We start from the raw sequence: 57,671 nt of genomic DNA, 5'->3' as shown, positions 1-57,671 counted from the left end.
ATGAAGGGCTTGGCCTTGGCCAGCACACAGCGCAGTCGCGTCAGGTCTTCATAGCGAATCCGTCGCTGGCGACGCAGTTCGACCAGTCTCTTGGTGGTACGAATGCCGATACCGGGAATTCGCGCGATCATTGCCGGCTCAGCACAATTGAGGTCCAGTGGAAATATCTCGCGGTGCTCCAGGGCCCAGGCCAGTTTGGGGTCGATATCGAGCGCCAGATGTCCCGGGCCATTGAGCAATTCGTTGGCGCTGTATCCGTAACCCCGCAGCAGGAAGTCGGCCTGATACAGGCGATGTTCGCGCATCAATGGAGGCGCGGCGAGTGGTACGCTTTTCGGACTGTTGGGTATCGGGCTGAAGGCCGAGTAATACACGCGCTTGAGGCGGAAATCGCCATACAGCGATTCGGCGGTGTGCAGCAGAGTGCTGTCGTCGGTGTCATCGGCACCGACAATCATTTGCGTGCTTTGCCCGGCGGGAGTGAAACGCGGCGCTCTGGGTTCGTTGAGCACGGTCTGCTGGCCGGTATAGATAGTCTGCATCGCCTGTTTGATCGAGCCCATTTCCTTCTCGGGAGCCAGAGTCTGCAAGCCCAGTTGAGTAGGCAGCTCGATATTGACGCTCAGACGATCAGCATAGCGCCCGGCTTCTTCGATCAGTGCAGGATCGGCTTCGGGAATGGTCTTGAGATGGATGTAACCTCGAAACTCGTGTTCTTCACGCAGCAGCTTTGCCACCCTGACCAATTGCTCCATGGTGTAGTCCGCCGAGCGAATGATACCGGAGCTGAGAAACAGCCCGCTGACACAATTGCGCCGGTAGAAATCCAGGGTCAGGGTGACCACTTCCTCGGGAGTAAAACGCGCACGCGGCACATCGCTGGAGCGGCGGTTGACGCAGTACTGGCAGTCATACAGACAGAAGTTGGTCAGCAGGATCTTCAGTAGCGAGACACAGCGCCCGTCAGGGGTATAGCTGTGACAGATGCCCATGCCGGTGCTGGACCCGATGCCGGATTTGCCTTCGGAGCTGCGCTTGGGCGCAGCGCTGCTGGCGCAGGAAGCGTCGTACTTGGCGGCATCGGCGAGGATGCTCAGCTTGTCGATCAGCTGCATGAGAGTTCTCGATACTGGTTTTATGTACAGTATCGAGTTCGTTGGTGGCAGGCAAGGGGCGATCGGGTGGGCCTTGGTTCGATGTCTCACCCATGTGGCGGGAACACCGCCCAAAACCGCCGTTTGACGCCGACTTCGGCGGGAGCGAATTCATTCGCGATTTGTCCGAACATCGGCAGCCTGGCCAGCGCCTGAACCGGTCTCTCGCGAATGAATTCGCTCCCACAGTACTGCCCGGCGTCAGGTCGAAATTTCAGCGGGTGTGCTGACGAAGTAAAAACGGATTCAGCTGATGCGCTGCACCAGCTGTTTCAACTCCCCAAAATCCCTGACCGAATGAAAATTGGCGTGCTCGACAAACTCCGAGAAATCGGTGTCGCCGTAACCCGCTACCTGAGCGCCCGCTCCCAGACCGGCCTGCACGCCAGGAATGCTGTCTTCGACCAGCAGGCATTCTTCCGGCTTCAGGCCCAGCAGCTCAGCGGCGTGTTCGATCAGGATCGGCGAGGGTTTCCAGGCCTCGACTTCGTAGGCGCTGACGATCAGACCGTGGAAGACGTCGAGCAGGCCGACCGTGCTCAGGCAGGTTTCGATCTTGCTGCGTGGGCCATTGGAGGCCACGCACTTGGGCAGTGACAGGCTGCGAACGAAGTCCACCGCACCGGGCATTTCTTCAAGTTCAGCCTGCAACAGCGGCAAGGTGCGCGCCCTGAAGCTATTGACGATTTCAATGCTGGGCAACCACGGGTAATCGCGGCACAGACCTTCCATGCACAGCGCGAACTGCACCCCGCGAAAACGCTCCAGCACTTGGTCGACGCTTAGCGTTACCCGGTGTTCCTGCAGTATGTCGCGCAGAAGCCCCGCGGCCAGACGTTCGCTGTCCACCAGGGTTCCGTCGCAGTCAAAGATGACGCCAGCAATGTTCAAACAGGATTCTCCCGTGTTCATGTTCGGGGCGGTTGGACCGGCATTATCCAGAAAAGTTGGCGGGCGGGGGTGAAGACTGACCTACGGTCGCGGCCGATCGACATAGCGTTTGTCGAGAAATACGTTTGTAGCAGCACGGCGTGCCGGCGGTGACGGAGGTTGCGGCTCGGAACGCCGGGTTTGAGCAATTTGGCGTCGGCAGCCGGGTCAGGGTGCTGCATGGGTGAGGCATGAGTCACTTGACGATGCGCGCTGTCCATATCGGCAATCCACTGTCCGAAGATCGAGATTCCATGCCCGCGAAAGGATTCACCCTCCACGCCAATGCCGCGATCAGCGTGCTGCTTCTGGCGTTTCTGGCCGGTTGCAGCTCGCAACGCAATAAGACCCCTGCGCCGCCTCCGGATCTGGTGCGCAGCGAAATCGTCCGTCTGCTGCCTGCCAACGTCGCTGACCGACAGGGTTGGGCGACGGACATCTATACCGCCTTCGACACGCAGAAAATCGACCCCAGCGTCGAAAACCTGTGCTCGGTGCTGGCGGTGGCCGAGCAGGAATCCAACTATCAGGTCGACCCTGCAGTGCCGGGCATGGGCAAGATCGCGCAGGACGAAATCGACCGCCGTGCGAGCAAGGTCCACATTCCCAATCTGCTGGTACGCAGCGCGCTGGACATCCGCTCGCCCACCGGCAAGACCTACAGCGAACGGCTGAGCACAGCCCGCACCGAGAAGGACTTGAGCGCGATCTTCGATGACTTCATTGGCATGGTGCCGTTGGGCCGGACGCTGTTTGGCAATTTCAATCCGGTCCATACCGCAGGTCCGATGCAGGTCAGTATCGAGTTCGCCGAAAAACAGGCGCGCGATTACCCGTATCCGGTGGAGGATTCCATTCGCCATGAGGTGTTCACGCGTAGGGGCGGGATGTATTTCGGCATCGCCCACTTACTTGGCTACCCGGTCAGCTACGACAAGCCGATCTATCGCTTCGCCGATTTCAACGCCGGTTGGTACGCCAGCCGTAACGCGGCGTTTCAAAGCGCCGTGGCGCGCCTGTCGGGAAAGCGGCTGGCACTGGATGGTGATTTGATCAGTTATGGTTTTAGCCCGGCACTCGGCCAGACCGAACTGGCCGTACGCAGCCTGCATGCGCAACTGGGTATGCGCAACACCACCATCCGCAGCGCGCTGGAGCAGGGCGAAACCCTGGAGTTCGAGGATACCGACCTTTATAAGCAGGTCTTCGCATTGGCTGACAAGGCGGCGGGCAAACCCTTGCCCCGAGCCATCCTGCCGGGCATCGTGCTGGAAAGCCCGAAGATCACCCGCCAGCTGACTACCGCGTGGTTCGCTCAGCGGGTGGAGGAACGCAGGGTGCGTTGCATGGCGCGGGCATCGGGCAATCTCAGGTGAATCAGGTATGCGTTGAAACGCGACCGCTGGTCATATTCACGGCACGCCTGCTCGATGTGCGTCTCGAAGCAGAAATAGCCCATTTTTCGGGCCTTGCAGAGAGGAGGTGCTTATGTCAGTCGATCCCGCCATGCCGATCACCACGCCCGAAGAGTTGCCGACTGCTGATCAGGATGTCGATCCGGATGGCCTGGAGGACCAAGACGCTCAGGATGAACGGGACCAGAACCAACGTCCGGAGGACTGGAATGAGCCCCAGGTTGATCAAAATAAGCGACCTGAGGACTGGAACGAGCCTCCTTCGGAAGAGATCGTGCCTCCGCCGGACGAGCCAACGCCATTGTCCGATGACCTGCGTTAAATCAGAACCTTGCCAATGCCGGGGCCTAACGTAATACGCAGCTCCGGCTTTATACCGGCGCACTGCCAAGGAGTTTTTAGGTTTGAGGCGTGAGACTGTGACACCCAATATCATCACCAGCAGCGCTGCGGTATCCGACGTCGAGAGCGCCGAGGCGTTGGTGTTCGGTACGCCCAAGGAGCGTCTGGATTTTTACCGCAAGGAAATTCAGTACGAGACTTCCATTCTTTCCAACCGTACCAACGCTTATTTGTCTGCTCAGTCGTTTCTGGTGATTGCGTTCGCCTCCTCGATGGCGAATCTCAATCCGGAGTGGGGCAAGTTGTTCACGCTTGTGGTGCCGCCGTTTCTTACGTTGCTCGGGTTGATCAGTTCGATGCATGCCTGGCCGGGAATTCGGGCGGCGTATGAAATTATTGATCACTGGCATTTCAAACAAAGTCAGTTGTTGCGCAGCCAGCCGGCGATGGGGCTGGCTTATGATGATTCACCGCTGTTCAGTGAGCATGAGTCCAGTGAGAAGGGGTATCGGAAGTCGTTGATGTTTTCGATGCGCACGCCGTGGTTATTTAGTGTGTTCTGGTTTTTGCTGGGGGCGTTTTCGATTTATGCGCAGACCGCTGAAAGAGCTTTTTAGGAGTTTTTTCGCGCACTTGGGTGGTGTGTATATCGATTTTTTCCGGTGCCGTTGATTTCGTCCTCGCAAGCAATGGAGCACGCACTGACGGAAATCCCTGCCCAATGGGCCGATATAACCTTTTATACGCCTGCCCATGACAACGCGGACGACTATCGTCACAGATTACGGAACCTTTTGAGCTCGATGATGTTACCTTGACACCAGACTGGCAGCAGGTTATTTCGTCGCTTCCGCTCGCCATACCAAAAGCGCTTTGTATTTAACAAGTTAGGACTAGATCCGGACGACTGGACGCGGTCCTGGCCATTTTTCGTGTGTCTGCCCGTTGTCGCGTTCTTCCAATCAGGAACCGACCAGCAAACCTCAGGAGCCAACCTCATGGCAGTACTGCAGCAAACCACCCTGGAATCTCTGAAAAGCTCTGAAGCTCAACTGACAGCTCGGTGGCTCGCGGACTTGGAAGGCAGTGGTGCCACGCGCAATCTGAAAGCCGAAGACATCAATCAGCAGGCGGCTGAGTTTCTCCGCCTGCTGACCTCCGCTCTTGAGAAGGGCGGCTCGCAAAGCATCACTAGCAGCGATTGGGAAGAGGTGCGTCAGTTCCTCGAAAAGCTGTCGCACCAACGTGCGCTTGCCGGCCAGGACTCGCAGCAGACGGCTCATTTCATCTTTTCTCTGAAGGGCCCGCTGTTCAGCCTGTTGCAGGATCAGTTCGCTGACCGTCCGGCGCTGCTCGCTGACCAACTGTGGGAAATCTCTCAGCTGCTGGATGCGCTGGGTATGCACACGATTCGCACTTATCAGAAGTCCCGTGAGTCGGTGATCAAACGTCAGCAGGAAGAGCTTCTGGAGCTGTCCACGCCAGTCGTCAAACTGTGGGACGGCGTGCTGGCGTTGCCAATGATCGGCACTCTGGACTCCCAGCGTACGCAGGTGGTCATGGAATCGCTGCTGCAGCGCATCGTCGACACCGGCTCTGAAATCGCCATCATCGACATTACCGGCGTGCCAACCGTGGACACGCTGGTGGCACAGCACCTGCTCAAGACTGTCACCGCCATTCGCCTGATGGGTGCCGACTGCATCATCAGCGGCGTACGTCCACAGATTGCCCAGACCATCGTGCACCTGGGTCTGGACCTGCAAGGCGTAGTCACCAAAGCCAATCTGGCAGACGCCCTGGCACTGGCGCTGCGCCGCCTGGGTCTGACCGTCACCAAGGCGGTATAAGCCCATGGAGCGGATTCCGATTCTGCAGATGGGTGACTTTCTGCTGGTCACCATCCAGGTGGACATGCACGACCAATTGGCGCTGACGCTGCAGGACGATCTGTCCGAGCGTATCAGCAAGACCTCAGCGCGTGGCGTGTTGATCGACATCTCGGCGCTGGACATGGTCGACTCGTTCATCGGCCGGATGATCGGCATGATCTCCGGTCTGTCGCGGATCATGGACGCTGAAACCGTGCTGGTGGGCATGCAGCCTGCCGTAGCGATCACCCTCGTGGAACTGGGCATGACATTGCCGGGGGTCAGCACTGCGCTCAACGTCGAGCGTGGCATGACGCTGTTGCGCGAGCGGACCTATTCACAATGAACGTGCGCAGCAGCGGCACTCAGGGCATTCATATCGAGCAGGATGTGGTGCTGGCCCGGCAACTGGCGCGCAAGCTGGCGCAGGACTGCAGCATGCGGCTGATTGACCTGACCAAGCTGGTAACGGCGGTCAGTGAGCTGGCGCGCAATACCATGGTCTATGGCGGCGGTGGCGACATGGACTGGGAAATCGTCGAAGACGGTACGCGCACCGGTCTGAAGCTGACTTTCCGCGACGAAGGCCCCGGCATTGCCGACGTGAAGTTGGCCATGACCGACGGCTGGACTTCCGGCGGCGGATTGGGGCTGGGGCTGACCGGGGCCAAGCGTCTGGTCGATGACTTCGAACTGGACACCGCACCGGGCGCGGGTACTCGCGTGACGATCTGCAAATGGACCTGAAACTGCACAGCAGCCTGACGCAGGTGTTGGCCATTGAAGACACCAGTCAGGTCGGCCATGCGCGGCGCATCGCGCAGAGGCTCGCCGAACAGTTGGCGTTCGATGCCACCGACTCCGGTCGCGTGGCATTGGTCGTCACGGAGCTGGCCAGCAACATTCTCAAGCACGCCAGCAATGGCGAGCTGCACCTGCGTGCTTTGCCGGGCGCCGTTGCGGGCCTTGAAGTCATCGCCATTGATCGGGGACAGGGTTTTGACCTGCACGATTGCATGGCCGATGGCTTCTCCACTCGCGGCACCCAAGGCATCGGCTTGGGCTCGATCTTGCGTCAGGCGCAGGTCTTCGATGTTCATACGGACAATCGCGGGACCGTGCTGTTGACGCGCTTTTATCCGCGCTTGGCATCGGTCAAAGACCTGCGCCTGGGTGTTTCCCAGCACTCATTGCATAACGATCCGGCGTGTGGCGATGCCTGGGAAGTTGCCATTCAAGGGCGGCAACTTAGCATCCTGATGATCGACGGACTTGGCCATGGTCCTGACGCTGAAGAGGCGGCGAAGGCGGGCGCCTTTGCGTTTAACCGCGATCCGTTCGGCGATCCGGGGTTGCTGCTGGACGATATTCACCGTGAGATGCATGGCACTCGCGGTGGTGCCGTGGCGGTCGCGCAATTCGATGCCGCACAGGATCAGTTGCGCTTCATCGGCATCGGCAACATCGGCGCGACGCTGATTGGTGAGGAGAAAACGCGCGGTCTTGCGTCGCACCCCGGTATCGTCGGCCTGCAATACCGGAAAATCCCGGCCGTGGGCTACCCTCAATGTGCCGGACAGCTTCTGATCATGTACAGCGACGGCCTGCAATCGCGGTGGAATCTTCGCGACTATCCGGGTCTGATGTATCGTCACCCGGCCATTATCGCGGCAGTGTTGCATCGCGATTACTGCCGGGGCAGGGATGACGTAACGGTATTGGTGACTGCTCTGGAGACGCTCGATGACTGACAACCCCGCCCACGGCGCCCTTGAGGAGTCAGCAGAGCTGCGGCAATTGCGTGACGAGGCCGCCGCCCTGCGCGCCGAACTGGATGAAACCAATCAGGGCGTGCTGGCGCTGTATGCCGAGCTGGATACCCAGGCCGAACAACTGCGCCAGGCGTCTGACCTGAAAAGCCGCTTCCTCTCGTATATGAGCCATGAATTCCGCACACCGCTGGGTTCGATCCTCAGCATTGCCAGCTTGCTCACCGATGAACTCGACGGGCCGCTCAGCCCCGAACAGCACAAACAGGTGGCATTCGTCAGCACCGCTGCCCGTGAACTGAGCGACATGGTCGATGATCTGCTGGATCTGGCAAAGATCGAAGCGGGGCGCATCAGTATTTCACCGGCCTGGTTCGACATGTTCGACCTGTTCTCGGCCTTGCGCGGCATGTTCCGCCCAATCGTCGATACCTCTGCGGTGGACCTGATTTTCGAAGAGCCCGTAGGTTTGCCGAGGCTGTACACCGACGACAAGAAACTCGCGCAAATCTTGCGCAACTTCATTTCCAATTCTCTGAAGTTCACGCAGCGCGGCGAGGTGCGGGTATCGGCCAGCCTTGAAGGTGAGCGGGAAGTGCGCTTCGCCGTGACCGACACCGGTATCGGCATTCCGACGGAACTGCATGGCGCGCTGTTCGAGGACTTCACTCAGGTCGACTCGCCGCTGCAGAAGCGCTTGCGCGGCACGGGCCTTGGGCTGTCGTTGTGCAAGCGTTTCGCCGAGTTGCTGGGAGGACGCGTGGGGCTGGAAAGCCAACCCGGCGTCGGGTCTACCTTTTATGTGGTGATTCCGTTGGCGCTGGCTCAGGAGCACGGCGATGAAAGCTGATACCCGGCTGCTGATCGTCGATGACAATGCCGCGACTCGCTACGCCTTGCGCCGGCGCATGGAGCGTCAGGGGTTCATCGTGCACGAAGCGGGCACCGGGACCGAAGGCTTGGCGCAGATTGCCGAGCAGGTCCCGGATGCGCTGATTCTCGACGTCAACCTGCCGGACATGAGCGGCTTCGATATCGTGCGCCAGTTGCGCAGCGAACCACGCACCGCCTTGTTGCCTGTCGTGCATGTGTCGGCGGCGTCGATCCAGACCGGGGATATTGTCACAGGACTTGAGGCCGGTGCCGACGCCTATCTGGTTCATCCGGTGGACCCGGATGTGTTGCTGGCGACTCTGCGTACGCTGCTGCGAGTGCGTGATACCGAGTTTGCCCTGCGAGACAGCGAGGATCGCTTTCGTGAGATTTTCGTCAACGTCTCGGCGCCAATCGCGGTCATGGATGGCGAGCTCAAGGTGCATGAGTGCAACCACGCCTTTTCCCGTCTGATCGCCCAGGGCTCGGCTCAAAACGCCGTGTTGCGGTGCTTCAGCGAAGATCAGACGCCTGCCATCGCCGGCCTGAGAGAGGCGCTTGCATCGGGTGAGCGCTGGAAGGGCACCCTGAGCATGCTGGTTCAGGGCGATCTGCGCGAGACCGAGTGGCAAGTGTCACCTTATCGTATCGCTGGCCTGAGTCTGGTGTTCGTCGAAGACGTCACCGAGCATCGACGCCGTGAGCAGTCGCATCTGCAGCAACTCGATACCGTCAACACCCAACTGGCTCACGAAGTTGCCGAACGCGCCAGGACTGAAGCGCAGCTGTTGCAGGCGCAGAAGATGGATGCCATCGGCAAGCTGACCGGGGGCATCGCTCACGATTTCAATAACTTGCTGACGGGCATCGTCACCGGGCTTGAGCTGATCAAGAAACGCACCGAAGACGGCCGCGTCGAGAAAGTCCTGACCTATGCCGATGCGGCACTGGCGTCGGCGAAAAGCGCCGCGACACTGACCCATCGGCTACTGGCCTTCGCGCGCCAGCAGCCGCTTGACACCCGGCCCACCGACGTCAACCAGTACGTACGCTCGCTCGAGGATCTGCTGAGCCGGACCATTGGCAAGCGCATCGGGCTCACCCTCGAATTGACATCACGCAGCGCCGTGGCAATGGTCGACGCCGGGCAGCTGGAAAGCGCAGTGCTCAACCTGGTGATCAATGCCCGGGACGCTTTACCCCAGGGCGGGCATATCTGGATCAGCACCTATGAGGCGTATTCCCAGGGCAACTCACGGCTGGCCGATGGGTTATATATCTCGCTGAATGTGCGCGATGACGGGGTCGGTATCGAACACCACCTGATCGACAAGGTGTTCGACCCGTTCTTTACCACCAAGCCCATCGGTGAAGGCACCGGGCTCGGCTTATCGACCATTTATGGCTTTGCCCGCCAATCCGGTGGCGATGTGCACATTCGCAGCGTCGTGGGGCACGGCACCGAGGTTACCCTGATGCTGCCTGCGGCGCTGGAGCAGACCGTGGTGCCACAACCGGTGCTGGAAACCGCTGAACTCGGGGCAGGTGAGCATGTGCTTATCGTCGAGGACACAGCCTCGGTTCGAATGTTCGTTAACGAGATTCTGACCGATGCCGGGTATCGCTGCACCCAGGCCGCCGATGTGAGCACTGCACTGACGTTGCTTGAACATGATCCGTCGATCGACCTGTTGCTGACCGACGTGGGCATGCCGCAGATGAACGGCCGCGAACTGGCGCAGCGAATGCGCACCTGGCGGCCGCAAGTCCCGGTGCTGTTCATGACTGGCTACGCGGAAAACGCCCTGAATCGTCAGCTGTTTCTAGGGGAGGGCATGGACATGATCACCAAGCCTTTCCAATTGGCCGAGTTTCTGCACAAGGTAAGAGCCATGCTTGATGCATGACGGCTGTTGTTTTTGTAGTGATATCAATGCGCAATCAAACCGCGAACATGCATTTTTTGTTACTGTTTACGCCAATTCATTTCAGTGCCAACCGTAAGGCACCCACCTTTGGCGAGAGTCCGTGGGACGCGTCGGGGGTGAAGGAGATTCAGTTTTGACCCTCAGCCAGGAGCTTCTCCAAAGCGCGATCGATAATTGCGCCCGCGAGCCGATCCAGATTCCCGGCAGTATTCAGCCCCAAGGTTTTCTGCTGGTCATCGACGAAGCGACGATGACCATCGGTCAAGTCAGTGCCAACGTCGTCAGTTGGCTCGGCATGGCGCCAGAAGAATTGATCGGTGCTGCTCTGCCGCGCGTCTTCGACGATTGCCAGCGCCTGCTGGATCGTCTGGCGGCGCTGCCTGAAGATGACCAGAATCCGTTTCATGTCGGCGACGTGCGTTTTCTTGAAGGCACACGCGCCGGCGTGCCAATGGCCATGATGGTTCACCGGCACGATCAGGTGCTGATTGCCGAACTCGAGCCCGCCAGTGACATGGGCTCGGCATACGGCACTGTTTATCCGCTGATGCGCACGTTCATCAGCCAGATGGAAGAAACCGAGACCATCGAGGCGCTGAGTCAGCGTTCGGTTTTGGAGGTCAAACGCATCACCGGTTTCGGGCGGGTCAAGGTGTATCGTTTCGACGCCGAAGGCAATGGCCTGGTCAACGCCGAGGTAGCCGATGAGGGCTATCCGAGCTATCTGGGATTGAGCTTTCCGGCCAGCGACATCCCCGCGCAAGCCAGGGCTTTGTATCTGGCCAACCGCATTCGTGTCATCGAGGATGCCAACTACCAGCCTTCGCCGCTGGTGCCGGTCAACAATCCGCTGACCGGCGCGCCGCTGGACCTGAGCTTTGCCACATTGCGCAGCGTATCGCCCGTCCACTTGCAGTACATGCGCAACATGCAGACGCTGGCGTCGATGTCGATTTCCATTGTCGTGCGCGGTGAGTTGTGGGGCCTGATTTCCTGCCATCATGCGACCCCGCGCCCCGTGAGCTTTCAGACCCGCACCGCCTGCGAACTGCTGGGCAGTGTGCTGTCCTTGCAGATCGAAACCAAGGAGGCCCAGGCCAAGACCCAGCGTATGCTGGTCCTGCGTCGGCAGATCGTGCAGATGCTCGCGTCGATGGCCGACCTGGACAGCGTGATAGCCGGCCTGCGAGCGATGCCTGATGTGCTGCTGGCGTTTGTCGAGGCGACGGGTGCGGCGGTGATCTCCGAATCGACGCTGGATGTTTATGGCGAAACGCCGGACCACCAACAGATCCACGAACTGACCCAGTGGTTGAGCCAGCGTGATACCCACGAGGTGTTTCAATCCGACAACGTCGGCCGTGACATCCCGGAGCTGCCGCAGTTGAGCCTCTCGGTCAGCGGTATTTTGGCGATGGCCATTTCCGAGCTGCATTCGAACTACATCATCTGGTTCCGGCCCGAGCAGGCCCGGGTGGTGAACTGGGCCGGCAAACCGGAAAAAACCGTCAGCGACAGCGGTTCGCTCAGCCCACGACACAGTTTTGCCGCCTGGCAGGAAACCATGCGTGGTTACTCTCGCCCATGGGATGAGCTGGATACCGAAGGTGTGGTGGAGTTGCGCGCTGCAGTTTTGGGCATCGTGCTGCGCAAGGCAGAGGAAATGGCCGCGCTGGCCGAAGAGCTGAAGAAGTCCAATAAGGAACTCGAAGCGTTTTCCTACAGCGTGTCCCACGACCTGCGCGCGCCATTGCGGCACATCGCCGGCTATGCCGAACTGCTGAGTGACATCGAAGGCAGCAAGCTTTCAGAGCGTGGTGTCCGGTTTCTGGAGAACATCGGCGAGTCGGCACGATTCGCCGGCACCCTGGTAGACAATTTGCTGAGCTTCTCGCAGATGGGCCGCTCGGCCATGCGTTACTCGGAAGTCGACGTGAACGCCATGATCGAGGCGATCCGCCGGGAAATGCAGCCTGACTACGAAGGCCGTGATTTGCAGTGGCGCATCCCGGAGCCTTTGCCGGTGGTGATCGCCGACGCGGCGTTTCTGCATCTGGCGATGCGCAATCTGCTCTCAAACGCCATCAAGTACAGCCGCACTCAAAGCGCCGCCGTGATCGAAATCGGAAGCTACGAGGAAGACGGCAAGGTCGTGGTGTACATTCGCGACAATGGCGTGGGCTTCGACATGCAGTACGCCGGTAAACTGTTTGGCGTGTTTCAGCGCCTGCACCGGATGGAGGAATTCGAAGGTACCGGGATCGGCCTGGCCAGCGTGCGGCGGATCATCGAACGCCATGACGGTTCGGTCTGGGCCCATAGCGAGCTGGGGCAGGGAGCCACCTTTTATTTTGCGCTGCCCAAACGCAGTCTCACTGTAACCCTTTGAGTGTCCGAGGAGACGCCCAATGCTCAAACCCATTCTTCTGGTGGAAGACAATCCGAACGACCTGGAGTTGACCCTCGTCGCTCTGGAGCGTAGCCAGTTGGCCAACGAAGTGATCGTATTGCGTGACGGCGCCGAGGCGCTGGACTATCTCTTTCGGCGAAACAATTACCATGACCGCGCGGTGGGTAGTCCGGCGGTGCTGTTGCTTGACCTCAAACTGCCGAAAGTCGACGGCCTGGAAGTTCTCAAAGCCATCCGCGAAAGCGAGGAACTGCGCAGTATTCCGGTGGTGATGCTGACGTCTTCTCGGGAGGAGCCTGATTTACAACGCGCGTATTCGTTGGGAGTGAACGCTTACGTGGTCAAGCCGGTCGAATTCAAGGAATTCGTCTCGGCAATCTCTGACCTAGGGATTTTCTGGGCCGTACTCAACGAGCCGCCGCCAGGCTCATTGCGACTGACACGCCGTCCGGGATCCTGATTCACCCGGACTTCCGGCCTGATCTGTCCCGCGACACGGCGGCATTAAAGGCCTTTGCGCAACAAACGATGACTATTCATGCCGCTATCGTTACTCAAATTGCTTCTGGTTGAAGACAGTCCGCATGACGCTGAACTGACCCTGCTCACGCTGGAGAATAGTGGGCTGAAAATCGACGCCACTCTGGTCTACAACCACCAGGAAGTGGAGCGAGAGCTTTCGGCCCGGCATTTCGATCTGATTCTCAGTGATTACCTGCTTCCTGGTTCTTCCGGCCCGGAAGTGCTCAATAGTGCATTGCGTTTAGCGCCACATACACCCTTCATTTTCTTCTCGGGTATTTTCGGCGAGCAGCATGCGGTCGAAATGATGCGCATGGGTGCCATCGATTACGTGCTCAAACAGAATCTAAAGATGCTGCCTAAAGCTGTCAGGCGCGCAGTCTCCGAGGTGCATGAGCGGCAGAAACGCCAGCACGCCGAAGCCACCCTGCAGGACGCCGAGGTGCGTGCGCATTTGGCAATCGAAGCGGCCGAGATGGGTGTCTGGACGTATGATCCGCGCACCGAAACCCTGCTCTGGGACGAGCGCTGCAAGACGCTTTACGGCTTGCCGGCCGACGCCCCGGTGAGCATGGCGTTCATGTTTTCCCGCTGTCATCCGGACGACCGCGATCTGCTGCAAAGCAAGGTCATGGCGGCGCTGGCCGCTGACACCGGCTTCCAGATCGAACATCGCCTTTTAGTGGACGGCGACGTCGAGCGCTGGGTGTTTTCCAACGGTCGCTCGTTGTTTGAAGCCGGCAAATGCGTACGCTTCACGGGCGTCATGCAGGACATCAGCGAACGCAAACAGGCAAGCCAGGCGCTGCATCAACTCAACGAGATTCTCGGTGAGCGCGTGGTGCAGAGAACCCGTGAACGGGACCGCACCTGGGAGCTGTCCCGGGAACTGCTCGGCGTGCTGCGTTTCGACATGACCCCGATCGCTCTGAACCCGGCGTGGGAAACGACTCTGGGCTGGACCCGCGCGGATTTTCAGGAACAGTCGCTGGGCGAGCTTATTCACCTCGACGATCTGGAAGCGACGCTGCGCGAGACCGCCAGCGTGGCGCAGGGCAATGTAACTACCCGCTTTGTTAACCGTATGCGCCACGCTGAAGGCGGATTCCGCTGGCTTTCCTGGACCATCGTGCCGGACGAGGGCCTGATGTACGCCGCGGTACGCGACATCACCAGCGAACGCGCGGTGGTCGACGAACTGGCGGCGACCAACAAACGTTTGCGCGATCAAATCAGGGAGCGCGAACGAGTGGAGGCGGCCTTGCAGCAGATGCAGCGGCTTGAAGTGGTCGGGCAGCTCACAGCGGGGGTGGCCCATGACTTCAACAATCTGCTGACGGTGATTCTGACCAGTGCCAACTTCCTGGCCCGGGATCTGGAAAAAGGCGTGTTCACCAAATCGCCGCAACGTCTGCAGAACATCCGCTCGGCGGGCGAGCGCGGTGCCAAATTGACCAGCCAGTTGTTGTCGTTCTCCCGTCGTCAGCGCCTGGAGCCGGTGGCCCTCAATCTCAACGACACCATTGGCGGCATGCGGGAATTGCTTGGGCGTGCGCTGGGTGGCAGTGTTTGGGTGGACACCGAGCTGGCCGATGATCTGTGGAGTGCGCTGGTCGACCCGACGCAGACCGAAATGATCATTCTCAACCTGGCCATCAACGCCCGCGACGCCATGGTTCAGGGCGGTCAGCTGCGCTTGAGCACCTGGAACGAAATTGTCTATCGCTTGCCGCAACGTCCCGAAGATCCGGATCCGGGCGCCTATGTGGTGCTGTCGGTCAGCGACTCCGGTTGTGGCATGAGCGAGGCAGTGCTGGCCAAGGCTTTCGAGCCGTTCTTCACTACCAAGGCGGTGGGCAAGGGCTCGGGCCTGGGTCTGGCGCAGGTTTTCGGGTTCGCCAAGCAGTCCGGGGGCGGGGTGAGCATCGACACCGCCGAGAACGCCGGGACGACGATCAAGGTGTTCCTGCCCAGCATCGCCCGGATCGCCAACCCCGTAGTCAGTGTTTCGGACATGCCGGGTCACGCCGATCCTGATGACCTGCAACGCACCATTTTGTTGGTGGATGACGATCCGGAAGTCCGCGCGGTGACTTCGATGATGCTCAGCTCACTGGGATATTCAGTGGTCGAGGCGGAGAACGGCGATGATGCGCTGAAGAAGATCGACACCGGCATCGAATTGGTCCTGACCGACTTCGCCATGCCCAACATGACCGGCGCCGAACTGGCCGACATCGTCAGACGCGACCACCCGGGGCTGCCGATCATGTTTATCACCGGATTTGCCGACATCGATATTCTCGACGTCGATCAGCATCTGATTGTGCAGAAGCCCTACAAGGAAGAAGAATTGGCGCGCAAGCTGGCGAACGTGTTGATGAAGGCGGGGGCGTTGAGCTAAGCGGCAGTTGTAGGCCCGCTTAAATGAATGGGGCTGGCTCACGGCGCTGCGGCGGTCCGGCTTGTTGGCGGTTGAGTCTTTGGAACCGCCGTCGCCGGCAAGCCATGCTGCTACAGAGGCGGGTGTGGCGTGGCAGCGTTTATTCAATCATCCCGCGTCAGGACTTCCAGCAGCTCAATCTCGAAAATCAGCTTCGAGTGGGGCTTGATGTGGGCGCCCATGCTGCGGTCGCCGTAGGCCAGATGCGAGGGCACCAGCAGTTTGCGTTTGCCGCCGACTTTCATGCCCATCAGACCCTGATCCCAACCCTTGATTACCCGACCGGTGCCGATCACGCACTGAAACGGCTTGCCACGTTCCCAGGACGAATCGAACACGGTTCCGTCCTCCAGTGTGCCGGTGTATTGCGTCGTAATCAGAGCACCCTTGACCGCCGCTTTGCCGGAGCCTTCCACTAGGTCAATGATCTGTAGTTCGTCGCTCATGTCGATTTCCGTTGCTGCATGAATGGGCTGGCGGCGATGCTAGTGGCGCTCGCCATGACTGGCAAGGGCCTTGTCGCAGGAACTCGCTCCCGGAATGATCCCATAGCTCGGGAAAGAAAAACGGCGCGTCCTGTGCGGGACGCGCCGTTTTTTCGTTCAGCGGATCAAGCGTTCATCACGCGATGACGTCGCTGCTCCACTCGCCGTTGACCAGGCGTTTGAGGCCCAGCGGGTTGGCGTTTTGCAGAGCGGCCGGCAGCAGGCTGTCCGGGTAGTTTTGATAGCAGATCGGGCGCAGGAAGCGGTCGATCGCCAAGGTACCGACGGACGTGCCGCGAGCGTCGGAGGTCGCTGGATACGGACCGCCGTGGACCATGGCATCGGACACTTCTACGCCAGTCGGGTAGCCGTTGACCAGGATACGACCGACTTTCTCTTCCAGCACCGGCACCAGCCACTGATATTTCTGCAAATCGGCGGTTTCACCGATCAGCGTGGCCGTCAGTTGGCCGCGCAGGGCCAGCAGTGCGGCTTTCAGTTCGGCATCGTCGGCGACTTCGACCAGTAGCGTGGTCGGGCCGAAGACTTCTTCCTGCAGCAGTTCGTCGCCGTTGAGCAGCATGCTTACGTCAGCCTTGAACAGCTGCGCCTGGGCCTGACGGCCTTCTTGCGGTTTTCCCGCCAGGTGGGTGACGCTCGGGTGGTCCAGCAGCTTCTGTACGCCCTTGCTGTAGCTGCGCAGGCCGCCTTCGTTGAGCATGGTTTGCGGCGCTTGGCCACCCATGTGCTCTTTGAGCTGCTCAGTGAACGCGGTGAGGGCAGGGGAGCGGATGCCGATCACAACACCAGGGTTGGTACAGAACTGACCTGCGCCCAAGACCACCGAGCCAGCCAGTTCGCCAGCGACGGCGGCGCCACGAGCGGCCAGCGCGCCCGGCAGCAGCACTACAGGGTTGATGCTGGACATCTCGGCGAAGACCGGGATCGGCTGTGGACGTTCGGCAGCCAGTTTGCACAGGGCATTACCGCCGTGCAGCGAACCGGTGAAGCCGACGCCCTGGATGGCCGGATGCTTGACCAGACCTTCGCCGACGCCGCTGCCGAAGATCATGTTGAACACGCCCTTGGGCATGCCGGTTTTTTCGGCGGCGCGGATGATCGCCTCACCGACCAGGTCGGCAGTCGCCATGTGACCGCTGTGCGCCTTGACCACGACCGGGCAACCGGCGGCCAGTGCAGAGGCGGTATCGCCACCGGCAGTGGAGAACGCCAGCGGGAAGTTGCTTGCGCCGAACACGGCAATCGGACCAACGCCGATGCGGTACTGCCGCAGGTCGACGCGTGGCAGCGGTTTGCGATCCGGCAGCGCCTGATCGATGCGCGCGCCGAGGAAATCGCCGCGCCGCAGGACTTTGGCGAAGAGACGCATCTGACCGCTGGTGCGACCGCGCTCACCTTGAATACGACCGGCTGGCAATGCCGTTTCCTGGCAGACCAACGCAACGAAGTCATCGCCCAGTGCATCCAGCTCATCGGCAATGGCATCGAGGAATTCGGCGCGGCGAGCCGGGCTCAGCTGGCGGTATTCGACGAAGGCTTGCTTCGCAGCCACGGCGGCGGCATCGATTTCGGCGTCGGTGGCCTGATGGAAGGTGTAGGGCAGGGCTTCGCCTGTGGTGGCATCCAGACTCTTATGGCGCGCTTCGCCGAGGCCGCTGCGGGCGCCGCCGATGAAGTTCTGGCCGAGAACGTTAGGCATCTGCTTCTCCTGTTATTTTTGAGTCGAAACGATCAGGCGGTGCGCCTGAATGGGAATCGGTGAGTTGCATGAAGCGTGGCGACGATAAGGCCCAAAGGGTTATCGAAAGTTAACGGACATCATACAACTGCCTTATTTTGCTCGCAAGGTGTGCGCCCGGCGCTGAACGGTGGAACCTACAGCATGCCACATTCTGTAGCATTCCGGCTTGCTGACGGTGGCGTCCCTGAGATCGCTGACGCTGGCAAGCCGGGTTGCTACAGGGGGCGTGTGTACTCAGGCATTAGGCTCATCGGTATTGATATACCGCGGCACTTTGGCCAATGGCAACCTGCGCGCCTGTTCGACGCTGATAGCAGGACGCTCCGGCAGCGGGTCCAGCTTCTGCGGCTGGCCGGTGGTCAGTGCGCGTTCGACAGCGGCGACGATGCGCACGTCGCGCCAACCTTCGTCGCCGTCCGGCTCAGGTTCGCGATCCTGCAGGATGCAGTCGGAGAAATACTGGGTCTCGCCACCGAACTGATCCACCACCGGATGACTGTGCTCGGTAGTCGTGCCGTCGATGATCGCTCTATAGGCAATGGCCACGCCTTCACCAAAGCCAAAACACGGCGAGGCCTCGAATTCACCCTTGGTGCCGATCAGTTGGAAACGCTCGGTGGAAGGCAGACTGTAGCTGACGGTGAAGGTCGCCAGTCGTTCTTCACTGAAGCGCAGGGTGACGTTGACCGTGTCGAACGTGTTGATTTCGCGACCCGGTGTCTTGACGCCAACCGCGTGCACTTCCAGCGGCTCGGCACCGAACAGGCTACGCACGGCATTGATCGGGTAAGGGCCCATGTCGGCGACGGGCCCAGCATCGAAGCCACTTTGCATGCGATGGTTGGCCGGATCGGTGGTCTGCGCGAATGTCGCGGTAAACAGGCGTGGCTCGCCAATGTCGCCCGCCCGAACGCGGTTGACCATTTCAACCGTGCCAGGCTCGAAATGCAGGCGGTAGGCGACCATGAGTTTGGCGCCTGAACGTTTCGCAGCCTCGGCGATTGCCAGGCAATCCTCCTCGTTGGCCGCCATTGGCTTTTCCAGCAGGACGTGGATACCGGCTTCCAGGGCGGGGACGGCGAACTCGCGGTGACGAAAATTGGGCGTGGCCAGATAGATCGCGTCGATTTCGCCCGAGCTGAGCAAGGTGGCGAAGTCGTCGTAGTGATAGCTCTTGAGGTCATACAGCGCCGCGAGCTCGTCAGCTTTCACCGGATCGCCGGTAACCAGCGCAGTCATGATCGAGTTGTCGGTCTGCTCCAGCCCAGGCATGAATGCGCCTTGGGAAATCCAGCCTCCTGCGACGACTGCGTAACGAACCTTGCCGTTTGGATCAGGCATGAGAAGGGCCTCCATTGTCAGCGGACGGTGTATCCGGCATCTCTTTAGTCGGCATACCAAAGGCGGGGAAGTTCCATCGAATGCGTAGATAACGAGCGGTCGGCCTTTTGCGAGATTGGCTATGGTCAGATACGGCCGCGGGCCGAAGCGGTATGCAAGTCTTTCAGTTCGAGCGCCGGCGTATCGCCCCGCATACGCCGGGTACCGAGTTTACCTCCCTGCAGCACTCGGGCTCGCCAGCGGCGGCGGATGTGGCGGGCGCTGCACCCTTCAGGCGATCTGCATCAATACGTCCCGCAGCCGATCGAGCGCCGGATCGATATCCAGGGTTTCGATCGCACCAAACCCCAGAATCAGGCCATCACGGGGCTGTACGTCGTGGTAGAAACCGGTCAACGGGTACAGCCCGATTTCAAGCTTGCGGGTGAGGTCGACCAGCAGCCCCAGGTTGATCGGCACCTTGAACATCACCGCCATGTGAAAGTCTGCGGTGGAGGGTATTGCCTCCATCCAGGGTGAAAGATCCCCTGCCAATCGCGCAAGAATCCGTTCGCGGCGGCCAGCGTAAATGCTGTGGCAGCGGCGGATGTGTTTGTTCAACAGACCGTCGCTGATGAACTTGGTCAGCGCCCACTGTGGCAACGTGCACGTGTGCCAGTCGGTCAGTTGCTTGGCCTTGATCACCGCTTCGAGAATGGCTTTGGGCAGCACCGCGTAACCGAGTCGCAACTCCGGCAACAGCGTTTTGGAAAAGGTTCCGACGTATGCGACCACGCCAAATTGATCCATGCTCTGCAGCGAGTCGGTGGGACGGCCCTCGTAACGGAAGTCGCTGTCGTAATCGTCCTCGATGATGATCGCGCCGATTCGCCTGGCTTTTTCCAGCAGCGCCTTGCGCCGGTTCACGCTCATGGGCATGCCCAGCGGCATCTGGTGGGAGGGTGTGACGTAAATCGCATGGGCATTATCGGGGATCCGCTCGACAATGATGCCTTCACCGTCCAGCGGCACGCTGACCACATTCGCCCCCTGCGCCGCAAACAGCAGCCGCGCCGGCGTGTAGCCCGGGTCTTCCATCGCCACCGTGCAGCCTGGCTCGATCAGGACCCGGGCAATCAAGTCCAGTGCCTGCTGCGCGCCGTTGCACACCACCACGTCCTCAGCTACGCATTTGACGCCGCGGGAGAAGGCGATGTGGCCGGCAATGGCGCTGCGCAGTGGGGCAACGCCCTCCGGCTGACTGTAAAAGCCCCGCACCTGGGACATCTGCCGCAACGCGTATTGTGTGCAGCGCCGCCACTCGTCATGGGGGAATTGAGTCTTGGCAGTGGCGCCGCCAATGAAGTCACAGCGCAACGTGCCTTCAAGGGTCGGATGGCGCAAGGGCAGGGTGATGTCCTGCCACTTCTTCACCAGCTTCTGGCTGGCCAGGTCCGAGCTGATCTGGGCGCGCGGGGTATGGGTGCTCAAACTGTTGACGAAGGTGCCACTGCCGATCTTGCCGACCAGATAGCTTTCGTAAGTCAGGCGGCTGTAGGTGTCGGAAATGGTCTTGCGTGACAGCCCCAGCTGCGCCGCGAGCAAGCGGCTGGGAGGCAGTTGCACGCCCGCAGCGAGACGCCCGGACTCGATGCTGTCGCGCAGTTGTTCGTACAGCTGATTCGCCAGGTCCTTGCGGCCTTGAATGACGATATGAAGTTCCACGCATGGCTCCCAGGCTCCGCGTCCACGATGTCGAATTCTAGTCAGCGGGCGCATAGCGGTATAGCTGCGCATTGAAAAACGGCGATCGCCCGCGGCGTCTGCGCAGCTGGGTGGTTCTACATGCCCCTAACCTGTTCAACGAGCGGGCGCCAGCAGACCCTGTGTCAGGCGCTCTTCAAACAACGAACGTTTACGTTCATGAACGCTCATAGACATAAGCAACGGCGTAGACAGGCTCGTCCCGAACCGCGCGCATGAGCGCCTTGGGCGACCTCTCCAATCCATTTGAAGACGGAACCCTGGACCCTATGACCACACCGGACAAGCAGTACGTGGAATGGCTGGTAGAGCAGTCGATGCTCCACGCCGCACAGCAACGCGCCAAACTCTATGGCGGCCAGGGCCGACTCTGGCAACGACCTTACGCCCAAGCCCGGCCACGGGATGCTTCGGCGATCGCGTCGGTGTGGTTTACCGCTTACCCGGCCTCGATCATCACCCGCGAGGGCGGTTCGGTTCTGGAAGCCTTGGGCGATGAAACACTCTGGCATGCCTTGTCCGAAATCGGCATTCAAGGCATTCACAATGGCCCGCTGAAAGCCTCCGGTGGCCTGAAAGGCCGCCAGAAAACCCCCAGTATCGACGGCAATTTCGACCGGATCAGCTTCGAAGTCGATGCTGACCTGGGCACCGACGCGCAGTTTCTCAACCTCAGCCGCATTGCCGCCGCACACAACGCCGTGATCGTTGATGACGTAATCCCGTCGCACACCGGCAAGGGCGCGGACTTCCGCCTGGCCGAACTGGCTTACGAGGAATACCCGGGCCTCTACCACATGGTCGAGATCAAGGAAGAGGACTGGCCGTTGTTGCCGGAAGTGCCCGCCGGACGTGATGCCGTGAACCTGCCGCCGGCGATTGTCGATGCGCTGCGTGACAAGCACTACATCGTCGGCCAGTTGCAGCGGGTGATCTTCTTCGAGCCAGGGGTCAAGGAAACCGACTGGAGCGCCACGCCGATCGTCACTGGCGTCGATGGCAAGGCTCGGCGCTGGGTTTATCTGCATTACTTCAAGGAAGGCCAGCCATCGTTGAACTGGCTGGACCCAAGCTTCGCCGCACAGCAAATGATCATCGGCGATGCGCTGCATGCCATCGACGTCATGGGTGCGCGGGTGTTGCGTCTGGATGCCAACGGCTTTCTGGGTGTCGAGCGCAAGGCCGAGGGGACGGCGTGGTCGGAAAGTCATCCGTTGTCGATCACCGGTAATCAGCTGCTGGCCGGCGCGATTCGCAAGGCCGGGGGCTTTAGTTTTCAGGAGCTGAACCTGACCATCGATGACATCGCCGCGATGTCTCATGGCGGTGCCGATCTGTCTTATGACTTCATCACCCGGCCCGCGTACCAGCATGCGCTACTGACCGGCAGAACCGAATTCCTGCGACTGATGCTGCGTCAGGTCCATGACTTTGGCATCGATCCCGCTTCGCTGATTCATGCGTTGCAGAACCACGACGAGTTGACCCTCGAACTGGTGCATTTCTGGACCCTGCACGCCCACGATCAGTACCTGTATCAGGGCCAGACTTTTCCCGGCAATATCCTGCGTGAACACATTCGTGAAGAGATGTACGAGCATCTGGCCGGCGAGCATGCGCCATACAACCTCAAGTTCGTTACCAACGGCGTGTCCTGCACCACGGCGAGCATCATCACTGCCGCACTCGGTATTCGCGATCTGAACAGCATCACCGATGCGGATGTCGACAAAATCAAGCATATCCACTTGCTGCTGGTGATGTTCAATGCCATGCAGCCGGGAGTGTTTGCCTTGTCAGGTTGGGATCTGGTGGGGGCCTTGCCGCTACCGGCCGAGCAGGTCGCGCATCTGATGGGCGATGGCGATACACGCTGGATTCATCGCGGCGCCTACGACCTGGTGGATCTGGACCCGGACGCCGAAATCTCCGCTGGCGGCATGCCGCGACCGAAATCGCTGTACGGCAGCTTGCCGGATCAACTTCAGCAGCCGGATTCGTTTGCCTCGCAGTTGAAGAAAATCCTCGCCGTGCGCCGCGCCTATGACATCGCTGCAAGTCGCCAGATATTGATTCCCGATGTCGAGCACCCGGGCTTGCTGATCATGGTCCACGAGTTGCCCGCCGGGAAGGGCACGCAGATCACTGCCCTTAACTTCAGTGCGGAATCGATTGTCGAAACTCTACACTTGCCCGGTATCGCGCCGGGGCCGGTGGTGGACATCATCAATGAGCGGGTCGAGGGCGATTTGACCGACGAGGGCGAATTCACCATCACCCTGGATGCCTATGAAGGGCTGGCGTTGCGGGTTGTCAGCATGGCTGCGCCGATGATGTAGGATGCGCCCAATTACGCACGCTCATTTTCACCACTCAGAAGTTGGGTCGCTGACTTAACCAACGAGACGAACCGGTGGGAGTGAGCTTGCTCGCGAAGAGGTCGGTACCTCCACATCAGATGTAGGACCTTGAAGGCAGTCTCCCCGAGCAAGCTCACTGCCACACTGGTTTTGTTATTCCTTCAGATCTTTTGGACTGTCCCCTTGACCATCGCTCAATCCGTCAAAACCCCTACGCTCATTCACCTGCTGAGCTATCGCCTGACCTTCCTTCTATCCGGCATGGCACTGGGGGCGTGGGCGCCGTTGGTGCCGTTCGCCCGTGAGCGCGCCGGGCTGGAGGAGGCGCAGTTGGGACTGCTGCTGTTGTGCTTCGGTCTGGGTTCGATGCTGGCCATGCCGCTGGCAGGTGCGCTGACTACCCGCAAGGGCTGCCGGTTTGTCTCGATAGGCGGTGGGTTGCTGATTTGTATGATGCTGCCGTTGCTGGCCACACTCTCGTCATTCGGCGGATTGGCCGTGGCCCTGGCTGTGTTTGGCGCAGGCCTGGGCAGCATCGATGTGGCGATGAACGTGCAGGGGCTGATGGTCGAGCGCGATCACGGGCGCCCGCTGATGTCCGGTTTTCATGGCTTGTTCAGCCTCGGTGGCATCGCCAGTGCTTCGTTGATGGGTCTGCTGCTGTGGGGTGGGGCATCGCCCCTGCTGGCGGTTTCCGTAGTGGTGGTGATCGTCGCTGCGACGTTGCTCTGGCACGGCCGGCGTCTGGTGCCCCATGGTGCCGACGATCCCGCGGCGCCCTTCGCCAGACCGTCGGCCAAAGTGCTGGTCATCGGCGTGCTGTGTTTTATCGCCCTTTTGGTCGAGGGCGCCATTCTTGACTGGAGCGCCGTGTTCCTTAATCGCGCCCATCAGATCGATCTGTCGATTGCCGGTGGCGCCTACGCGGTGTTCTCCTTGGCGATGGCTGCCGGCAGATTTTCCGGCGACTACCTGAGAAAGCGTTTCGGCGCCGTGAACCTGCTGATCGGCGGAGGTCTGTTGGTCATGCTCGGGTTCGCCATGGCGGTGCTGCTGCAACCCTGGCCGCTGTTTCTACTGGGCTTTGCGTTGATCGGACTCGGGTTGTCCAACACCTTCCCGGTTTACTGCTCGGTCGTCGGAGAGCAAAAAGCGATGCCTGCGGGGCTAGCCATCGCGGTCATTACCGGCATCGGTTACTGCGGCATTCTGCTGGGCCCGGCTCTGATCGGCTTCGCTGCCCACGCTATCGGGCTGCGCAACGCGCTACTGTGCGTCGGGGCGCTATTGCTGGCGCAAGTGCTGAGCGCGCGGGCGCTGGCCAGGAGCTGAGCCGTCCATTCGCCGATCCTGGCCCACACCAAACGCACCGCAGATCGCCAAGCGGTAGGCATCAGCGTTCCGACTATCCACCCGAACCACCAATCCGTCCGGCCTCTGATAAACTCCTGCGCCTTGAAACTCAGGGGCTTCCCATGACCGACACAGTTCGTCTCACGCAGTACAGCCATGGCGCTGGTTGCGGCTGCAAGATTTCTCCCAAAGTCCTGGAAACCATCCTCGCCGGCTCTGGCGCACAAAACCTGGACCCACGCCTATGGGTGGGCAACGCCTCCCGCGACGATGCGGCGGTCTACGCCATCGATGACGAAAAAGGCGTGGTCTCGACCACCGACTTTTTCATGCCGATCGTCGACGATCCCTACGATTTCGGACGCATCGCCGCCACCAACGCGATCAGTGATATCTACGCCATGGGCGGTGATCCGTTGATGGCCATTGCCATCCTGGGCTGGCCGGTCAACGTATTGGCCCCGGAAATCGCCCGCGAAGTGATTCGTGGCGGTCGTGCGGTCTGCGATGAGGCGGGCATACCGCTGGCGGGTGGGCATTCGATCGATGCGCCGGAGCCTATCTTTGGCCTTGCCGTCACCGGTCTGGTTGAAAAACGTTTCATGAAGCGCAACGACACCGCCACCGCCGGCTGCAAACTGTATCTCACCAAACCCCTGGGCATCGGCATTCTCACCACCGCCGAAAAAAAGGGCGTACTGCGTGCTGAAGACCAGGGCCTGGCGCGCGATGTCATGTGCACCTTGAACAAGCCCGGTAGCCGTTTTTCGAGATTGGTCGGCATCACGGCCATGACCGATGTCACCGGGTTCGGTCTGTTGGGGCATCTGGTGGAGATGGCCGATGGCAGCGGGCTCACCGCGCGCCTGAATGCCGCCGCAGTACCACGTCTGGGGAGTGTCGATTTCTACATCGAGCAAAACTGCATCCCTGGTGGTACGCAGCGCAATTTCGACAGCTACGGCGAGCGCATCGGCCCTCTGAGCGAAGTGCAGAAAGTGCTGCTATGCGACCCGCAGACCAGCGGCGGCTTGTTGATTGCCGTGGAGCCAGCCGAGGAGACAGCGTTCCTCGCCATGGCCGGCGAAATGGCCATGAATCTCCAGCCGATCGGCGAACTGGTAGAGCGACAGCGACTTGCCGTAGAGGTGTTCTGATGCGCGAAAACAGCGGCCTTTTTAATGAAATCTTCCTGCATGATGTCCCGCTGATGGACGTACGCGCTCCAGTGGAGTTCGGCAAAGGCGCGTTTCCTGGTGTGATCAACCTGCCGCTGATGAACGACATCGAACGGCAGAAGGTCGGCACCAGTTACAAGCAGGAAGGCCAGCAGGCCGCCATTGAACTGGGCCACAAGCTGGTTTCCGGCGACCTCAAACAGGCGCGGATCGAAGCCTGGGCGGCGTTCGCCAAACTGCACCCCGATGGTTTCCTGTACTGCTTTCGGGGCGGTTTGCGCTCGCAGATCACCCAGCAGTGGCTCGACAGCGAAGCGGGCATCCAGTACCCGCGTGTCGTGGGTGGCTACAAAGCCATGCGTAACTTTCTGATCGGGGTGACCGAGCAGGCCGTGGCCGAGTGCAATTTCGTGTTGATCGGAGGCCTGACCGGCACTGGCAAGACCGAGGTGCTGCACCAACTCGATAACGCGCTGGACCTGGAAGGTCATGCCAATCATCGCGGCTCCAGCTTCGGCAAACACGCTACGCCACAGCCGGGACAAATCGATTTCGAAAACCGCTTGGCGATCGACATCCTCAAGAAGCGCGCAAGGCACCTGCATCAGTTCGTGGTCGAGGATGAAGGCCGGATCGTCGGCAGCCGTGCCGTGCCACTGGAGTTGTACCGGACCATGCAGGCGGCACCGCTGGTATGGCTCGAAGACAGCTTCGAAGGGCGGGTCGAACGGATTCTAAAGGATTATGTGACTGATCTGTGCGCCGAGTTCATTGCCGTCGGCGGCATCGAGAGCGGCTTTGCTGCCTATGCCGAGCGCTTGCAGCAGAGCCTGTCGAGCATTGTCCGACGTCTGGGTGGCGAACGTTATCAGCGTCTGGCGGCGATCATGGAAAGTGCCCTTGAGGAGCAGCAGCGCAGCGGTGACGTCGATCAGCACAGGGCCTGGATCAGCGCCATGCTGAGCGAGTATTACGACCCGATGTACGCCTATCAGCGCGACAGCAAAAATGCACGGATCGAATTTTCCGGGGAGCAGCAGGCGATTGTCGAATACCTGAAACACCGAAGCGCTACAAAAGCGCCGCTCCGATAAGGCCGCTGATCACGCCGACCAGCATGGTCAGAAGGCCGACGATAACCAGCACCTTGCTGTCGAAGGATTTACGCAGCATCAGCAACGACGGCAAGCTCACGCTCGGCAGGGTCATCAGCAACGCCACGGCAGGTGCTGTGCCCAGACCCAGCGTCATCAGGGTCTGCACAATGGGGATTTCGGCAGCCGTGGGAATCACGAACAGCGTGCCGACGATCGCCAGCGGCACCAGCCACAGCAAACCGTTGCCCATGGCGCCGTCTACGTGTGGAAACAGCCAGACCCGCGCAGCACCGAGGATCAGCACAGCCACCACGTAGATGGGGATGGTGGTCCAGAACAGCTGCCACAGGGTCTTCCCCCAGCGAGTCAGCAAGCTGCCTTGCGCCGGGGCTTCGGCTTCAGCCACCGACTCCACGGCTTGCTCCGGAAGTGTCTCCGGGCCTGAAATGCGTTGCGCCACGAGGGAAACGCCGATCACCAGCACGATGCCCGCCAGCAGGCGCAAGGCGGTGAACCCCCACCCCAGAACGAAACCCATGAACACCAAGGTCGCCGGATTCAACACCGGGTTGGCGATCCAGAACGCCAGCGCCGCACCCACCGATACATTCTGCTTGCGCAGACCTGCGGCCACCGGTGCCGCACAGCAGCTGCACATCATGCCGGGCAGGGCGAACAGGCCGCCACGCACCGTCGAGCCTAACCCTGCGCGACCGAACATGCGCAGCAGCCAGTCGCGGGGAATAAGCACCTGCACTAGCGAGCCGAGGAGCACCGCCAGCACAGCAGCCTTCCAGATCGCCAGGAAATACACTTGGGCGTAGACCAGGGCGGCGGTCCACGGGTTGGCCGGGTTGTCGTTAATGATCGAACCACCGATGTTGTGGGTGTCGGCGGCGATGAACGATTTCAGGTAATACGGTGACCATTTGACGTAGTACAGGCCGACGGCGGCCACCACCAGAAACGCCAGAGGTTTCCACCAGAATGACCAGCCACGGCGTTCGGAGGTAAGCGGGAGTGTGGGCATGTCGGGCACCGAGGCAAGAAAACAGGGGCGCGATGATACGCTTTCGAAGGTCAGTGTAGTAGCTGTTGAAAGCTGAGTGACGTGCCATGTACCGGGAGTGGCCGTGGGGCGAGCGGGGCCAGGCATCGGGCGCTAAGCACATCAGGGGTGTAGGTCGGCAGATAGGCGATTCCTGCATTTGATGCGTGTTGCGCATCGGTGGGCAGCGTAGACTCACGGTTTTGCAGCTAGAAGGCGGCTCCCGTCGCGGGACGTCTGTTCCACCTAAAAAATGTTCCGGAAGGCTGTCTGTTTTTAACTTCCATGCATCGGCCGTTTGCCAGTGCCTGAAGCCTGCACGGACGGCTTTTTTCGTTTTCTTTGAGAGGGTCGTGATGAGCCAGTTTTTCCCCGACACCCCCGGCTATCGTCAGCTTCGTGAGCGCTTCCTGCAGGCCGCGACGCAGGCGGGCGCTACCTTGAGCGAATATTCTCATCCTCTGACTGGGCCGTTTGGCGAGACGTTGTTCACGGACGTCGCCTGGCTTGGCGCGCCGGACGCCAAGCGTGTGCTGGTGGCGTTGAGCGGCACCCACGGCGTCGAGGGCTATTACGGCTCGGATTGCCAGAGTCGCTGGCTGGAAAGCCTCAATGGCCGAGCACTGCCCGACGGCGTCGCGGTGCTGATGATTCACCTGATCAACCCTTGGGGTACTGCGTGGATGCGCCGGGTCAACGAGGACAATCTCGACCAGAATCGCAATTACCTGGACTTCAGCAAACCACTGCCCGACAACCGCGCCTATCGTGACGTGCATGCGATCTACGCCTGCGAGCAGTTGCAGGGGCCGCAGCGGGACAAGGCCGATGCGCTGTTCAACGCAGCCATCGCCGAGCGGGGCTGGTCGGGATTGATGTCGGTGGTGGAGGCCGGGCAATACGCGTTTGCCGATGGGCTGTTTTATGGCGGTGCGGGGCCGAGCTGGTCGAACCGGACATTGCGCAGCATCGTCGAGAAGCATCTGAGCGGCGTCGATGTGGCGGCGTGTTTCGATTTGCACACCGGCGCTGGAGATTATGGCCACCCGATGCTGATGAGCATCGTCGAATCGGCCTATCCGGCACTCGATGACGCCAAGGCGCTGTTTGGGCCGTGGCTATTTACCCTGATCACCGGCGCGAACAAAGTCAGCGCAACCGGCGTGGCAGCGACGTCCACCGGCTACACCTCCCAGATGTTGCTGGATGCCCTGCCTGGCGTACATCTGATGCCGTTTGTCATCGAATGCGGGACGTATGCGGGTGATCTGGTGCACGGGCATCTGCGTGACGATCACTGGCTGCATTTGCATGGCGATCCGCTGGACGAGACCGGGCGCAAGATCAAGCAGGGACTGCTGGAACAGTTCTACCCAGCGGATCCGGATTGGCAGGAAATGGTATGGATCAGGACGCGACAGGTGTGGGAACGGGCATTGGCGGCGTTGCCTGGGATCAGGGCTTGATCGCCCTAAGCTGGACGCAGCTGTAGCGCCAGGGTTTGCCGGGGTGGCGATTCGGCAATTTGATTGGTTGGTGAATCAAGTGCAGACCTGTGGAAGTGAGGCACATTTACTTCAGGGACAAAAGAGTCCAAGCACCAGGCAGTCATGCACCAAAGAGTTCATGTGCAGAAGAGTTCATACCCCAATGAGCCGCTGCGCCAGTTCCGGCAGCAAGACCTCGCAGGCCGCACCGATCTTCAGATCGAGTAAATCGTCAGCGCGGGTCTTGCCCAGGTTAATGGCGATCAGCGGTTTGCCCTGATCGACAACCCTGCGGCACAGGCGAAATGCTGAAAAGGCCATCAGCGACGACCCCACCACCAGTAATCCTGCAGCTTCTTCGACCCGGGCCATGGCCTTGGCGGCAGTTGGCGGTGCCACGTTTTCGCCGAAGAAGACCACGTCCGGCTTCATCCGCTCGCCGCCGCAATGGGGGCAATGAGGGACCTGAAAGCGCTCCTCGAAAGCCGCATCCAGAAGGGTGTCGCCATCCGGAGCCTGCACGGCATCAACGCCTGCCAGATGCGGGTTCTGCTCCAGCAGCGTGAGTTGAATTACATCGCGCTCGGTACGCTGACGACAATCCAGACACAGCACCCAGTACAGGCTGCCATGCAATTCGATCACATCGTGGCTGCCGGCCTGATCGTGCAGGGTATCGACGTTCTGAGTGATGACCCCCGCAATGACACCGTTATTCTCCAGTACCGCCAGGGCGTCATGGGCTGCGTTGGGCTGCGCGGCGCGAACCATTGGCCAGCCGAGCATGGCCCGCGCCCAATAGCGTCGCCGCGCTTGCGGGTCATTAAGGAATTCCTGAAACATCATCGGCTGCCGTCCCCGACGCACGCCGTCACTGTCGCGGTAATCGGGAATCCCGGACGATGTGCTGATGCCCGCCCCGGTGAGCACCGTGAACGAGCGTCCGTCCATCCAGTGCAACAGCGATTCGACGTTGGAAAGGGCAGGTGTATCGAACATCCGCAGGTCCTCGTGAACGGGGCGGGTGGGGTGATACTAAACGAGGTGGATGAAGGCGGTATATCTATAGCAGCACAGCTCGCCGGGGACTGCGATATCACCGGCGCCCACCACCGGCATGCCGTGCTGCTACAGATCGCGATCAGGGCTGATTCAAATCAGCGCGCCGCTTCACGAAACTGCAGCACATTGCCCTCCGGATCGTAGCCATCGCACGCCGTAAACCCCCGGGACGAGAATTGAGCAGAAGCGTCATCGACCTGACCTCCCAGCGCCACTGCTGCAGCGCGGGTTTCAGCGAGGCTCTTGACTGGAAACACCAGCTTGATCGGCAGGTCGACCCGACGCTTGGGCGGGACGGTGATGTTCAACCGATCGGTTACTTGTTTCGGAATCCCGTGAATGACCAGTTGGTAGGTCTCGGACTCCAGCACGATCAGGCGTTTTTCGCTCAAAGTCTGGGTCATTCCCAACAGTTCGCGATAAAAGGCCGCGACCCGAGGCAGATCCTTGGCGAACAGCACGGCGCCATGCTTGGGCAGGTTGGAGTCAGCGGTCATAAGTCTTCCTTGAGGTTTATGTTGATTCGGTCGAATTGCTTGAGGCAGGCGTCCGCCAGTTCAACCCGGCGGTCACTGTCAAAGTTTTACAGTGGCCGCTGTGGCCATGTGGACACGGCAATTCGCGCAAGCGTTGCATGGTACGCAAATAATGGTCGATCAAGGAGTGGGAGGCTGTTTTTGAAGGGGGCTTGCGACGCGCCGACAGTTCTTTTTCGAGACGCGAGCGTCGGAGGCGGTTTGTCCGGCAAAAAATCAGTAATATGGCGCAACATCGGTGAGGGCGACTTCCTCGGCCGAGCCTTCACGACCATATTGATGAAACGCTGGCCCCCCGCGCACGCCGGGCGTGCTGGCCAGGAAATAGAGGGTGTCATGGGTAACGAAAGCATTAATTGGGACAAGCTGGGTTTCGACTACATCAAGACCGACAAGCGCTACCTGGCTCACTGGCGCGACGGTGAGTGGGACAAGGGCACCCTGACCGAAGACAACGTGCTGCATATCAGCGAAGGCTCCACTGCGCTGCATTACGGTCAGCAGTGCTTCGAGGGCCTGAAGGCTTATCGTGCCAAAGACGGCTCGATCAACCTGTTCCGCCCGGACCAGAACGCCGCGCGCATGCAACGCAGTTGCTCGCGTCTGTTGATGCCGCACGTTCCGACCGAACAGTTCATCGAGGCGTGCAAGGAAGTGGTTCGCGCCAACGAGCGTTTCATTCCTCCGTATGGCACCGGCGGTGCGCTGTACCTGCGTCCGTTCGTCATTGGCGTCGGTGACAACATTGGCGTGCGTGCTGCGCCGGAGTTCATCTTCTCGGTGTTCTGCATCCCGGTCGGCCCGTATTTCAAAGGCGGCATGAAACCGCACAATTTCGTGATTTCCAGCTATGACCGCGCGGCGCCGCAAGGTACAGGTGCTGCGAAGGTGGGCGGTAACTACGCGGCGAGCATGATGCCGGGCAGCGAGGCGAAGAAGCACGGTTTTGCCGATGCGATCTATCTGGATCCGCTGACTCACTCCAAGATCGAGGAGGTCGGTTCGGCCAACTTCTTCGGGATTACCCACGACGATCAGTTCATCACGCCAAAGTCGCCGTCGGTGCTGCCGGGTATTACCCGCTTGTCGCTGATCGAGCTGGCTGAAAGTCGTCTGGGCCTGAAGGTCACCGAGGGCGAGGTTTTCATCGATAAGCTGGATCAGTTCAAGGAGGCCGGTGCGTGCGGTACGGCAGCTGTGATCACGCCGATCGGCGGGATCAGTTATAAAGACGAGCTGCATGTATTCCACAGCGAAACCGAGGTCGGACCGGTGACTCAGCGGTTGTACAGGGAACTGACGGGAATCCAGTTCGGCGAGATCGAAGGGCCTGCGGGGTGGGTCGTTAAGGTTTGAGCTGGATAGAAGTGAACGCTTTTTAAGAGAGCCACCGCCTTTGTGCGGTGGTTTTTTTTGCGGATGGGTTGGCGCCTGGATTCGTGTGTATACCGTTATCCGGGGGTTGCGGCGTGTCGGGATTTTGCGAACGAGTGCAATTCCCTGTAGCAGTCCGGGGAGACCGGTTTCATTTGATCCCCAATTTGCGATCCAGCGACAGCGATCCAGCGCCCTTGGCAATTAGGATCAACAACAAACCCGCCCAGCTCAAGTGAGTGGCCCAGGCATCGGGGTAGACGAAAATCTCGATCACCAGGGTCATGCCGAGCAGGGCAAAGGCCGATAATCGCGTGAACAGTCCCAGAATCAGCAGCACTGGGAACAGGTGTTCGGCATACGCCGCCATATGCGCGGCGATGTCCGGGGGGATCAACGGCAGTTTGTATTCGTTACTGAACAGGAAATACGTGCTGTCGGTAATGGTCAGAAAACCCTCGACCTTGGTCATTCCCGACATCAGGAAGATTCCGCCGATGGCTAGGCGCGCCACCAGCGAAAGCATTGAATCATTGAGCAAATGACCGAGGCGATCGGCCAGGCGATTCCATGCCGTTCGCGGGGAGTATTGACACGGGGTTTCGTTAGGTAAAGCGTCCATGGCGTTCTCCAATGGATCATGAAGGATCGGTCGCGGCGAACACGTCCGCGCTGACCAATCGGGTAAGCAGTTCGAAGATGTCCAGCGACGGTTGAATGTCGCTGGCGTGTTGCGCGGCCTGGGCCAAAGGCTGTCCAGCCGCGCAGGCGTCGAGAAATGCACAGCCGCCGATGTCCAGAGCATGCCAGCCGACGGCACCACCGCTGCGCACCAGCAACGCCCCCTCGCCTTGCCAGTGAAGTTGTTCCGGCATTTCCAGCCCTTCACGGTTGTGGCGCCAGATGCTGAACACCGGCTGATTGACAAACCACGCCCAGCGCGCCGTAGCCCGCGGTCTGAGCTTCAGCGACGCAAGTTGTTCGGGAGCAAGGCTGGCAATCCGCGTGACATCGATACCGGGTTCATCGGCCGCGATGTGGCATTGGGTCCACAGCAGATCGAGCCGCGCGACGTTGCCCAGATAAGGCAAGGGTTGCGCATGCTCGAAACGCTCCAGAAATGCCGGGAACTCGCTGCCGTGATGGATCAGTCGGGCATCGGCAGGGGCCGACTGTTGCGCATGGATTGCGGCTGCCGCGACCAGCCAATCGCTGCCGACCAGACGTTCGACAGTGGGAAAATTGGCTTGAAGCGCATCCACCCCGCCCTTGATTACGGTGTTGCGATAAACCGTGAAGCCGGGTTGTTCGGTCAGCATGCCAAGACCGCTCGCCCTTGGGTCGTACAGCGCCTCGACGAAGGCGTTCTGAAACGTGCTCAGTTGCATGGCAATGCCTCCAGCAGCGACTGCGCCCGATCCCGTTCCAGCAATAGTTCATTGAACGGAGGGATATGGTCGTCGCGCTCGATCAGCGTTGGCCGTGGACCTACACGCTGAATCAGCCGCTGATACAACGACCAGACGTCCTCTGCGACCGGCGCATCATGAGAGTCGATCAGCAACGAGGCGCCGCCGGGGTCGACACTGTGTCCGGCCAGATGGATCTCCATGATCGGCGCACCGGGAAAAGCATCGACATAGGCGTTGGCGTCGTAGCCCATGTTGTGGGCGCTGAGAAACACGTTGTTGATGTCCAGCAACAGCCCGCAACCACTGCGTGTGCTCAATTCGGCGAGGAAGTCGATTTCACTGAAATCATGGTCTGGCAGTTTCAGGTAATGGCTCGGATTTTCGATGGCGATCCGGCGCCGGAGAAACTCCTGGGTGCGTTGAATGTTGTCGACGATTCGCTGCAAGGCTTCCTCGGTGCGAGGGAAGGGCAGCAGATCGGGGTGATACCGACCCCGCCAGGTGGACCAGGCGAGGTGCTCGGAAATGAGGGTTGGCTGGAAGCGTTCGGCGAGAGCCTTGAGCCGCTTAAGGTGTTCGATGTCGGGTGTGCAGTCGGCCGCCAGCGACAGGGAAACACCGTGCAACGAAAGCGGATGGCGGCTGCCGATCGTCTCCAGCCACGCCAGGCGAGGGCCGCCGTCGATCATGTAGTTTTCCGGATGGACTTCGAACCACAGGCCTTGAGCGGCGCAATCATACGCCGCCTCGTAGTGGTCGGCCTTCAGGCCCAGTCCGGCACCCTGGGTGAGTGATGTGTTCATGATCGACGCCTGCCCTTGCAATGGTTTTTCGTTCAGCTTTTCACGTATCGCAAATTACATCGGGGTCAGCGAGCCGGTGCCGTGCGGGGTTTTGATCGAGGTGCAGGTGCCTGCGGGGACGCTCTTCCAGGCATTGCCCTGATAGTCGGTTTTGGAGGTGCCTGCGCAGCTGGTGCCGGCACCGGCCTTGCAGTCGTTTTTGCCGGCCAAGGACACGCCGTAGCATTTTTCCATGGCGGGGGCCGAGCCGGTTTCCGCAGCGTTGACGCCGGTTGCGACGGAAGCGAAAGCCAGAGCGACGGCGGCGAGTTTGAGGTTGTTCATGATGTATCTCCAGTTACCTGATTGAGGATGTGTGTGGCACCTGCGTGAGGTCACGCCGTGCGACAGGTCCGAACGTTAGTTCGATGTAGAAACGAGCGCGAACGTGATGTCGTGCCATTTTGTTTCTACGCCGAGCTGCCGATCGTGGTCCCGGCACCTGCGTGGCAGTCACGCTATGCATCAGAGCCGGGAGGCAGTTCTCTGGAGACGGAAAAGTGGTTACAGCCATGTACAAAATTTTTTTTCAGCAGAAAAAACCTCAGGCAGCCACGCCGTATTCGAGCAACAGTTGCTCCATCCAGTCCATGAACACCCGACAGCGTTGTGGCAGATGGCGACGGTGGGCATAGAGCAATGAGACCGGCATGGGGGCAGGCAGGTAATCGGGCAATATTTCTACCAATTCGCCGCGACCCAAGTGGAACTCGTTGGACAGGCGCGGTATCTGCACAATGCCCAGCCCGCCCAGGCAGGCGGCTTCGTAGGCTTCGATGTAATTGACCGTGATGCTGCTGGGCATGGGCACCTGATAATCCTTGCCGTCGCGGTGATATTCGAACGTGGCGTTGCTTGCGCCAAAGGCCGACACGTAGTTGATGAGTCGGTGCTGTTGCAGGTCTTCCAGCGTCTGCGGCACACCGAAGCGCTTGGCGTAATTGCTGCTCACACAATTGACCATGCGGAAATTCCCGATCTTGCGCGCCACCAGCGTGGTGTCCGGTAACTCGCCGACGCGCAAGACGCAATCGAAACCTTCGCGCACCAGGTCGACCCGGCGATCAGTGCTGCTGATTTCCAGTTCGATCAACGGATGCCGGTCGATGAATTCGCTGACTCGCGGCATCACCAGCCGGCGTGCCACAGCGGTCGGCATGTCGACCCGAAGGCGGCCACTGAGCACGGCATTGTCCTGACGGAACAGGCTTTCCAGCTCGTCCATTTGCGCCAGCAGGTCCTTGCTGCGTTCGTAGAGTGCCTGACCGTCGGGGGTGGTTTGGACCTTGCGCGTGGTGCGCTGCAGCAGGCGTGTATCGAGTAGGTCTTCGAGGGCGCGAATTTGCTCGGACACGCTGGAGCGCGGCAGTCCCAGCGCATCGCTGGCAAGGGTGAAACTAGAAAGCTCCGCGACCCGAACGAAGGTTTTGAGCAGGTCGAGTTTGTTCATGATGTTTATCCATTGTTCGTTGTAATCGATCAGTCATATCGAGTAACGCGGATTTATCGAAGTACTGACGAACAATACAGTGCTGCTTACTGACTGAATACAGCCAATCGAGGTAGCAATCATGAGTAACAAAATCGCCATCATCACCGGCGCCAGTCGTGGCCTGGGGAAAAGCACCGCGCTGCATCTGGCGCGCCAGGGCGTTGACATCATCGGTACGTACCACAGCCGTGAACAGGAAGCGCAGAGCGTGGTCGCCGAAATCGAAGCGCTGGGCGGCAAGGCAAAAATGTTGCAACTGGATGTGGGTGATAGCAGCCATTTCGAGGCGTTTGCCGCTCAGGTATCGACTTTGCTCGGGACTTATTTCAAGGCCGAGCGCTTCGACTTTCTGGTGAACAATGCGGGTATCGGTATGTATGCCAGCTGCGCCGAAACGACTGAGGCCCAGTTCGATCAGCTGATGAAGGTGCATTTCAAAGGGCCGTTTTTTCTGACGCAGAAACTGTTGCCGTTGATTGCGGATGGGGGGCGGATCGTCAACCTCTCGTCCGGCCTGGCGCGTTTCTCGCCTATTGGCTATGGCGCTTACGCATCGATGAAAGGGGCGGTCGAGGTCTGGACCCGCTATCTCGCCAATGAACTGGGCCCACGCGGTATCACCGTTAACTCGCTGGCACCGGGTGCGATAGAAACCGACTTCGGTGGCGGTACGGTACGTGACAATCCAGAAGTGAATGCCTGGATTTCGTCCAATACGGCGATGGGTCGTGCCGGCTTGCCGGACGACATCGGCGCGGCGGTGTCGATGCTGCTGGGCGACGGCGGCCGCTGGATTACCGCACAGCGCATTGAGGCGTCGGGCGGGATGTTTGTCTAACGGCACGCCTATGAACGTTGTCGAGGTGATCGTCTAGTCATGTTCTTGGAGGAGCCATCTTGCTGGCGAATGCGCCGGGTCAGTTGTAGATGCATTGGCTGACACTCTGCATTCGCCAGCAAGCCGGCTCCTACAGGGGTCGCGCTGTGGATCAGCCTGGCGGTGTCAGGCATTGATGTAGTAAATGCACAACGACAACGTCACCAGCGAGCCCAAGGTTGAAATCAGGATGGTGCTGGACACCACCGAAGCCTCGCGCTGGTAGTATTCGGCGAGCATGAAAGGCCCGGTGCCGGTGGGCAGGGCACTGAGCAGCAATGCGGAATTGGCCCACAGCGGCGGCAGATGGAAGACCTTGAAGGCGAGAAACCAGGTCAACAGCGGGTGGGCAATCAGTTTGATCAACACCAGCAGGCTCGTGCCGTGGCGCGGGCCTTGTTGTTTCTGGGCCAGAAACAGGCCCAGAGAGACCAGTGCGCACGGCGTGGTCGCAGCACCCAGCAGGCTCAGAAACTTGTCCAATGCGCCCGGCAGCGGTATACCGGTAGACGCCCAGCACGCCCCGAGAATCGGCGACACCACCAACGGGTTCTTCGCCAGCGCACCCAGCACCTTGATGACGATGCGGTGCACGTGGGCTTCGCTCTGCAAGCCGATTTCGATGCACACCAAGGCGATGCCGAACAGCACGCAGACCACCAGCAGAGAGGCGATCAGCGCGGGCTCCAGGCCACTCTGGCCCAGCACCATCACGCACAGAGGAATGCCGATATACCCGGTATTGGCGTAAGAGGCGCTCAATGCATCGATGCTCGCATCGGCAAAATGCCCGGCCTTTTTGCGCCGCAGCAGCAAGGTGACGACGAACATCGCCATCGTCGAGAGGGTGAACACCAGAACGAATCCGGGATGCCAGATCTGCTCCCAGGTGGCAGTCGCCGTCGCGGTGAACAGCAGCGCCGGCAAACAGAGCCAGACCACCATTCGGTTGATCTCCGAAGCGGCGGTAGGGCCCAGGCGATTGGTACGCCGACACAGATAACCAACCAGTATCAAGGCGAAGATCGGCAACAACACATTTAAAACGGAAGACATCGGATCTCGGCCTTGACTTTTTGAAGCGGGAGCGTTGAACGGAGGCGTGCCAGACACACCTGAAACAAGCGGCCAAGATTAAAGTCGGAAATCGTTAGCGTCCAACCTTTCTCGCTATTGAAGTGGATTATTTTTGGGTCCCGAAGGGCTTTGTCAGTCCCGTCCCAGAGCGGTCGGGCATCAGTAGAGCGCAAGGGGGGAGTGCCCGAACGAGTCGGGCACAGGGGCGGTCAGCTGTCACTATTCCTTGGCGGACGCGATGTCGAGAATTTTGCCGTTATCGATCTCCACCAGCGCGTATTTATCACTGATCTGCACCCACTGGGTGTTTTCCTTCGGCGCTGTCAGTCCCTTTTTCTGCCAGTCCTTCACGCCGACGCGTTCCTGCTTATAGAGATCTGGCGCCGTGTCACCCACTTTGAAGTGTTTGTTGGTCGTTTCCGCCTGAACGGTTTTACTGGACGTCCGCTCGGCTGCCTGAACACCCAGGCTGGTGCCTGAGAGGCAGGTCATTACGGCCGCACAGGCCATCAGTGTTTTCAGGTTCATCATCAATTCCTTCTGCTTTTGCTTCGGTCAGCCCGCTTCCGGGGCCGGTTCGCTGTCTGTGGGCAGCGTTATTTCTTCACTGGCACGATGTCGGTGATCTGGCCATTGGTGGTTTGCACTTGCACGTATTTGTCGTTGATACGTACCCACTGACTCTGTTTGGAGGGTTCGTGCAGTCCTTTTGCTTTCCAGTCATGAATCGCCTCGCCAGGGCGCTGGAATTTTTCAGGTACACGAGAGCCTTTTTCCAGATCCTCTTTGTTGTCTTTGGAAGATTGAACGGTTTGCGCTGGGGCGTCGTCGGCGCGCACGGCGAAACTGCTGAGCGAAACACAGCTCAGAATCGCGAGACCTGCGATGAGAGACTTGCTGTTCATTCGAAGCTCCTTATCCAGTGCTTAATGCGCTGTTCATAAGCTCCGACCGTGATTCGAGCCGATCATTCAGTCGTTCTGCGGTGCCTCTGCTGCCGGCCGCAGGCTGTAGGAGCTGCCAGCGTGGCGCTCCACCTCGCCAGCGATCTACGGGGGCGCCGGCAGCAAACTCTGCAAGCGCGGTATACCTGACACCATAGAGTTGACCGATTTACTGCCGCTTCGCGCCAGATCGCGAGCAAGCTTGCTCCTACGCCCTCCGGGCAGAAGCAGGATTGTGGCGTTCCCGAGGTCGCGCCTCGCCGGGCAGAAGCAGGGTTGTGGCGTTCCCGAGGTCGCGCCTCGCCGGGTAGAGGAAGGATTGTGACGTCCCGAGGTCGCGCCTCGCCGGGTAGAGGAAGGATTGTGACGTCCCGAGGTCGCACCTCTCCGGGCAGAAGCAGGATTGTGGCGTGCCCGAGGTCGCGCCTCTCCGGGCAGAGGCAGGATTGTGGCGTTCCCGAGGTCGCGCCTTGCCGGGCAGAAGCAGGATTGTGGCGTCCCGAGGTCGCGCCTCGCCGGGCGGAGGCGGAATCTTGGCGTTCCCGGCATCCCACGCCCTCCGGGCAGAGGCGAGATCGTGGTGTTCAGAGCCGTTCGCAGACCGTTTCTACCGGAATAAAAAATGCCCGACCCCATCGCTGATGGCCGGGCATTTTTGTTCACGCGGCGATTATTTCGGCGTCAACGTCTCACGCACGTCCTTCACTTCGGCGCTGGACACCGCAGGTGCCGCATTGCCCCAGGTATTGCGCACGTAGGTCAACACGTCAGCGACGTTGTCGTCCGACAGGTTCCAGCCGAACGCCGGCATGGCCGGGGCGGTTGGGGCAGCGTCGGTGGCGCCTGCGCGACTGCCTGCCAATACCACACGGATCAGCGACGACGGGTCGTTGCTGTTGATCAGCGGGGCCTTGGCCAGTTTCGGGAACAGGTGAGCCGCGCCTTCGCCGGTTGGCGTATGGCACGCCGAGCAGCGGTCGGCATAGATCGCCTTGCCTGCGACCATCGACGCATCGGTGGCCGCTACCGGTTTGGCCTCGTCGACAGGCTTGGCCCCGTCTTTCAAATAGACGGCAACCGCCATCAGGTCCTGATCGCTCCAGTGCTGCGACGAGTGCTCGACCTCTTCGGCCATCGGCCCGGAGGCGATGTCGAAACGGTTGGCGCCGGTCTTCAGGTACTTGACGATGTCGTCCTCGTTCCATGCCCCGAGGCCGTCATGGCCGGTGGAGGTGATGTTCGGCGCGACCCAGTTCTGCAGGTTGGCGCCCATCAGGAACTGATCGCCCTTGTCACCCCCGGTCAGGTTCTTCGGTGTGTGGCAGGTGCCGCAGTGGCCCAGGCCCTCGACCAGATATGCACCGCGGTTCCACTGCTCGGACTTCTGCGGATCGGCCTTGAATTCGCCTTCCTTGAAGTTGAGCAGATTCCAGCCGATCAGGCTGGTGCGCACGTTGAAGGGGAAGGGCAACTGGTTGGTTTCGACCTTGGTGTCCACCGGATCGACGGTTTTCAGGTAGGCGAAAATGGCCAGGTTGTCCTCGCGCAGGACCTTGGTGTAAGCCGTGAACGGCATCGCGCCATACAGGCGCTTGCCGTCAAGGCCATGGCCCTTGGACATGGCGTTCTGGAAGTCTTCGAACGTCCAGCGACCGATGCCGTTGACCGGGTCAGGAGTGATGTTGGCGCCCGCCAGCTTGCCGAACGGGGTATCGAGAATCACGCCTCCGGAAAACAGCGGTTTGCCCGGCAGGGTATGACACGCGGTACAGTCGCCGACCGTGGTCAGATAACGGCCTTTTTCTACAAGATTATAGGAATCGGCGCCGGTAGCGGCGTGAGCCATCGAGACGGACAGGCCGATAACACCCGCACAAACAGTCAGAAGAGTCTTCATACGCTGATCATCTCCCCTGGACGCTTGAGGTAGCGGGTACGGATCGCATCCGCCGCTTTGAACGCCAGCGCCGCCACGGTGCCGGTCGGGTTGTAGCCGGGGTTCTGCGGGAACGCCGAGGAGCCGACCACGAACAGGTTCGGCACACCCCACACCTGCAGGTATTTGTTCACCGAACTGTTCTTCGGGTCGGCACCCATGATGAAGCCACCAACGATGTGCGAGGACTGATATGGCGAGCTGTTCCAGTGGCCGGTCTGGGCGCTGGGCACCATCTGCCGCGGGTTCATGCTCTTGGCGATCTCACCGACCTTGCCGGTGACGTACGCGGCCATCTTGCGATCGTTCTCCGGGAAGTCGAAGGTGATGCGCAGCAGCGGACGGCCCAGCGGATCCTTGTAGGTCGGATCAAGCGACAGGTAGTTGGTGCGGGTCGAGTAGCTGCTCGCCTCGCAGCCGATCGACATGGTGCTGGCGTAATTCTTGACTGTGGCCTTCTTCCACTCCGAGCCCCAGGCGGGGGTGCCGGGTGGAAGAGGGCGCGAGTCGATGGGCGCAGCGCCGATAGGGGTTACCCGAGTGCTGCCACCGCCGACGAAACCCAGACCCGAATGGTCGAAGTTGTCGTTGTTGAACTCGTCGATGCCCATGCCTATGGCGCCGCCGCCGATGAACGGGTTGAAGTTCTTGTCATCGAAGAACATCCGCACGCTGTTGGCGGTCTGGTACGCGTAGTTGCGGCCGGTGGTGCCGGTGTTGGTGACCGGGTCATACGGCTGGCCGACGCCGGACAGCAACATCAGGCGCACGTTTTCGAAGATGAACGCGCTGATCACCACCAGGTCGGCGGGCTGCTCCCATTCTTCGCCGTTGGAATCCATGTAGACAATGCCGGTGGCGCGTTTGCCGCTGCTGTCCATGGTCACGCGCAGCACTTCGCAATTGGTCATGGCAGTGAAGTTGGGCTTGCGGATCAGCACCGGCAGAACGGTGGTGATGGCGCTGGCCTTGGAGTAATTGGCGCAGCCGTAGTTGGTGCAGAACCCGCAATAAGTACAAGGTCCCATGGCCACTCCGAGGGAGTTGACATAGGGCCGCGAGACCAGCGCCGAGGGCACCGGGAATGGTTTGTAACCGAGGTTTTTCGCGGCTTCGGCGAACAGCACCGGCGCGTAGGTCTGCTCGGTCGGCGGGTTCGGGTATTCCTCGGAGCGCGCGCCTTCGAAGGTGTTACCGCCTTCCTGAATCACGCCCTTGATGTTGCCGGCCTTGCCCGAGACGCCCGCCAGACGGTCGAACTTGGTGTAGAACGGCTCCATTTCCTCCCAGTCGGTGCCCCAGTCCTGCAGTGTCAGCTCCGGCGACAACTCCTTGCCGTAACGCTCGGTCAAGTGGCTGTGCAGACGGAACTCATGGGGCTGGAAGCGAAAGGTGATGCCCGCCCAGTGGTTGCCCGCGCCGCCTGTGCCATTGCCAGGGTGGAATGAACCCCAACTGCGCATGGGTAGCGCTGTCTCGGTGACGCTGTTACGAATGGTCGTGGTGTTTTGCCGCGTCCTCAGCATCAGGTCCTGACGACGGCTGTAACGCAGTTCGTCGGCGGCCGATGCGACGTTGAAATCCGCAGCGGTGTCGCGCCACGGACCCCGTTCGAAACCGATGATCTTCAGTCCTTCATCGGCCAATTCGTTGGCGATGATGGATCCGGCCCAGCCGAGCCCGACAACCACGACATCCGTGGAAGGTAATTTTTTGGCCATGTCGAATTAACCCTTCTTGGTCCAGGCGGAGCTGCCGGAAATGGAGAGCGGCACCAGATTCAGCTTCTGGTTGTGCAGACCGATGTACTCGCGGTAGTCGTAGCGGGCGCCGGGGAAACCGATCATTTTCCACGACACCATGTCGCGGTTGCCGCCGTAGACCGGGTCGGCGAAGAAGCCTTCCATGGTGTTGCCCAGCACTTGCGCGAAGAACAGCTTGGCGTCGATGCCGTCCAGGGCGATCTGGCCTTTATCCAGGCCGGTCAGCACCTTGTCCTGCTCTTCGGGCGGGAGGGCGCTGAAGGTCTTCTGGTATTGCTTCTGGCAGTAGCCATCAAGCCCGGCCAGGCCGAGGCGGTAGCGCTGACGTGGTACCAATTCCGACTGATCGCCCTGCATCGGTGTGCCTTGCGCGAACGGGCCCTGCATGTACAGGCGGCCGAAGGTGCCGTATTCGCCTGCCAGCTGACGGTCGATGAACACCGCGCAACCAGCGTCCTTGCCGCTGACGCTCAACTCGTCGGCGGGGATCAGCCGGGCGACGATGGCTTCTACCGCGCTGGCCTCGGCGTCGGTGAAGAACTGCCAGCCCGGAGTGTCGTAGTGCATCGGGCCGTTATGGTCGAAGGGCACCCACGCCGGAACACCGACAACGGTGGCGGCCTTGGCCGTAGCGGCCGCACCGACGGCCAGCGTCGTTGCTGAGGATTTCAGCAACTGGCGGCGGGTGAGGCCTTTGGATTTCTCTGTCATTCAAGGCTCCTGCGAACACGAATGTTCAGGGGCCATGGCGAGCATGGTCCGCGAACAGGCAGTGTCGTAAGTGTGTTTCACGGTTTGGCTCGACAGGCGAAGTGTCGAACGGGCGTTCCTGCAGCGCGGGTGTGACATCGGGTCTCTGGCACGCCAGCATGCGAAAGGCGCACGCTAAGCGGGGAGCAGCCATTACCGCTGGTCATCTTTTTCGCGCCAAGGGCAATAATAGATGTGTTACTGACTATTGCATCCATTCAATTTGGTAAATGACTGTTGCATAAGTCGTAACAATTATTTTTCTACGTAGTAGTACTGACTGCTCCGTCCTTACACCATCAAAGAAGTGTGGTGGTTGCGTAATCATTGTTTTTAAAAGGGTTTTTTGGCCGCGTCGGTAATGCGTCAGAAAAGGATGCAAATCTGAGCCGATTTCTTGGCGCAACAGCTGCACCGGTGGCAACTTGGCGATTGAAAGGCTTTCTGTAATAAATTCGCGGTTCGCGCGGCATGCCGTTTGTTCTCGCGTTTGCTTTACCCCTTGTGAGTTTTTCCGAAGCTGACAGGATTTTCATGAAGAACGGTCCATGAAGCACACAGCTTCTTGGTATCGTGCACGCCATTTGCGTCCAGCGAACCTGCGGCGGACGCAGCTTGTGCCGTTCATATCTTCACCGAGTAGCTGTAGAAATGCCTGATCCCATACCGTTAAAGGACCATGAGAAGGAAACCCGGCTGGTCAACAAACGGTTGATCGCCTGTGCGCTCTTTGTCGTAGCCCTCAGTATTGCCCTGGTCTGCCGGATGTACTTCCTGCAGGTCACCGAATTCGCCTATCACTCGACCATTTCCGAGAACAACCGCGTTCACGTTTTGCCGATTCCGCCGGAACGCGGGCTGATCTATGACCGCAACGGCGTGATCCTCGCCGACAACCGCCCCAGCTTCAACCTGACCATGACCCGCGAGCGGGCAGGGGATTGGCACGCGGTGATCGACACCCTGATGCAGATCCTCAACTTGCCCGACGAAGACCGCATCGTGTTCGACAAGGCGATGAAGAACTCGCCGCACCGTTTCGTGCCGGTCACGCTGCTGTATGAGTTGACCGAAGAGCAGATCGCCTTGATCGCCGTGAATCAGTTCCGCCTGCCGGGGCTGGATGTCGAGGCGCAGTTCGTTCGGCACTACCCGTTGGCCGAGCACTTCGCGCATTCCATCGGTTACGTCGGGCGAATCAACGAAAAAGAAGCGACCCAGTTGGATCAGGTGGAATACCGCGGCACCCAGTCGATCGGCAAGACTGGCGTCGAGCGTTTCTATGAAAACGAGCTGCACGGCCATGTCGGTTATGAAGAAGTCGAGACCAACGCCCAGGGCCGCGTGTTGCGGGTGCTCAATCATCACGATCCGGTGGCCGGAAAAAGCATCACCCTGAGCCTGGACATCAAGTTGCAGGAAGCCGCCGAAGAAGCGCTGGGCGACCGTCGTGGCTCGGTGGTGGCGATCGATCCGGCCACCGGAGAAGTGCTGGCGATGGTCAGTAAGCCGAGTTTCGACCCGAACCTGTTCGTCACCGGCATCAGTTTCAAGGAATATTCGGCACTGCGCGATTCGGTTGACCGGCCGCTGTTCAACCGCGTGCTGCGCGGCCTGTATGCACCGGGCTCGACGATCAAGCCGGAAGTGGCCATCGCGGGCCTGGACAGCGGGGTCATCACGCCCTCGACCCGGGTTTTCGATCCGGGCTATTTCCAGTTGCCGGACTTCGACCACAAATACCGCAACTGGAACCATAGCGGTGACGGCTGGGTGGACCTGAACGCGGCGATCATGCGCTCCAACGACACCTATTTCTATGACCTGGCGCACAAGCTGGGCATCGACCGTCTGCACGACTACCTGACGATGTTCGGCATTGGCCAGAAGGTCTCGCTGGACATGTTCGAAGAGTCCGCCGGGCTCATGCCGTCGAAGGAATGGAAGCGTATCACCCGGCGTCAGGCGTGGTTCCCCGGCGAGACCGTGATCCTAGGGATCGGTCAGGGCTACATGCAGGTCACGCCACTGCAGCTGGCCCAGGCCACCACGCTGATCGCCAACAAAGGTGTCTGGAACCGGCCGCACCTGGCCAAGGAAATCGGCGGGGTACCTCCGGTGGACGAGCATCCGATGCCCAACATCGTGCTGCGTGATTCCCGCGAGTGGGATCAGGTCAACAATGGCATGCAATCGGTGATGCACGATCCTCGGGGTATCGCCCGTGCGGCGGCCCAGGGTGCGCAGTACCGCATCGCCGGCAAGAGCGGTACGGCGCAGGTGGTGGCGATCAAGCAGGGTGAGCGCTACAACCGCGACAAGACGCTGGAGCGGCATCGCGACAACGCCCTGTTCGTCGGCTTCGCACCGGCTGCCAATCCGAAGATCGCCGTCGCGGTGATGATCGAGAACGGCGAGGCGGGCGGACGTGTGGCCGGTCCGGTCGTGCGGCAGATTCTCGATGCCTGGCTGCTGGATCAGGACGGGCATCTCAAGCAGCAATACGCAACGCCGAATGCCACGCCAGTCAATCCCAAAGTGCAAATCGCCGCGCCGAACAAGGCCGTGGTACAGCCACCGGTCTGATGGGGAGTGCGGTTTGTGCTCTTGCACCGGGCCCTGTAGGGCCGGCATGCTGGCGAACGCGGCGTTTCAGCTTACGGATCCCTTGCTGGCACGCTGCGTTCGCCAGCAAGCCGGCTCCTACGGGGGTGAACGCATGTGCCCGAACCCAGGCACATCCTGACAAGCACTGAACTGTGACAGGTGCTACGGGTCGATTTGAGACGACGCACGATGCAGCCTTTGACTTCGTGCAGACTTTTCGACTCGACAAGGAACCTGCCCCATGTCCAGCAGAACCATCGCCGACTACCTCGCGCAAACCCTCGCCGCAGCAGGCGTCTCGAAAATCTGGGGGGTCAGCGGCGATAGCCTGAACGGTCTGACTGACAGCCTCGAACGCCTGGGCAAGATCAAGTGGATGCACACCCGCCACGAAGAGGTCGCCGCGTTCGCCGCCGGTGCCGAGGCAGCTTCGACCGGCAAGCTCGCGGTCTGCGCGGGCAGCTGCGGCCCCGGCAACCTGCACCTGATCAACGGCCTGTACGACTGTCATCGCAGCCGCGTTCCGGTACTGGCCATCGCCGCGCAGATTCCGTCGTCGGAAATCGGTCTGAATTACTTCCAGGAAACCCACCCCACCGACCTGTTCAAAGAATGCAGCCACTACGTCGAGGCGGTGAGCAGCGCCGAGCAATTTCCCCAGGTACTTGAGCGGGCCATGCGCGCGGCGATCAGCCAGGGCGGCGTGGCGGTGATCGTAATTCCGGGCGATGTCGCCTTACTGCCGGCGCCAGACATCAAACCCGCCTGGGTCGATGTCGGTCCCGCGCGCGTGATCCCGGCCGAGAAGGATTTGCAGCGGCTGGTGGATATTCTCGATAAATCCAAAGCCGTGACGATTCTGGCGGGTGCGGGTTGCGCCGATGCACATGACCAGGTTGTGGCGCTGGCAGAAAAGCTTTCCGCGCCGGTCGTGCATGCGCTGCGCGGCAAGCAGTACATCGAATACGCCAACCCCTTCGACGTAGGTATGACCGGCCTGATTGGCTTCAGCTCCGGCTATCACGCGATGCTGTCATGCGACACCCTCTTGATCCTCGGCAGCAGCTTCCCGTACCGCAATTTCTACCCTGAAAAAGCCAATATCCTGCAGATCGACATCGACCCTGCAGCCCTTGGTCGTCGCGTGCCGCTGACGCTGGGGCTGGAAGGCGGCATCGCGGAAACCGTCGTCGCACTATTGCCCAGAATCAAGGCCCACACCGATCGCAAATTTCTCGACAAGGCACTGGACCACTATGCCAAGGCCCGCGAAGAACTCGACGAACTGGCCACGCCGTCGTCCCATGGCGAGCCGATCCATCCGCAGTACCTGACGCGCTTGGTCGACGCCTACGCCGATCCGGACACGATCTTCACCGTCGATGTCGGCACGCCAACCTTGTGGGCCGCGCGTTACCTGACCATGAATGGCCAACGCTCGCTGTTGGGTTCGTTCAACCATGGCTCCATGGCCAACGCCATGCCTCAGGCGCTGGGCGCAAAAGCGGCGTTCCCGCAGCGCCAGGTGGTTGCCTTGTGTGGTGACGGTGGCCTGTCGATGCTAATGGGAGACCTGCTGAGCATTCGTCAGCTCAAGCTGCCGATCAAGATCGTGGTGTTCAACAACAGCTCGCTGGGTTTCGTCGCCATGGAAATGCAGGCCAGTGGTTATGTGCCCCATGACACCGATTTCAATGCCACCAATTTCGCCAATATCGCCATCGGCGCCGGCATTCTCGGGATTCGCGTGGAAGACTCCGCCGACCTGCCCAACGCGCTGAAAAAAGCCTTCGAACACCCGGGGCCGGTGGTGGTGGACGTGGTCACGGCGAAACAGGAATTGGGTCTGCCGCCGAAGATCAAGCTGGCACAGGCCAAGGGCTTTAGCCTGTTCACTTTAAAGGCGGTGATGAGCGGCAAGGCGGATCAGATACTGGAATTGGCGAAGACCAATCTTCGGTAATTCCAATGCGAGCGCGCCTTCGTCCAGTTCCGAAGGCCGCGTCTCGCTCTATTTCGCGACTGATGACCTGTGGGAGTGGGCAAGCGCACTCCCACAAGAGGCCCGGAGGGTTGCGAGATTTACCGATTGTCAATGTAGCCGCAGGTAACAACCGGCACTGATTTCCGTGACTTTTTCGCCCATAAAAAGCGCATTTCACCCCCAGCCCGCACCATCCCGAATCACGCTATTCCCCCTCCTGAAACTCCTGAAAAAAAGCATTGTGCCAGCTCGAAATCCGATGTTATGTTGATAACATCTGGTAACGAAATGACCGGTTTATAACATTTTCTGCCCTCGCGTTTGCGTGCCTTTGCAGTGGATTCCCATGGAAAAGCGTCCTTTTCTCGATACGTTGGAACAGCGCTTCAGCGACCTGACGCCCACGGGCAAACGTATCGCCGGGTATCTGCTCGCCAATCCGCAGAAGCTGCCGTTCGAGACTGCCGACAGCATTGCGCAGCAGACCGGCACCACCGGGATTTCGGTAGGGCGATTCTTGCGTTCGCTGGGCTATCGCAACATCGATGACGTCAAGCAGAGCCTGCGTGGCGACAGCGCCAGCCCTTGGGTAATTACGGATCGACTCGGTGCATTTCGCGAGGAGAGCACCCGCGGCGATGCCCTCGATCGCTCGATGAACCGTGAGCTGGAAGCTATTGGGCGGGTCTACGCCCTGGCTCGCAGCGAAACCTTCTCCCGTATTGTCGAGCGCCTGTACAGCGCCGATGCCGTTTTCATCGTCGGTATCCAGACCACACGGGGCATTCTCAATGCGTTCTTCACCCACCTCGAGTACATCCGGCCCAAGGTCTACTACGTCGATGGTCTGTCCGGTACCTACGCCGAGTCGCTGAACTCGCAGTTCGAAAATCCCTACGCAGTGATCGCCGACTTCCGCACCTATTCCGCCGTGGCCAGAACCTTTTGCGAGGTGGCCTACCAGCAGCGGCTGGCCATGGCTTTCATCACTGATTTTCATTGCCCGTGGGCCAGGGACTATCCGACTGATTTGCTGCAACTGGATGCCGACGTCGGCCAATTCTGGGATTCCCTGGCGCCGCTGACCTGCCTGTTCAACCTGATGGTGTCGGCAGTGGCCGAAAAATATGGCGAGCGACTCGATCAACGCCTGGCGAAAAACCGTGAACTGCAACAATTGTTCGGTCAGTTCGAATGAACTGACCGGCAAGAGACCCCGCGCGTGACGAACGTGTTTCTGATCTGGAGTGTTTTACGTGAATAGCCCCCTCGTTGAAGTCGATGCCCAAGCGTTGCAGGTCGAAGTCGATCTGATCTACGCCGGGGTCGATAACCTGGCTGGCAAGCAGATTTATCGGGATCCGCGCTGCCTGTTGCATCACGATGCCGAGGCATGCCTGCGCAAGGCCAGTGCCTTGGCACGGCAGGCCGGTCTGCGCCTGCGCATCTTCGATGCCTATCGCCCGCCCTATGCCCAATACCTGCTGTGGGAGGCACTGCCCAACCCTGAGTACGTTCGCGACCCGAGTCTGGGTTCCCATCACACTCGTGGCGTGGCCGTCGACCTGACCCTGATCGATGCTGACGGCAAGGCGCTGGACATGGGCACCGGCTTCGATGACATGCGCGAGCACTCCCACCAGTTCTTCGCCGATCTGCCAGCCGACGTGCAGCGCAATCGCCTGTTGCTGCTGGGGATCATGCTCGCCGCCGGCTTCACTTACATCGACAGCGAGTGGTGGCATTACGAGCTGCCCAACGCTGACGACTATCCATTGATCGATGATGGTTCGATCCGCCCGGCGGGCTGAACCGTACAACCCTGACAACCGTGACACCTGACCGGGACGAACATGAATCCCGGCTGAATCTGGTGACGGCCTGGCTTGAAAGAGAAATCTGAAAAGAGCAGGCCGCGCCATTTCGGAGGCCAGTCCTCCGAGCTTTGACTGCCCGGTATAGCTTCAATAAAAAACCTGACGAACGTCCATACATCGAATGATCAAGGAACCGGCATGAAATCAATTGTGACTCCCCACAAACTGGCGATAGCACTCCTCTGCACCGCCATGGGCCTGGGTGCCTGGCAGTCGGCCAGCGCAGCCGTGGCCCAGGACACCCTGATGATCGGCAAGCCTTCGGATCCGCAGACGCTCGATCCAGCGGTGACCATCGATAACAACGACTGGACGGTGACCTATCCGGCCTATCAGCGTCTGGTGACCTACAAGGTCGAGAACGGCAAAGGCAGCACCGAAGTGGCTGGCGAGCTGGCCAGCAGTTGGTCTACGTCGGCCGATAACCTGACCTGGGAATTCAAGCTCAAGCCGGGCAACAAGTTCGATGACGGCGCCGAGGTCAACGCTGAAGCGGTGAAGTTTTCCTTCGACCGCGTGATGAAACTCAAGCAAGGCCCCTCCGGCGCGTTTCCGGATGACATGAGCGTATCGGTGGTTGATCCGCTGACAGTGAAGTTCACCCTCAAGGCCCCGTACGCGCCGTTCCTTTCGACACTGGCGCACAACGGCGCCGCGATCATCAATCCGGATGTCGCGAAGAAGGCCGAAGGCGCCGAAGCCTACCTGTCGAACCACACCGCCGGTTCCGGCGCGTTCAAACTGGTCAACTGGCAGAAAGGCCAGACCCTGACCATGGAGCAGAACAGCTACTACGCCGGACCCAAACCGACACTGAAAAAAGTCGTGGTCAAGATCATCGGCGAGGCCTCGGTGCGCCGCCTGCAACTGGAACACGGTGATCTGGACATCATCGAAGACATGCCCGAAGACCAGCTCGAAGCGCTGAGCAAGAAGTCCGGCGTGGTCGTCGGCGATTACCCGTCGCTGCGGGTGACCTTGCTCTACTTCAACACCCAGAAAGCGCCGATGAACAACCCGGATGCGCGTCGCGCGGTGGCCGAATCGCTGGATTACGACGGCATCACCAACGGCATTCTCAAAGGCAAGGCCAAGCCATTGAACGGCCCGATTCCACAGGGCATGTGGGCCTATGACGAGAAGCTGCCTGCGTTCAAGCAGGACATGAGCAAGGCCAAGGAAGATCTGGCCAAGGTCTCGCCGAAGATCAGCAACCTGACGTTCATGTACTCCGACAAGGATCCGAACTGGGAACCCATTGGTCTGACCCTGCAAGCCGGGCTGCAATCGCTGGGCGTCAACCTGAAGATGGAAAAACTGGCCAACGCCAGCATGCGTGAACGTCTAGGTAGCGGTGATTTCGATGTCGCCATCGGGTCCTGGAGTCCGGACTTCGCCGACCCCTACATGTTCATGAACTTCTTGTTCGATTCGAAGCTGAAGGGCCTGGCGGGCAACCGTTCGTTCTACGACAACCCGGCAGTGGACAAGCTTATCCGCGAATCGGCGACCACCAACGACATGGCCAAACGCACCGAGCTGTACCAGCAGGCCCAGAAGATCGTCCTCAGCGACAGCGTCTACGCCTACCTGTATCAGAAGGCCTATACCTTGCCGATGAGCGACAAGGTCAAGGGTTACGTGTTCAACCCGATGCTGGAACAGGTGTTTAACGTCGGCACGATCACCAAGTGACTCGTCGTTGCTTCACCAGCCCTGGTGAGGAGCGAGTTCATTCGCGATAGGGACGTACAGTCGATGAGTCTTTGTCGCCTGAACGATTTTCGCGAATGAATTCGCTCCCACAGAAGGCAATGTGTATTTGCCCTACCACTGTTGGAGCGAATTCATTCGCGAGAGGCCGGTACAGCCGCTGCAGATGCGCCGGCTGATCTACAGCGCCGAGAACGAATGCGCTCGCTCAGAAGGTGAAGTGTTATCTGCCCCAGCCTCTGTGGGAGGGGCATGACAAGACTGTGTCCGCGAGTTGTTTCGCGTTGTCGATCAAATGTGTGACCGAGGTGCCTGATGGCCTTCCTGAATATGCTGCGTAAACGCCTGGGCGGCTTGCTGTTGGTGGTGTTCGGCGTTTCACTGATTACCTTTTCCATTTCCCACCTGATCCCGGGTGACCCCGCACGGCTGATCGCCGGCGACCGTGCCACCGACGCGATTGTCGAGAATATCCGCCATCAGTTGGGCCTGGACCTGCCGCTGTATCAGCAATATGGCCGCTACATGCTCGACCTGTTGCATGGCGATCTTGGTACGTCGATTCGCACACATCGTCCGGTGCTTGAGGATCTGCAGGCGTTCTTCCCGGCGACCCTGGAGCTGGCCCTGGCGGCGCTGACCCTGTCGATTCTGGTGGGTGTACCGCTGGGTGTGCTGTCGGCGGTCTACCACAACCGCTTCATCGATCAGGTCGCGCGAACCCTGGCAGTGACCGGCATTTCCACTCCGGCGTTCTGGCTCGGATTGGGCCTGATTGTGCTGTTCTACGGCCACCTGAACTGGCTGCCCGGCAGCGGACGGATTGACGAAGGGCTGGATCCGCCGCCGACCGTCACCGGCTTTTACCTGATCGACACTTTGCTCGCGGGCGACACGGCGCTGTTCTCCAACGCTGTGCAGCACCTGATTCTGCCGGCGATCACCCTAGGCTTCGTCAACCTCGGCGTCGTAGCGCGGCAGATCCGCTCGGCGATGCTCGATCAGTTGGGCGAAGACTACATCCGCACCGCGCGCGCCTATGGCCTGTCGAAGTGGGCGGTGATCCTGCGCCACGCGCTGCCCAATGCGTTGATTCCTTCGGTGACTGTCCTTGGCCTGACCCTGGGCGATCTGCTGTATGGCGCGGTGCTCACTGAAACCGTTTTCGCCTGGCCGGGCATGGGGGCATATGTGGTCAAGTCGATCCAGTCGCTGGATTTCCCGGCGGTCATGGGCTTCGCCATTCTGGTCTCCTTCATTTATGTACTGCTCAACATGGCGATCGATCTGCTGTACCGCCTGATCGACCCCCGCATCGGCGAGGTCAATTGAGATGTCTACCCCAATCGCTGCGCCCGTGGTGGCGCCACTGCCCAAGGCCTCGCGCTGGCAGGAAAAACTGGCGTATCTGGCCCATCAGGTTCGCCGCAGCCCGCTGACCATGGCTGGCTTATTGATCACCTTGATGGTGCTGCTGGTGATGATCTTCGCCCCGTGGCTGGCGTCCCATGATCCGAACGCTCTGAACCTCACTCAGCGGCTCGCCGCACCTTCTGCCGTGCACTGGTTCGGCACCGATGAAGTAGGTCGTGATCTGTTCAGCCGCGTGCTGTACGGCAGTCGGCAATCGGTAGGCGTCGGCCTGTTCGTGGCCTTTGCTTCGTGTTTCGCCGGAGGCTTGCTGGGCTGCATGTCCGGAATCATCGGCGGGCGCTTCGACGGCCTGATCATGCGCCTGATGGACATCATGCTGTCGGTGCCGTCGCTGGTGTTGATCATGGCGCTGGCGGCCGCACTGGGCCCGAGCCTGTTCAACGCGATGCTGGCGATCACCCTGGTGCGCATTCCGTTTTACGTGCGGTTGGCCCGCGGGCAGGCGCTGAGTATTCGTCAGATGGGCTACGTCAAAGCCGCCGAAACGTTCGGCGCCGGGCGCTGGCACATGGTGTCGTGGCACGTGGCGCGCAACGCCATGCCGCCTCTGCTGGTGCAACTGAGCCTGGATATCGGCAGCGCGATTCTTATGGCCTCGGCCCTGGGTTTCATCGGCCTGGGCGCACAGCAGCCAACCGCAGAGTGGGGTGCAATGGTTGCGACGGGGCGCAACTACGTCCTCGATCAATGGTGGTATTCGACCTTCCCGGGGGTGGCGATTCTGATTACGGCCACCGGTTTCAACCTCTTGGGCGACGGCGTGCGTGACCTGCTCGACCCCCGTCAGCAGGGGAAATGATCATGCAAACCCAAGCACATAAAGCATTCCCAGGCGACGCGGCGGTGTTGAGCATCGATAACCTGAGCATTGAATTCCCGGCCTACAAAAGCACGGTCAAGGCGCTGAACGGCGTGTCGCTGCACGTCAATCCCGGCGAAATCGTCGGGGTGATCGGCGAGTCCGGTTCCGGCAAGTCGGTGACCGCGATGCTCAGTCTGCGCCTGTTGCCCGAGCGCGCCTATCAGGTGAAGAGCGGCAGCTTGAGCATCCTTGGTCGGGATATGCTGACGGCCAGAGAGAAAGACCTGCTGAAAGTCCGCGGCCGCGACGCCGCAATGATCTTCCAGGAGCCAATGACCGCGCTGAACCCGACGCGGCGCATCGGCCGGCAAATGCTCGATGTGATCATCCATCATCAACAACTGAGCAAGGCCGACGCCCGCACCAAGGCCATCGCACTGCTGCGCGACATGCACATTGCCGACCCCGAACAGGTGATGAACAGCTACCCCTTCGAGCTCTCCGGCGGCATGCGTCAGCGGGTGATGATCGCCCTGGCGTTTTCCTGCGATCCGCAATTGTTGATTGCCGACGAACCGACCACGGCGCTGGACGTCACCGTGCAGCGCCAGGTGTTGCTGCTGCTTCGGGAAAAGGCCCGCGAGCGTGGTACGGCGATTCTGCTGATCACCCACGACATGGCGCTGGTTTCGCAGTTCTGCGACCGGGTCTACGTGATGTATACCGGCGCGGTGGTGGAGCAGGGCGTGACTGCGCAGGTCATGGCTGACCCGCGCCATCCGTACACCCAGGGTCTGCTCAGCGGCCTGCCGGAGCAGGTCGAGCCGGGGCAGGATCTGATGACCATTCCCGGCCAGGTGCCCAATCTGTCGGCGCTGCCCGAAGGTTGCACCTTTCGTGATCGCTGCCCCTTCGCCATGCCCAAGTGTCTGCAACGTCCACCAATGCAGAGCCTCGACGCTGCGGCGGACCGCAAAAGCGCGTGCTGGTTGAGCGAGGCTTCTGATCTGGACTTGCATGCAGCCAAACAGGAGTCGCGGCCATGACCAGCACAGCCCTTGCATCTCTTTGCGGCGAAAGCCCGATGATTCTCGGCCTGCAAGACGTGCGGGTGCATTACCCGATGGGCAAGGACTGGCTGGGCCGGCCCAAAGCCGTGGCGCACGCCTTGAACGGCATCGACCTGCAAGTCCGTGCTGGAGAAACCCTGGGGGTGGTCGGCGAATCCGGCTGCGGCAAAAGTACTCTGGCGCAGTTGTTGATGGGCCTGATCAAACCGACGTCGGGCACACTCGACTGGATTTACAACAACGCCAAGGAACGCAACAGCAACGTGCAGATCGTGTTTCAGGATCCGCAGTCGTCGCTGGATCCGCGACTGCCGGTGTGGAAGGTGATCACTGAACCGTTGTTCGTGCAGCGCTCAGCGCCCCGTCGGGATATGCGTGAAATCGCCGCCAGAGTCGCGTCGCAGGTCGGGATTCGCACCGAATACATGGAGCGTTTCCCGCACCAGTTCTCCGGTGGTCAGCGTCAGCGCATCGCAATTGCTCGAGCGCTGTCTTCCGACCCGGACATCATTGTGCTGGATGAGCCGACCTCGGCACTGGACATCTCGGTGCAGGCGCAAATTCTCAATCTGCTGGCCGAATTGCAACGCAGCCGCAATCTGACCTACATCCTGATCTCGCACAACGTCTCAGTGGTGCGGCACATGGCTGACAGGGTGGCGGTGATGTACCTGGGACAGATCGTCGAGCTGGGCAGCGCGAGCGAAGTGCTTGAGCGACCGCGGCATCCCTACACCCAACTGCTGCTGGAGGCGGTGCCGCGACTGGGCGTGGCGGTGGACGATGCGCAGGTCTCCGCCCCGACCGAATTGCCGGGCAATCGCAACTTGCCGACGGGGTGTTTCTTTCGTGATCGCTGCCCGAAGGCAACGGTCGGATGCGAAAAGCCCCAGGCGTTGTTGCCGGCCAGAGCAGGAGCTGGAACTGGAACTGGAACTGCGCAGGGTGCGGAACTGGTCAGGTGTCATTTGCAGTCGGTTTGAGCAAGTTCCAAGGCCGAACCGAGACTTTGATCTGTGGGAGCGAATTCATTCGCGAGGTGACGGTACAGACGACACATCTCTGTGGTCTGCCCCCTTTCGCGAACGAATTCGCTCCCACAGACGTCCTGCGCGGTGCCTGATATCTCGCCAGCACCGCGAATTCAGGCACCGCGTCAGCGCAAATGCAGACACCTGCGAAACAACCGTGGCAACGGCAACTGCCGATTCGCATGGCGCATCACCAGCGCCAGCTCGCGGTGGAAGGTGAGGGCGCCGAGTTCGATGATTCGGATCTGCGTCGCCCGTTCCAGCCAAAGACCTGCTCGCGGCACCAGCGATACGCCAAGTCCGGCCTCGACCATGCGCACAATGGCGTCGACTTCATCCAGCTCCAGGCCCGGTCGGGTTTCGATCTTTTGCTCACGCAGGAAACGCGTGACCTGACGTCCGCCGAAGGAATGGCGGTCGTAGCGTACGAAGCGATTGTCGCGCAGCAGCTGGAGCGGGTCGTCGCCTTGGGCGTCACTTGGCGCGATCAGCACAAAGGGTTCGCGTTCGATAACTTCCAGATGCAACTCCTTGGGCAGTGCGAAGGGCGGTCGAATAAGGATCGCCAGATCGATCTCCCCGGCATCGACGCTGTTCAGTAAAGTCTGCGACACCCCCGGCACCACCTTGGCTTCGACGGTCGGCGCCTGAGTGTTCAACTGCACCAGCGCGGCGGGCAGCAGGCCGGTCTGCACCGTAGCGATGGCACCGATCAGCAGTTCACCGTAGTAACCGCTGTCGGCGGACGGCGCTGCCATGCGCTCGAACAATTCGACGATCTCCCTTGCCATCGGCAATGCACGGTGGCCGGCTGCATTGAGCGTCGCGCTGCGACCGCTGCGGTCGAACAGTGGCGTGCCCAGGGCTTTCTCCAGGTTGCGAATCTGCGCGCTGACCGCCGATTGGGTCAGACCGACCTGATTGCCTGCGGCAACGAAAGTGCCGAGTCGCTCGACGGTGATAAAGGTTTTCAGCTCGCGAATCATGGCAACTCACTGATCGAAATAATTGTGGCTCGACGCGAAAATTATGATCTTTCAATCAATGAATCAATGGATAAAGATGTCCGCATCCCGCAAAGAGGAAATCCACCGTGACCGCTACCACTACCAAGCTTTCGCCATTTCACCTCGCCATCCCCGTATATGACCTCGCGGCTGCGCGGCATTTCTACGCCGATGTGTTCAATCTGCCGGAGGGCCGTTCCAGCGAACACTGGGTCGACTTTGACTTCTTCGGCCATCAACTGGTGATTCACGAACACCCGAAGACCGATTCCCAGGCTCACGCGGGCACCAACGCGGTGGATGGCCATGACGTGCCGGTGCCGCACTTTGGCGTGGTGTTGGGCTGGGAAGAATGGGAGGCGCTGGCTGACCGTTTGCGGGGCCAGGGCGTGAAGTTCGTGATCGAGCCGTATGTGCGCTTCAAGGGCCAAGTGGGTGAGCAGGCGACGATGTTCCTGTTCGATCCGTGCGGTAACGCGCTGGAGTTCAAGGCGTTCAAGGATATCGGGCAGTTGTTTGCCAAGTAAGGCTGGCTATTCGGCACGCCTCAAATCCTTGTAGGGGTCGGGG

At 60.2% G+C, this 57,671-nt stretch carries 51 protein-coding genes (1 of these 51 running past the window's edge); 29 read left to right on the top strand and 22 right to left on the bottom strand.

The annotated features are described in order from the left end of the window. Both ACRER8_RS10190 and ACRER8_RS10185 read right to left on the bottom strand, forming a co-directional pair. Positions 1-1,115, bottom strand: partial view of a putative DNA modification/repair radical SAM protein gene (locus ACRER8_RS10190; protein WP_431746204.1) — the 5' portion only. The gene continues 106 nt to the left of window position 1, outside the view; only the first 1,115 of its 1,221 coding nucleotides appear in the window; it begins with the start codon at positions 1,113-1,115; its stop codon lies off the left edge, out of view. A gap of 285 nt (positions 1,116-1,400) precedes the next feature. Beyond that, positions 1,401-2,045 (bottom strand): HAD family hydrolase, encoded by a 645-nt coding sequence (locus ACRER8_RS10185; protein WP_431746203.1) that lies wholly within the window; start codon positions 2,043-2,045, stop codon positions 1,401-1,403. Positions 2,046-2,338: 293 nt separating this feature from the next. Here ACRER8_RS10185 and ACRER8_RS10180 point away from each other — a divergent pair, with 293 nt between their 5' ends. The 12 genes from ACRER8_RS10180 to ACRER8_RS10125 all read left to right on the top strand — a co-directional run bounded on the left by ACRER8_RS10180 (position 2,339) and on the right by ACRER8_RS10125 (position 15,618). Continuing rightward, positions 2,339-3,460: a DUF1615 domain-containing protein gene (locus ACRER8_RS10180; RefSeq protein WP_431746202.1), complete on the top strand. Its 1,122-nt coding sequence runs from the start codon at positions 2,339-2,341 to the stop codon at positions 3,458-3,460. Between the two features lie 112 nt (positions 3,461-3,572). After that, positions 3,573-3,821: a hypothetical protein gene (locus ACRER8_RS10175; protein ID WP_431746201.1), complete on the top strand. Its 249-nt coding sequence runs from the start codon at positions 3,573-3,575 to the stop codon at positions 3,819-3,821. A gap of 97 nt (positions 3,822-3,918) precedes the next feature. Continuing rightward, positions 3,919-4,458 (top strand): hypothetical protein, encoded by a 540-nt coding sequence (locus ACRER8_RS10170; RefSeq protein WP_431746200.1) that lies wholly within the window; start codon positions 3,919-3,921, stop codon positions 4,456-4,458. 381 nt (positions 4,459-4,839) lie between these two features. Beyond that, positions 4,840-5,691, top strand: a complete 852-nt coding sequence (locus ACRER8_RS10165; RefSeq protein WP_431746199.1) for an STAS domain-containing protein — start codon at positions 4,840-4,842, stop codon at positions 5,689-5,691. A 4-nt stretch (positions 5,692-5,695) separates the two neighbouring features. Next, positions 5,696-6,058: an STAS domain-containing protein gene (locus ACRER8_RS10160; protein ID WP_431746198.1), complete on the top strand. Its 363-nt coding sequence runs from the start codon at positions 5,696-5,698 to the stop codon at positions 6,056-6,058. After that, on the top strand, positions 6,055-6,459 hold the full coding sequence (locus tag ACRER8_RS10155; RefSeq protein WP_431746197.1) for an anti-sigma regulatory factor: 405 nt from the start codon (positions 6,055-6,057) through the stop codon (positions 6,457-6,459). Before ACRER8_RS10160 ends, ACRER8_RS10155 begins: the two co-directional genes overlap by 4 nt. After that, positions 6,450-7,463 (top strand): ATP-binding protein, encoded by a 1,014-nt coding sequence (locus tag ACRER8_RS10150; RefSeq protein WP_431746196.1) that lies wholly within the window; start codon positions 6,450-6,452, stop codon positions 7,461-7,463. Before ACRER8_RS10155 ends, ACRER8_RS10150 begins: the two co-directional genes overlap by 10 nt. Then, positions 7,456-8,331 (top strand): sensor histidine kinase, encoded by an 876-nt coding sequence (locus tag ACRER8_RS10145; protein WP_431746195.1) that lies wholly within the window; start codon positions 7,456-7,458, stop codon positions 8,329-8,331. Before ACRER8_RS10150 ends, ACRER8_RS10145 begins: the two co-directional genes overlap by 8 nt. Continuing rightward, entirely contained in the window at positions 8,321-10,261 is a 1,941-nt protein-coding gene (locus tag ACRER8_RS10140; RefSeq protein ID WP_431746194.1) for a response regulator, read from the top strand. Before ACRER8_RS10145 ends, ACRER8_RS10140 begins: the two co-directional genes overlap by 11 nt. A 154-nt stretch (positions 10,262-10,415) precedes the next feature. Beyond that, complete coding sequence (locus ACRER8_RS10135) at positions 10,416-12,671, top strand: ATP-binding protein (protein ID WP_431746193.1); 2,256 nt, start codon at positions 10,416-10,418, stop codon at positions 12,669-12,671. A 19-nt stretch (positions 12,672-12,690) separates the two neighbouring features. Next, complete coding sequence (locus ACRER8_RS10130; RefSeq protein WP_431746192.1) at positions 12,691-13,152, top strand: response regulator; 462 nt, start codon at positions 12,691-12,693, stop codon at positions 13,150-13,152. Between the two features lie 78 nt (positions 13,153-13,230). Then, positions 13,231-15,618 carry a response regulator gene (locus tag ACRER8_RS10125; protein WP_431746191.1) on the top strand — a complete coding sequence of 796 codons (2,388 nt, stop codon included), beginning with the start codon at positions 13,231-13,233 and terminating at the stop codon, positions 15,616-15,618. Positions 15,619-15,761: 143 nt separating this feature from the next. On the opposite strand, the gene ACRER8_RS10120 is transcribed toward ACRER8_RS10125, so the two are convergent. From ACRER8_RS10120 to ACRER8_RS10105, 4 genes are all read right to left on the bottom strand, one after another. Further along, entirely contained in the window at positions 15,762-16,103 is a 342-nt protein-coding gene (locus ACRER8_RS10120; RefSeq protein WP_431746190.1) for an FKBP-type peptidyl-prolyl cis-trans isomerase, read from the bottom strand. A gap of 175 nt (positions 16,104-16,278) precedes the next feature. Continuing rightward, the gene (locus tag ACRER8_RS10115) at positions 16,279-17,862 is read right to left on the bottom strand and encodes an aldehyde dehydrogenase (NADP(+)) (protein WP_431746189.1); all 1,584 of its coding nucleotides are present in this window, start codon (positions 17,860-17,862) and stop codon (positions 16,279-16,281) included. 276 nt (positions 17,863-18,138) lie between these two features. Beyond that, positions 18,139-19,245 (bottom strand): Gfo/Idh/MocA family protein, encoded by a 1,107-nt coding sequence (locus ACRER8_RS10110; RefSeq protein WP_431746188.1) that lies wholly within the window; start codon positions 19,243-19,245, stop codon positions 18,139-18,141. 270 nt (positions 19,246-19,515) lie between these two features. Beyond that, positions 19,516-20,949 (bottom strand): PLP-dependent aminotransferase family protein, encoded by a 1,434-nt coding sequence (locus ACRER8_RS10105; RefSeq protein WP_431746187.1) that lies wholly within the window; start codon positions 20,947-20,949, stop codon positions 19,516-19,518. 308 nt (positions 20,950-21,257) lie between these two features. On the opposite strand from ACRER8_RS10105, the gene treS reads away from it, so the two are divergent. The 4 genes from treS to mnmH all read left to right on the top strand — a co-directional run bounded on the left by treS (position 21,258) and on the right by mnmH (position 26,973). Beyond that, on the top strand, positions 21,258-23,327 hold the full coding sequence (gene treS / locus ACRER8_RS10100; protein ID WP_431746228.1) for a maltose alpha-D-glucosyltransferase: 2,070 nt from the start codon (positions 21,258-21,260) through the stop codon (positions 23,325-23,327). 204 nt (positions 23,328-23,531) lie between these two features. Then, the gene (locus ACRER8_RS10095; protein ID WP_431746186.1) at positions 23,532-24,680 is read left to right on the top strand and encodes an MFS transporter; all 1,149 of its coding nucleotides are present in this window, start codon (positions 23,532-23,534) and stop codon (positions 24,678-24,680) included. Between the two features lie 143 nt (positions 24,681-24,823). Further along, positions 24,824-25,858 (top strand): selenide, water dikinase SelD, encoded by a 1,035-nt coding sequence (gene selD, locus ACRER8_RS10090; protein WP_431746185.1) that lies wholly within the window; start codon positions 24,824-24,826, stop codon positions 25,856-25,858. Further along, a complete protein-coding gene (gene mnmH, locus ACRER8_RS10085) occupies positions 25,858-26,973 on the top strand; it encodes a tRNA 2-selenouridine(34) synthase MnmH (protein ID WP_431746184.1) in 1,116 nt (371 codons plus the stop codon). Before selD ends, mnmH begins: the two co-directional genes overlap by 1 nt. On the opposite strand, the gene ACRER8_RS10080 is transcribed toward mnmH, so the two are convergent. Beyond that, positions 26,951-28,006 carry a permease gene (locus ACRER8_RS10080; protein ID WP_431746183.1) on the bottom strand — a complete coding sequence of 352 codons (1,056 nt, stop codon included), beginning with the start codon at positions 28,004-28,006 and terminating at the stop codon, positions 26,951-26,953. The two genes, mnmH and ACRER8_RS10080, sit on opposite strands and share 23 nt — an antisense overlap. 374 nt (positions 28,007-28,380) lie before the next feature. Between ACRER8_RS10080 and ACRER8_RS10075 the strand changes: the two genes are divergently transcribed. Beyond that, positions 28,381-29,490 carry a DUF2817 domain-containing protein gene (locus ACRER8_RS10075; RefSeq protein ID WP_431746182.1) on the top strand — a complete coding sequence of 370 codons (1,110 nt, stop codon included), beginning with the start codon at positions 28,381-28,383 and terminating at the stop codon, positions 29,488-29,490. 174 nt (positions 29,491-29,664) lie between these two features. Here the strand turns inward: ACRER8_RS10075 and ACRER8_RS10070 are convergent, their stop codons facing one another. Together ACRER8_RS10070 and ACRER8_RS10065 are read right to left on the bottom strand one after the other, a co-directional pair. Continuing rightward, on the bottom strand, positions 29,665-30,462 hold the full coding sequence (locus ACRER8_RS10070) for an NAD-dependent protein deacetylase (protein ID WP_431746227.1): 798 nt from the start codon (positions 30,460-30,462) through the stop codon (positions 29,665-29,667). Positions 30,463-30,668: 206 nt separating this feature from the next. Next, positions 30,669-31,070 (bottom strand): VOC family protein, encoded by a 402-nt coding sequence (locus tag ACRER8_RS10065; protein WP_431746181.1) that lies wholly within the window; start codon positions 31,068-31,070, stop codon positions 30,669-30,671. Between the two features lie 375 nt (positions 31,071-31,445). Between ACRER8_RS10065 and ACRER8_RS10060 the strand changes: the two genes are divergently transcribed. Further along, the gene (locus tag ACRER8_RS10060) at positions 31,446-32,465 is read left to right on the top strand and encodes a branched-chain amino acid aminotransferase (RefSeq protein ID WP_431746226.1); all 1,020 of its coding nucleotides are present in this window, start codon (positions 31,446-31,448) and stop codon (positions 32,463-32,465) included. A gap of 169 nt (positions 32,466-32,634) precedes the next feature. On the opposite strand, the gene ACRER8_RS10055 is transcribed toward ACRER8_RS10060, so the two are convergent. The 5 genes from ACRER8_RS10055 to ACRER8_RS10035 all read right to left on the bottom strand — a co-directional run bounded on the left by ACRER8_RS10055 (position 32,635) and on the right by ACRER8_RS10035 (position 36,187). Continuing rightward, positions 32,635-33,105: a DoxX family protein gene (locus tag ACRER8_RS10055; protein WP_431746180.1), complete on the bottom strand. Its 471-nt coding sequence runs from the start codon at positions 33,103-33,105 to the stop codon at positions 32,635-32,637. A 16-nt stretch (positions 33,106-33,121) separates the two neighbouring features. Further along, on the bottom strand, positions 33,122-33,871 hold the full coding sequence (locus ACRER8_RS10050) for an HvfC/BufC family peptide modification chaperone (RefSeq protein WP_431746179.1): 750 nt from the start codon (positions 33,869-33,871) through the stop codon (positions 33,122-33,124). Continuing rightward, the gene (bufB, locus tag ACRER8_RS10045; RefSeq protein WP_431746178.1) at positions 33,862-34,698 is read right to left on the bottom strand and encodes an MNIO family bufferin maturase; all 837 of its coding nucleotides are present in this window, start codon (positions 34,696-34,698) and stop codon (positions 33,862-33,864) included. The genes ACRER8_RS10050 and bufB overlap by 10 nt, the downstream gene beginning before the upstream one ends. Before the next feature lie 54 nt (positions 34,699-34,752). Next, positions 34,753-35,022, bottom strand: coding sequence for a BufA1 family periplasmic bufferin-type metallophore (locus tag ACRER8_RS10040; RefSeq protein ID WP_431746177.1), 270 nt, complete (start codon positions 35,020-35,022; stop codon positions 34,753-34,755). Positions 35,023-35,281: 259 nt separating this feature from the next. Beyond that, on the bottom strand, positions 35,282-36,187 hold the full coding sequence (locus ACRER8_RS10035; RefSeq protein WP_431746176.1) for a LysR family transcriptional regulator: 906 nt from the start codon (positions 36,185-36,187) through the stop codon (positions 35,282-35,284). A 121-nt stretch (positions 36,188-36,308) separates the two neighbouring features. On the opposite strand from ACRER8_RS10035, the gene ACRER8_RS10030 reads away from it, so the two are divergent. After that, on the top strand, positions 36,309-37,067 hold the full coding sequence (locus ACRER8_RS10030) for an SDR family NAD(P)-dependent oxidoreductase (protein WP_431746175.1): 759 nt from the start codon (positions 36,309-36,311) through the stop codon (positions 37,065-37,067). A gap of 165 nt (positions 37,068-37,232) precedes the next feature. On the opposite strand, the gene ACRER8_RS10025 is transcribed toward ACRER8_RS10030, so the two are convergent. From ACRER8_RS10025 to ACRER8_RS09995, 7 genes are all read right to left on the bottom strand, one after another. Next, on the bottom strand, positions 37,233-38,162 hold the full coding sequence (locus tag ACRER8_RS10025) for an AEC family transporter (protein WP_431746174.1): 930 nt from the start codon (positions 38,160-38,162) through the stop codon (positions 37,233-37,235). Positions 38,163-38,402: 240 nt separating this feature from the next. Then, on the bottom strand, positions 38,403-38,711 hold the full coding sequence (locus tag ACRER8_RS10020) for an RcnB family protein (protein ID WP_431746173.1): 309 nt from the start codon (positions 38,709-38,711) through the stop codon (positions 38,403-38,405). 68 nt (positions 38,712-38,779) lie between these two features. After that, positions 38,780-39,088, bottom strand: a complete 309-nt coding sequence (locus tag ACRER8_RS10015) for an RcnB family protein (RefSeq protein WP_431746172.1) — start codon at positions 39,086-39,088, stop codon at positions 38,780-38,782. A gap of 709 nt (positions 39,089-39,797) precedes the next feature. Continuing rightward, complete coding sequence (locus tag ACRER8_RS10010) at positions 39,798-41,024, bottom strand: c-type cytochrome (protein ID WP_431746171.1); 1,227 nt, start codon at positions 41,022-41,024, stop codon at positions 39,798-39,800. Further along, positions 41,021-42,784, bottom strand: a complete 1,764-nt coding sequence (locus ACRER8_RS10005) for a GMC family oxidoreductase (protein ID WP_431746170.1) — start codon at positions 42,782-42,784, stop codon at positions 41,021-41,023. Before ACRER8_RS10005 ends, ACRER8_RS10010 begins: the two co-directional genes overlap by 4 nt. Positions 42,785-42,790: 6 nt before the next feature. Beyond that, positions 42,791-43,537, bottom strand: coding sequence for a gluconate 2-dehydrogenase subunit 3 family protein (locus ACRER8_RS10000; RefSeq protein ID WP_431746169.1), 747 nt, complete (start codon positions 43,535-43,537; stop codon positions 42,791-42,793). A gap of 338 nt (positions 43,538-43,875) precedes the next feature. Continuing rightward, a complete protein-coding gene (locus tag ACRER8_RS09995; RefSeq protein ID WP_431746168.1) occupies positions 43,876-44,112 on the bottom strand; it encodes a hypothetical protein in 237 nt (78 codons plus the stop codon). A 115-nt stretch (positions 44,113-44,227) separates the two neighbouring features. Between ACRER8_RS09995 and mrdA the strand changes: the two genes are divergently transcribed. The 9 genes from mrdA to ACRER8_RS09950 all read left to right on the top strand — a co-directional run bounded on the left by mrdA (position 44,228) and on the right by ACRER8_RS09950 (position 56,046). Beyond that, positions 44,228-46,162 carry a penicillin-binding protein 2 gene (gene mrdA / locus ACRER8_RS09990; RefSeq protein ID WP_431746167.1) on the top strand — a complete coding sequence of 645 codons (1,935 nt, stop codon included), beginning with the start codon at positions 44,228-44,230 and terminating at the stop codon, positions 46,160-46,162. A 262-nt stretch (positions 46,163-46,424) separates the two neighbouring features. Then, entirely contained in the window at positions 46,425-48,146 is a 1,722-nt protein-coding gene (gene poxB, locus ACRER8_RS09985; RefSeq protein WP_431746166.1) for a ubiquinone-dependent pyruvate dehydrogenase, read from the top strand. 367 nt (positions 48,147-48,513) lie between these two features. Continuing rightward, the gene (locus ACRER8_RS09980; protein ID WP_431746165.1) at positions 48,514-49,365 is read left to right on the top strand and encodes a MurR/RpiR family transcriptional regulator; all 852 of its coding nucleotides are present in this window, start codon (positions 48,514-48,516) and stop codon (positions 49,363-49,365) included. Between the two features lie 58 nt (positions 49,366-49,423). Continuing rightward, positions 49,424-49,978, top strand: a complete 555-nt coding sequence (ddpX, locus tag ACRER8_RS09975; RefSeq protein WP_431746164.1) for a D-alanyl-D-alanine dipeptidase — start codon at positions 49,424-49,426, stop codon at positions 49,976-49,978. A 204-nt stretch (positions 49,979-50,182) separates the two neighbouring features. Next, the gene (locus ACRER8_RS09970) at positions 50,183-51,739 is read left to right on the top strand and encodes an ABC transporter substrate-binding protein (protein ID WP_431746163.1); all 1,557 of its coding nucleotides are present in this window, start codon (positions 50,183-50,185) and stop codon (positions 51,737-51,739) included. A 333-nt stretch (positions 51,740-52,072) separates the two neighbouring features. Next, a complete protein-coding gene (locus ACRER8_RS09965) occupies positions 52,073-53,089 on the top strand; it encodes an ABC transporter permease (RefSeq protein ID WP_431746162.1) in 1,017 nt (338 codons plus the stop codon). A 1-nt stretch (position 53,090) separates the two neighbouring features. Next, positions 53,091-53,990 carry a D,D-dipeptide ABC transporter permease gene (gene ddpC / locus ACRER8_RS09960; RefSeq protein ID WP_431746161.1) on the top strand — a complete coding sequence of 300 codons (900 nt, stop codon included), beginning with the start codon at positions 53,091-53,093 and terminating at the stop codon, positions 53,988-53,990. Then, a complete protein-coding gene (locus ACRER8_RS09955) occupies positions 53,987-55,039 on the top strand; it encodes an ABC transporter ATP-binding protein (RefSeq protein ID WP_431746160.1) in 1,053 nt (350 codons plus the stop codon). The genes ddpC and ACRER8_RS09955 overlap by 4 nt, the downstream gene beginning before the upstream one ends. After that, on the top strand, positions 55,036-56,046 hold the full coding sequence (locus ACRER8_RS09950; protein WP_431746159.1) for an oligopeptide/dipeptide ABC transporter ATP-binding protein: 1,011 nt from the start codon (positions 55,036-55,038) through the stop codon (positions 56,044-56,046). The genes ACRER8_RS09955 and ACRER8_RS09950 overlap by 4 nt, the downstream gene beginning before the upstream one ends. A gap of 173 nt (positions 56,047-56,219) precedes the next feature. On the opposite strand, the gene ACRER8_RS09945 is transcribed toward ACRER8_RS09950, so the two are convergent. Continuing rightward, a complete protein-coding gene (locus ACRER8_RS09945; RefSeq protein ID WP_431746158.1) occupies positions 56,220-57,080 on the bottom strand; it encodes a LysR family transcriptional regulator in 861 nt (286 codons plus the stop codon). 107 nt (positions 57,081-57,187) lie between these two features. On the opposite strand from ACRER8_RS09945, the gene ACRER8_RS09940 reads away from it, so the two are divergent. After that, entirely contained in the window at positions 57,188-57,628 is a 441-nt protein-coding gene (locus ACRER8_RS09940; protein WP_431746157.1) for a VOC family protein, read from the top strand. Positions 57,629-57,671 lie beyond the last annotated feature (43 nt).

This window comes from Pseudomonas sp., assembly GCF_050739935.1.
In the GTDB taxonomy this organism is placed as follows: Bacteria; Pseudomonadota; Gammaproteobacteria; order Pseudomonadales; family Pseudomonadaceae; genus Aquipseudomonas.
The sequence above is the reverse complement of the archived record's forward strand: the minus strand, read 5'-3'. Positions and strand labels throughout refer to the sequence as shown.

Coding starts and splice junctions, on each gene's coding strand:
- ACRER8_RS10180 (WP_431746202.1), top strand. CDS start 2,339: ATGCCCGCGAAAGGATTCACCCTCCACGCCAATGCCGCGATCAGCGTG.
- ACRER8_RS10175 (WP_431746201.1), top strand. CDS start 3,573: ATGTCAGTCGATCCCGCCATGCCGATCACCACGCCCGAAGAGTTGCCG.
- ACRER8_RS10165 (WP_431746199.1), top strand. CDS start 4,840: ATGGCAGTACTGCAGCAAACCACCCTGGAATCTCTGAAAAGCTCTGAA.
- ACRER8_RS10160 (WP_431746198.1), top strand. CDS start 5,696: ATGGAGCGGATTCCGATTCTGCAGATGGGTGACTTTCTGCTGGTCACC.
- ACRER8_RS10155 (WP_431746197.1), top strand. CDS start 6,055: ATGAACGTGCGCAGCAGCGGCACTCAGGGCATTCATATCGAGCAGGAT.
- ACRER8_RS10150 (WP_431746196.1), top strand. CDS start 6,450: ATGGACCTGAAACTGCACAGCAGCCTGACGCAGGTGTTGGCCATTGAA.
- ACRER8_RS10145 (WP_431746195.1), top strand. CDS start 7,456: ATGACTGACAACCCCGCCCACGGCGCCCTTGAGGAGTCAGCAGAGCTG.
- ACRER8_RS10140 (WP_431746194.1), top strand. CDS start 8,321: ATGAAAGCTGATACCCGGCTGCTGATCGTCGATGACAATGCCGCGACT.
- ACRER8_RS10130 (WP_431746192.1), top strand. CDS start 12,691: ATGCTCAAACCCATTCTTCTGGTGGAAGACAATCCGAACGACCTGGAG.
- ACRER8_RS10125 (WP_431746191.1), top strand. CDS start 13,231: ATGCCGCTATCGTTACTCAAATTGCTTCTGGTTGAAGACAGTCCGCAT.
- ACRER8_RS10120 (WP_431746190.1), bottom strand. CDS start 16,103: ATGAGCGACGAACTACAGATCATTGACCTAGTGGAAGGCTCCGGCAAA.
- ACRER8_RS10115 (WP_431746189.1), bottom strand. CDS start 17,862: ATGCCTAACGTTCTCGGCCAGAACTTCATCGGCGGCGCCCGCAGCGGC.
- ACRER8_RS10110 (WP_431746188.1), bottom strand. CDS start 19,245: ATGCCTGATCCAAACGGCAAGGTTCGTTACGCAGTCGTCGCAGGAGGC.
- treS (WP_431746228.1), top strand. CDS start 21,258: ATGACCACACCGGACAAGCAGTACGTGGAATGGCTGGTAGAGCAGTCG.
- selD (WP_431746185.1), top strand. CDS start 24,824: ATGACCGACACAGTTCGTCTCACGCAGTACAGCCATGGCGCTGGTTGC.
- mnmH (WP_431746184.1), top strand. CDS start 25,858: ATGCGCGAAAACAGCGGCCTTTTTAATGAAATCTTCCTGCATGATGTC.
- ACRER8_RS10080 (WP_431746183.1), bottom strand. CDS start 28,006: ATGCCCACACTCCCGCTTACCTCCGAACGCCGTGGCTGGTCATTCTGG.
- ACRER8_RS10075 (WP_431746182.1), top strand. CDS start 28,381: ATGAGCCAGTTTTTCCCCGACACCCCCGGCTATCGTCAGCTTCGTGAG.
- ACRER8_RS10070 (WP_431746227.1), bottom strand. CDS start 30,462: ATGGACGGACGCTCGTTCACGGTGCTCACCGGGGCGGGCATCAGCACA.
- ACRER8_RS10065 (WP_431746181.1), bottom strand. CDS start 31,070: ATGACCGCTGACTCCAACCTGCCCAAGCATGGCGCCGTGCTGTTCGCC.
- ACRER8_RS10060 (WP_431746226.1), top strand. CDS start 31,446: ATGGGTAACGAAAGCATTAATTGGGACAAGCTGGGTTTCGACTACATC.
- ACRER8_RS10055 (WP_431746180.1), bottom strand. CDS start 33,105: ATGGACGCTTTACCTAACGAAACCCCGTGTCAATACTCCCCGCGAACG.
- ACRER8_RS10050 (WP_431746179.1), bottom strand. CDS start 33,871: ATGCAACTGAGCACGTTTCAGAACGCCTTCGTCGAGGCGCTGTACGAC.
- bufB (WP_431746178.1), bottom strand. CDS start 34,698: ATGAACACATCACTCACCCAGGGTGCCGGACTGGGCCTGAAGGCCGAC.
- ACRER8_RS10040 (WP_431746177.1), bottom strand. CDS start 35,022: ATGAACAACCTCAAACTCGCCGCCGTCGCTCTGGCTTTCGCTTCCGTC.
- ACRER8_RS10035 (WP_431746176.1), bottom strand. CDS start 36,187: ATGAACAAACTCGACCTGCTCAAAACCTTCGTTCGGGTCGCGGAGCTT.
- ACRER8_RS10030 (WP_431746175.1), top strand. CDS start 36,309: ATGAGTAACAAAATCGCCATCATCACCGGCGCCAGTCGTGGCCTGGGG.
- ACRER8_RS10025 (WP_431746174.1), bottom strand. CDS start 38,162: ATGTCTTCCGTTTTAAATGTGTTGTTGCCGATCTTCGCCTTGATACTG.
- ACRER8_RS10020 (WP_431746173.1), bottom strand. CDS start 38,711: ATGAACCTGAAAACACTGATGGCCTGTGCGGCCGTAATGACCTGCCTC.
- ACRER8_RS10015 (WP_431746172.1), bottom strand. CDS start 39,088: ATGAACAGCAAGTCTCTCATCGCAGGTCTCGCGATTCTGAGCTGTGTT.
- ACRER8_RS10010 (WP_431746171.1), bottom strand. CDS start 41,024: ATGAAGACTCTTCTGACTGTTTGTGCGGGTGTTATCGGCCTGTCCGTC.
- ACRER8_RS10005 (WP_431746170.1), bottom strand. CDS start 42,784: ATGGCCAAAAAATTACCTTCCACGGATGTCGTGGTTGTCGGGCTCGGC.
- ACRER8_RS10000 (WP_431746169.1), bottom strand. CDS start 43,537: ATGACAGAGAAATCCAAAGGCCTCACCCGCCGCCAGTTGCTGAAATCC.
- ACRER8_RS09995 (WP_431746168.1), bottom strand. CDS start 44,112: ATGAAAATCCTGTCAGCTTCGGAAAAACTCACAAGGGGTAAAGCAAAC.
- mrdA (WP_431746167.1), top strand. CDS start 44,228: ATGCCTGATCCCATACCGTTAAAGGACCATGAGAAGGAAACCCGGCTG.
- poxB (WP_431746166.1), top strand. CDS start 46,425: ATGTCCAGCAGAACCATCGCCGACTACCTCGCGCAAACCCTCGCCGCA.
- ACRER8_RS09980 (WP_431746165.1), top strand. CDS start 48,514: ATGGAAAAGCGTCCTTTTCTCGATACGTTGGAACAGCGCTTCAGCGAC.
- ACRER8_RS09970 (WP_431746163.1), top strand. CDS start 50,183: ATGAAATCAATTGTGACTCCCCACAAACTGGCGATAGCACTCCTCTGC.
- ACRER8_RS09965 (WP_431746162.1), top strand. CDS start 52,073: ATGGCCTTCCTGAATATGCTGCGTAAACGCCTGGGCGGCTTGCTGTTG.
- ddpC (WP_431746161.1), top strand. CDS start 53,091: ATGTCTACCCCAATCGCTGCGCCCGTGGTGGCGCCACTGCCCAAGGCC.
- ACRER8_RS09955 (WP_431746160.1), top strand. CDS start 53,987: ATGATCATGCAAACCCAAGCACATAAAGCATTCCCAGGCGACGCGGCG.
- ACRER8_RS09950 (WP_431746159.1), top strand. CDS start 55,036: ATGACCAGCACAGCCCTTGCATCTCTTTGCGGCGAAAGCCCGATGATT.
- ACRER8_RS09945 (WP_431746158.1), bottom strand. CDS start 57,080: ATGATTCGCGAGCTGAAAACCTTTATCACCGTCGAGCGACTCGGCACT.